At 68.0% G+C, this 55,033-nt stretch carries 54 protein-coding genes (2 of these 54 cut by a window edge); 15 read left to right on the top strand and 39 right to left on the bottom strand.

Annotation, left to right across the window (positions count from 1 at the left end):
• Window positions 1–553 carry the 3' portion of a methylenetetrahydrofolate reductase [NAD(P)H] gene (metF, locus tag CAL25_RS23865; RefSeq protein ID WP_094804723.1) on the top strand. The gene continues 290 nt to the left of window position 1, outside the view, so only the last 553 of its 843 coding nucleotides appear in the window; its start codon lies beyond the left edge, outside the window; the stop codon is at window positions 551–553.
• 68 nt (window positions 554–621) lie between these two features.
• On the opposite strand, the gene CAL25_RS23860 is transcribed toward metF, so the two are convergent.
• The 6 genes from CAL25_RS23860 to CAL25_RS23835 form a co-directional block, all read right to left on the bottom strand.
• Window positions 622–1,602, bottom strand: a complete 981-nt coding sequence (locus CAL25_RS23860; protein WP_094804721.1) for a tripartite tricarboxylate transporter substrate-binding protein — start codon at window positions 1,600–1,602, stop codon at window positions 622–624.
• 325 nt (window positions 1,603–1,927) lie between these two features.
• The gene (locus tag CAL25_RS23855) at window positions 1,928–2,794 is read right to left on the bottom strand and encodes a proteasome-type protease (RefSeq protein ID WP_094804719.1); all 867 of its coding nucleotides are present in this window, start codon (window positions 2,792–2,794) and stop codon (window positions 1,928–1,930) included.
• Window positions 2,795–2,886: 92 nt separating this feature from the next.
• Complete coding sequence (locus tag CAL25_RS23850) at window positions 2,887–3,690, bottom strand: transglutaminase family protein (protein WP_094804717.1); 804 nt, start codon at window positions 3,688–3,690, stop codon at window positions 2,887–2,889.
• A gap of 16 nt (window positions 3,691–3,706) precedes the next feature.
• Complete coding sequence (locus tag CAL25_RS23845; protein ID WP_094804715.1) at window positions 3,707–4,651, bottom strand: alpha-E domain-containing protein; 945 nt, start codon at window positions 4,649–4,651, stop codon at window positions 3,707–3,709.
• Between the two features lie 16 nt (window positions 4,652–4,667).
• Window positions 4,668–6,098 (bottom strand): circularly permuted type 2 ATP-grasp protein, encoded by a 1,431-nt coding sequence (locus CAL25_RS23840; RefSeq protein ID WP_094804713.1) that lies wholly within the window; start codon window positions 6,096–6,098, stop codon window positions 4,668–4,670.
• A gap of 272 nt (window positions 6,099–6,370) precedes the next feature.
• On the bottom strand, window positions 6,371–7,048 hold the full coding sequence (locus CAL25_RS23835; RefSeq protein WP_094804711.1) for a 5-formyltetrahydrofolate cyclo-ligase: 678 nt from the start codon (window positions 7,046–7,048) through the stop codon (window positions 6,371–6,373).
• Between the two features lie 23 nt (window positions 7,049–7,071).
• On the opposite strand from CAL25_RS23835, the gene CAL25_RS23830 reads away from it, so the two are divergent.
• On the top strand, window positions 7,072–9,225 hold the full coding sequence (locus CAL25_RS23830) for a transglycosylase SLT domain-containing protein (protein WP_094804709.1): 2,154 nt from the start codon (window positions 7,072–7,074) through the stop codon (window positions 9,223–9,225).
• Window positions 9,222–10,331 carry a CCA tRNA nucleotidyltransferase gene (locus CAL25_RS23825; protein WP_094804707.1) on the top strand — a complete coding sequence of 370 codons (1,110 nt, stop codon included), beginning with the start codon at window positions 9,222–9,224 and terminating at the stop codon, window positions 10,329–10,331. The genes CAL25_RS23830 and CAL25_RS23825 overlap by 4 nt, the downstream gene beginning before the upstream one ends.
• An 83-nt stretch (window positions 10,332–10,414) precedes the next feature.
• Here the strand turns inward: CAL25_RS23825 and CAL25_RS23820 are convergent, their stop codons facing one another.
• From CAL25_RS23820 to pap, 7 genes are all read right to left on the bottom strand, one after another.
• Window positions 10,415–11,602: a class I SAM-dependent methyltransferase gene (locus tag CAL25_RS23820; protein ID WP_094804705.1), complete on the bottom strand. Its 1,188-nt coding sequence runs from the start codon at window positions 11,600–11,602 to the stop codon at window positions 10,415–10,417.
• Window positions 11,603–11,697: 95 nt separating this feature from the next.
• On the bottom strand, window positions 11,698–13,518 hold the full coding sequence (locus CAL25_RS23815) for a DEAD/DEAH box helicase (RefSeq protein WP_170948588.1): 1,821 nt from the start codon (window positions 13,516–13,518) through the stop codon (window positions 11,698–11,700).
• A gap of 281 nt (window positions 13,519–13,799) precedes the next feature.
• Complete coding sequence (locus CAL25_RS23810; RefSeq protein WP_249279216.1) at window positions 13,800–14,597, bottom strand: uracil-DNA glycosylase; 798 nt, start codon at window positions 14,595–14,597, stop codon at window positions 13,800–13,802.
• 27 nt (window positions 14,598–14,624) lie between these two features.
• On the bottom strand, window positions 14,625–15,362 hold the full coding sequence (locus CAL25_RS23805; protein WP_094804699.1) for a 5'-methylthioadenosine/adenosylhomocysteine nucleosidase: 738 nt from the start codon (window positions 15,360–15,362) through the stop codon (window positions 14,625–14,627).
• A 140-nt stretch (window positions 15,363–15,502) separates the two neighbouring features.
• Window positions 15,503–15,967 (bottom strand): HIT family protein, encoded by a 465-nt coding sequence (locus CAL25_RS23800; protein ID WP_094804697.1) that lies wholly within the window; start codon window positions 15,965–15,967, stop codon window positions 15,503–15,505.
• Window positions 15,964–16,416 carry a GNAT family N-acetyltransferase gene (locus CAL25_RS23795; protein ID WP_094804695.1) on the bottom strand — a complete coding sequence of 151 codons (453 nt, stop codon included), beginning with the start codon at window positions 16,414–16,416 and terminating at the stop codon, window positions 15,964–15,966. The genes CAL25_RS23800 and CAL25_RS23795 overlap by 4 nt, the downstream gene beginning before the upstream one ends.
• Window positions 16,417–16,436: 20 nt before the next feature.
• The gene (gene pap / locus CAL25_RS23790) at window positions 16,437–17,906 is read right to left on the bottom strand and encodes a polyphosphate:AMP phosphotransferase (RefSeq protein WP_094804773.1); all 1,470 of its coding nucleotides are present in this window, start codon (window positions 17,904–17,906) and stop codon (window positions 16,437–16,439) included.
• Window positions 17,907–18,243: 337 nt separating this feature from the next.
• Here pap and CAL25_RS23785 point away from each other — a divergent pair, with 337 nt between their 5' ends.
• A complete protein-coding gene (locus CAL25_RS23785) occupies window positions 18,244–18,540 on the top strand; it encodes a type II toxin-antitoxin system RelE/ParE family toxin (RefSeq protein WP_094804693.1) in 297 nt (98 codons plus the stop codon).
• A gap of 2 nt (window positions 18,541–18,542) precedes the next feature.
• A complete protein-coding gene (locus CAL25_RS23780; RefSeq protein WP_094804691.1) occupies window positions 18,543–18,857 on the top strand; it encodes an addiction module antidote protein in 315 nt (104 codons plus the stop codon).
• On the opposite strand, the gene CAL25_RS23775 is transcribed toward CAL25_RS23780, so the two are convergent.
• From CAL25_RS23775 to CAL25_RS23740, 8 genes are all read right to left on the bottom strand, one after another.
• Window positions 18,832–19,692 (bottom strand): MBL fold metallo-hydrolase, encoded by an 861-nt coding sequence (locus CAL25_RS23775; protein ID WP_094804689.1) that lies wholly within the window; start codon window positions 19,690–19,692, stop codon window positions 18,832–18,834. The two genes, CAL25_RS23780 and CAL25_RS23775, sit on opposite strands and share 26 nt — an antisense overlap.
• Before the next feature lie 78 nt (window positions 19,693–19,770).
• Entirely contained in the window at window positions 19,771–21,036 is a 1,266-nt protein-coding gene (locus CAL25_RS23770; RefSeq protein WP_094804687.1) for a phenylacetate--CoA ligase family protein, read from the bottom strand.
• A 49-nt stretch (window positions 21,037–21,085) separates the two neighbouring features.
• Window positions 21,086–21,928 carry an ABC transporter ATP-binding protein gene (locus CAL25_RS23765; RefSeq protein WP_094804685.1) on the bottom strand — a complete coding sequence of 281 codons (843 nt, stop codon included), beginning with the start codon at window positions 21,926–21,928 and terminating at the stop codon, window positions 21,086–21,088.
• A gap of 76 nt (window positions 21,929–22,004) precedes the next feature.
• The gene (locus CAL25_RS23760) at window positions 22,005–23,342 is read right to left on the bottom strand and encodes an ABC transporter substrate-binding protein (protein WP_094804683.1); all 1,338 of its coding nucleotides are present in this window, start codon (window positions 23,340–23,342) and stop codon (window positions 22,005–22,007) included.
• Window positions 23,343–23,448: 106 nt separating this feature from the next.
• Window positions 23,449–24,513, bottom strand: coding sequence for a branched-chain amino acid ABC transporter permease (locus CAL25_RS23755; RefSeq protein WP_094804681.1), 1,065 nt, complete (start codon window positions 24,511–24,513; stop codon window positions 23,449–23,451).
• Between the two features lie 10 nt (window positions 24,514–24,523).
• Window positions 24,524–25,453 carry a branched-chain amino acid ABC transporter permease gene (locus CAL25_RS23750; RefSeq protein WP_094804679.1) on the bottom strand — a complete coding sequence of 310 codons (930 nt, stop codon included), beginning with the start codon at window positions 25,451–25,453 and terminating at the stop codon, window positions 24,524–24,526.
• Window positions 25,454–25,510: 57 nt separating this feature from the next.
• Window positions 25,511–26,314: an ABC transporter ATP-binding protein gene (locus CAL25_RS23745; RefSeq protein WP_094804677.1), complete on the bottom strand. Its 804-nt coding sequence runs from the start codon at window positions 26,312–26,314 to the stop codon at window positions 25,511–25,513.
• Between the two features lies 1 nt (window position 26,315).
• On the bottom strand, window positions 26,316–28,292 hold the full coding sequence (locus CAL25_RS23740; RefSeq protein ID WP_094804675.1) for an AMP-dependent synthetase/ligase: 1,977 nt from the start codon (window positions 28,290–28,292) through the stop codon (window positions 26,316–26,318).
• A gap of 166 nt (window positions 28,293–28,458) precedes the next feature.
• Here CAL25_RS23740 and CAL25_RS23735 point away from each other — a divergent pair, with 166 nt between their 5' ends.
• Window positions 28,459–29,157, top strand: coding sequence for a Crp/Fnr family transcriptional regulator (locus CAL25_RS23735; protein WP_094804673.1), 699 nt, complete (start codon window positions 28,459–28,461; stop codon window positions 29,155–29,157).
• Between the two features lie 6 nt (window positions 29,158–29,163).
• Here the strand turns inward: CAL25_RS23735 and CAL25_RS23730 are convergent, their stop codons facing one another.
• The 5 genes from CAL25_RS23730 to CAL25_RS23710 all read right to left on the bottom strand — a co-directional run bounded on the left by CAL25_RS23730 (window position 29,164) and on the right by CAL25_RS23710 (window position 35,242).
• A complete protein-coding gene (locus tag CAL25_RS23730) occupies window positions 29,164–29,886 on the bottom strand; it encodes an ABC transporter ATP-binding protein (protein WP_094804671.1) in 723 nt (240 codons plus the stop codon).
• Window positions 29,887–29,901: 15 nt separating this feature from the next.
• Window positions 29,902–31,824: a branched-chain amino acid ABC transporter ATP-binding protein/permease gene (locus CAL25_RS23725; protein WP_094804669.1), complete on the bottom strand. Its 1,923-nt coding sequence runs from the start codon at window positions 31,822–31,824 to the stop codon at window positions 29,902–29,904.
• Between the two features lie 3 nt (window positions 31,825–31,827).
• Window positions 31,828–32,700, bottom strand: coding sequence for a branched-chain amino acid ABC transporter permease (locus tag CAL25_RS23720; RefSeq protein WP_094804667.1), 873 nt, complete (start codon window positions 32,698–32,700; stop codon window positions 31,828–31,830).
• Between the two features lie 135 nt (window positions 32,701–32,835).
• Window positions 32,836–33,999 carry an ABC transporter substrate-binding protein gene (locus CAL25_RS23715; RefSeq protein ID WP_094804665.1) on the bottom strand — a complete coding sequence of 388 codons (1,164 nt, stop codon included), beginning with the start codon at window positions 33,997–33,999 and terminating at the stop codon, window positions 32,836–32,838.
• 319 nt (window positions 34,000–34,318) lie between these two features.
• Entirely contained in the window at window positions 34,319–35,242 is a 924-nt protein-coding gene (locus CAL25_RS23710; RefSeq protein WP_094804663.1) for a LysR family transcriptional regulator, read from the bottom strand.
• 161 nt (window positions 35,243–35,403) lie between these two features.
• On the opposite strand from CAL25_RS23710, the gene CAL25_RS23705 reads away from it, so the two are divergent.
• Window positions 35,404–36,153: an SDR family NAD(P)-dependent oxidoreductase gene (locus tag CAL25_RS23705; protein ID WP_094804662.1), complete on the top strand. Its 750-nt coding sequence runs from the start codon at window positions 35,404–35,406 to the stop codon at window positions 36,151–36,153.
• Here the strand turns inward: CAL25_RS23705 and CAL25_RS23700 are convergent.
• Both CAL25_RS23700 and CAL25_RS23695 read right to left on the bottom strand, forming a co-directional pair.
• Window positions 36,150–37,058: a LysR substrate-binding domain-containing protein gene (locus CAL25_RS23700; RefSeq protein WP_094804771.1), complete on the bottom strand. Its 909-nt coding sequence runs from the start codon at window positions 37,056–37,058 to the stop codon at window positions 36,150–36,152. The genes CAL25_RS23705 and CAL25_RS23700 overlap by 4 nt on opposite strands.
• 215 nt (window positions 37,059–37,273) lie before the next feature.
• Window positions 37,274–37,906: a LysE/ArgO family amino acid transporter gene (locus CAL25_RS23695; RefSeq protein ID WP_094804769.1), complete on the bottom strand. Its 633-nt coding sequence runs from the start codon at window positions 37,904–37,906 to the stop codon at window positions 37,274–37,276.
• Between the two features lie 189 nt (window positions 37,907–38,095).
• On the opposite strand from CAL25_RS23695, the gene CAL25_RS23690 reads away from it, so the two are divergent.
• Both CAL25_RS23690 and CAL25_RS23685 read left to right on the top strand, forming a co-directional pair.
• On the top strand, window positions 38,096–38,995 hold the full coding sequence (locus tag CAL25_RS23690; protein ID WP_094804660.1) for a LysR family transcriptional regulator ArgP: 900 nt from the start codon (window positions 38,096–38,098) through the stop codon (window positions 38,993–38,995).
• 38 nt (window positions 38,996–39,033) lie between these two features.
• The gene (locus tag CAL25_RS23685) at window positions 39,034–39,531 is read left to right on the top strand and encodes a copper chaperone PCu(A)C (RefSeq protein ID WP_094804658.1); all 498 of its coding nucleotides are present in this window, start codon (window positions 39,034–39,036) and stop codon (window positions 39,529–39,531) included.
• A gap of 36 nt (window positions 39,532–39,567) precedes the next feature.
• On the opposite strand, the gene CAL25_RS23680 is transcribed toward CAL25_RS23685, so the two are convergent.
• Both CAL25_RS23680 and CAL25_RS23675 read right to left on the bottom strand, forming a co-directional pair.
• A complete protein-coding gene (locus CAL25_RS23680) occupies window positions 39,568–40,554 on the bottom strand; it encodes a Bug family tripartite tricarboxylate transporter substrate binding protein (protein WP_094804656.1) in 987 nt (328 codons plus the stop codon).
• Between the two features lie 108 nt (window positions 40,555–40,662).
• The gene (locus CAL25_RS23675) at window positions 40,663–41,367 is read right to left on the bottom strand and encodes a YggS family pyridoxal phosphate-dependent enzyme (protein ID WP_094804654.1); all 705 of its coding nucleotides are present in this window, start codon (window positions 41,365–41,367) and stop codon (window positions 40,663–40,665) included.
• Between the two features lie 351 nt (window positions 41,368–41,718).
• Between CAL25_RS23675 and CAL25_RS23670 the strand changes: the two genes are divergently transcribed.
• Window positions 41,719–42,960 carry a PLP-dependent aminotransferase family protein gene (locus tag CAL25_RS23670; protein ID WP_094804652.1) on the top strand — a complete coding sequence of 414 codons (1,242 nt, stop codon included), beginning with the start codon at window positions 41,719–41,721 and terminating at the stop codon, window positions 42,958–42,960.
• A 146-nt stretch (window positions 42,961–43,106) separates the two neighbouring features.
• Window positions 43,107–44,123, top strand: a complete 1,017-nt coding sequence (locus tag CAL25_RS23665) for an amino acid ABC transporter substrate-binding protein (protein ID WP_094804650.1) — start codon at window positions 43,107–43,109, stop codon at window positions 44,121–44,123.
• A gap of 68 nt (window positions 44,124–44,191) precedes the next feature.
• On the opposite strand, the gene CAL25_RS23660 is transcribed toward CAL25_RS23665, so the two are convergent.
• From CAL25_RS23660 to CAL25_RS23645, 4 genes are all read right to left on the bottom strand, one after another.
• Window positions 44,192–44,671 (bottom strand): hypothetical protein, encoded by a 480-nt coding sequence (locus CAL25_RS23660; RefSeq protein WP_094804648.1) that lies wholly within the window; start codon window positions 44,669–44,671, stop codon window positions 44,192–44,194.
• Window positions 44,672–44,774: 103 nt separating this feature from the next.
• Entirely contained in the window at window positions 44,775–45,683 is a 909-nt protein-coding gene (locus tag CAL25_RS23655) for a hydroxymethylglutaryl-CoA lyase (RefSeq protein ID WP_094804646.1), read from the bottom strand.
• Window positions 45,684–45,897: 214 nt separating this feature from the next.
• The gene (gene dprA / locus CAL25_RS23650; RefSeq protein WP_094804644.1) at window positions 45,898–47,031 is read right to left on the bottom strand and encodes a DNA-processing protein DprA; all 1,134 of its coding nucleotides are present in this window, start codon (window positions 47,029–47,031) and stop codon (window positions 45,898–45,900) included.
• A gap of 128 nt (window positions 47,032–47,159) precedes the next feature.
• The gene (locus tag CAL25_RS23645; RefSeq protein WP_094804767.1) at window positions 47,160–47,642 is read right to left on the bottom strand and encodes an Lrp/AsnC family transcriptional regulator; all 483 of its coding nucleotides are present in this window, start codon (window positions 47,640–47,642) and stop codon (window positions 47,160–47,162) included.
• A 136-nt stretch (window positions 47,643–47,778) separates the two neighbouring features.
• On the opposite strand from CAL25_RS23645, the gene kynU reads away from it, so the two are divergent.
• The 3 genes from kynU (at window position 47,779) to CAL25_RS23630 (ending at window position 50,150) form a co-directional block, all read left to right on the top strand.
• Window positions 47,779–49,029 (top strand): kynureninase, encoded by a 1,251-nt coding sequence (gene kynU, locus CAL25_RS23640; RefSeq protein WP_094804642.1) that lies wholly within the window; start codon window positions 47,779–47,781, stop codon window positions 49,027–49,029.
• Window positions 49,030–49,181: 152 nt separating this feature from the next.
• Window positions 49,182–49,694: a peptide deformylase gene (gene def / locus CAL25_RS23635; RefSeq protein WP_094804640.1), complete on the top strand. Its 513-nt coding sequence runs from the start codon at window positions 49,182–49,184 to the stop codon at window positions 49,692–49,694.
• A gap of 138 nt (window positions 49,695–49,832) precedes the next feature.
• Window positions 49,833–50,150 carry a DNA-binding protein gene (locus CAL25_RS23630; RefSeq protein ID WP_094804765.1) on the top strand — a complete coding sequence of 106 codons (318 nt, stop codon included), beginning with the start codon at window positions 49,833–49,835 and terminating at the stop codon, window positions 50,148–50,150.
• Between the two features lie 6 nt (window positions 50,151–50,156).
• On the opposite strand, the gene CAL25_RS23625 is transcribed toward CAL25_RS23630, so the two are convergent.
• From CAL25_RS23625 to CAL25_RS23615, 3 genes are all read right to left on the bottom strand, one after another.
• Entirely contained in the window at window positions 50,157–50,879 is a 723-nt protein-coding gene (locus CAL25_RS23625) for an aspartate/glutamate racemase family protein (protein WP_094804638.1), read from the bottom strand.
• Between the two features lie 25 nt (window positions 50,880–50,904).
• A complete protein-coding gene (locus CAL25_RS23620; protein ID WP_170948587.1) occupies window positions 50,905–51,828 on the bottom strand; it encodes a Bug family tripartite tricarboxylate transporter substrate binding protein in 924 nt (307 codons plus the stop codon).
• Window positions 51,829–51,912: 84 nt separating this feature from the next.
• Window positions 51,913–52,656, bottom strand: a complete 744-nt coding sequence (locus tag CAL25_RS23615; RefSeq protein WP_094804632.1) for a GntR family transcriptional regulator — start codon at window positions 52,654–52,656, stop codon at window positions 51,913–51,915.
• Between the two features lie 296 nt (window positions 52,657–52,952).
• Here CAL25_RS23615 and fmt point away from each other — a divergent pair, with 296 nt between their 5' ends.
• Complete coding sequence (gene fmt, locus CAL25_RS23610) at window positions 52,953–53,903, top strand: methionyl-tRNA formyltransferase (RefSeq protein ID WP_094804630.1); 951 nt, start codon at window positions 52,953–52,955, stop codon at window positions 53,901–53,903.
• 9 nt (window positions 53,904–53,912) lie between these two features.
• On the opposite strand, the gene CAL25_RS23605 is transcribed toward fmt, so the two are convergent.
• Window positions 53,913–54,536 carry a pyridoxamine 5'-phosphate oxidase family protein gene (locus CAL25_RS23605; protein WP_094804628.1) on the bottom strand — a complete coding sequence of 208 codons (624 nt, stop codon included), beginning with the start codon at window positions 54,534–54,536 and terminating at the stop codon, window positions 53,913–53,915.
• Window positions 54,537–54,549: 13 nt separating this feature from the next.
• On the bottom strand, window positions 54,550–55,033 hold the 3' portion of the coding sequence (locus CAL25_RS23600; protein ID WP_094804626.1) for an HAD hydrolase-like protein. It continues 143 nt past the right edge of the window; the window shows 484 of its 627 coding nt (coding positions 144–627); its start codon lies off the right edge, out of view — the gene reads right to left on this strand; it ends in the stop codon at window positions 54,550–54,552.

Raw genomic sequence — 55,033 nt, 5'->3', positions numbered from 1 at the left:
GGTGGCCCTGCGTGGCGACCTGCCTTCGGGCATGGGCGGCGACGCCGGCGAGCTGCGCTATGCCAGCGACCTGGTGCGCTTCATTCGCGAAGAAACCGGTGATTGGTTCCACATCGAAGTGGCGGCCTATCCCGAGATGCACCCGCAGGCGGTCAGCCCGACCGTGGACCTCGATCATTTCGTGACCAAGGTCCAGGCCGGCGCCAACGCCGCGATCACGCAGTATTTCTTCAACGCCGATGCGTACTTCGACTTCGTCGATCGTGCGCGCGCGCGTGGCGTGACCGTGCCGATCGTGCCGGGCATCATGCCCATCACCAACTACAGCCAGCTGTCGCGCTTCTCCGAGATGTGCGGCGCCGAGCTGCCGCGCTGGATCCGGCTGCGTCTGGCCGAGTTCGGCGACGACAAGGCCTCGATCCGCGCGTTCGGCGCCGAGGTGGTGACCGAGCTGTGCCAGACCCTGCTCGACAACGGCGCGCCGGGTTTGCACTTCTACACGCTCAACCAGGGCGACGCTACGCTGTCCATCTGGAAGAACCTCGATCTCTGAACGATCCCGGCCTTCCATGCAAAACGGCACCCTCGGGTGCCGTTTTGCATGCTGCGCGCCCTGTGGCTTCAGTCGGCGTAGACGCCCGCCTTGCGGATCATCGCACCCCACTTGTCCGTCTCGGCCTGCAGCCAGCTTTGCAGGCCTTGCGGCGTCCGCTTGGCGGGCGGCACGATCTCGGCGCCCAGCTCGGCCATGCGCTGCGTGAACGCGGGATCCTCGAGCGCCGCGCGCAGCGCCGCGTTGATTTTATCGATGGCGGCGGGCGGCGTGCCCTTGGGCGCATAGATGCCGTGCCACACCTTCACCTCGAAGCCCTTGAGCCCGCCTTCCTGCAACGTGGGCGCGTCGGGCAGCGCCTTGATGCGGTCCAGCGTGGTGACGCCGTAGAACTTCACGTTGCCCGACTTGATCTGCGGAATCGTCTGCGTGGTCTGGTCGCACAGCACATCGACCTGCTGGCCCAGCAGCGCGCTCATCGCGGGCGCCGTGCCGGCGTAGGGGATGGTGGTGAACTGCGTGCCGATCGCCTCCTGCAGCAGCATGCCGCACAGCTGCGACACCGCGCCCGGCCCGGCGTTGGCGAGGTTAATCTTGCTGCCCTGTTCACGCGCATACTTGATGAAGCCGCCCAGATCGCTGGGCGGCAGATCCTTGCGCGCCAGCACGGTCATGGGCACATCCGCGACCTGGCCCACGTAGGCGAAGTCCTTGAGCGGATCGTAGGGCAGCTTGCGATACAGCGCCGGCGCGGTCGCCATGCCGTTGTGGTGGATCAGCAAGGTGTAGCCGTCGGCATTGGCGCGCGCCACGAAGTTCGGCGCCAGGGTGCCCCCCGCGCCGGTGCGGTTCTCGACGACGATACTCTGGCCCAGCGTCTTGGCCATGGAGGCGCCCAGCGCACGCGCGACCACATCGGTGGGCCCGCCCGCGGCGAAGGGCACCACCAGCGTGATGGCATGCGTGGGAAAGCCCGATTGGGCCAGGGCCGGGCCAGTCAGCGCCAGCGCGCCGGCCAGGACGGCCGTGCGGATACGGGGAAATGCCATGTCTCGCTCCTGTTCTTGTGACCCGCCGGACGTGGCGGCAGGGATCGGCTAGTGTCGGACAGGGACGGCGGCAGGGGAATTTGGCTTTACCGAAGCGCTGCTTAGCGAGCGCGAAATGCGGGTTGCCCCGTATGGGGATAACGTGGGGCGGCCGGCTAGGTGCGCCCGGCGAGGGGCGGCCGGCGAGGTGCGGCCGGCTAGGGGCGCCCGGCGAGGGGCGGCGGGCCCGGTGCGGCCGGCCAGGTGCGCCCGGCGAGGCGTGACCAACGAGGCGTGACCCGTGAGGCGGACTCGTCCAGACGCGCCCGCGAAGGGCGCGCGTCGCTCAGGTCGGCTGCTGGCCCGGGCTGCCCTGGGCCAGGGCTTGCGGCGTCGCGTAATCGCCGCTCGTGTTGAGCCCGACGGGCGCGATGCGCACCGGCTGATGCTCGCGGTGGGCCGGCACCAGCGAGTCCGGGCCATCCGGGCGGGTCCAGAGCGGATCCGGGATCTCGGCGAACACCTGGCGCAGGCGTTCGCCCCAGGAGCTGCGGATCATCGAAAAATACTCGTTGTGATCGTCGATGCTGGCGAAGTGCGTCACGTGCAGATTGTCGGCTTCGTACACCAGCAGATCGAGCGGCAGGCCGACCGAGATGTTGGAGCGCAAGGTCGAATCCATCGAGATCAGGGCGCACTTGGCGGCCTCGTCGAGCGAGGTGTCGGGCTGCAGCACGCGGTCGAGGATGGGCTTGCCATACTTGGACTCGCCGATCTGGAAGTACGGGCATTCCGGCGTGGCTTCGATGAAGTTGCCGGCCGCGTAGATCTGGAACAGCCGGCAGCGCTCCTGGCCGATCTGGCCGCCGAAGATCAGGTTGACGTTGAACTCCACGCCCTGGTCATGCAGGGAGGCCGCGTCGCGCGCATGAACCTGGCGTACCGCATCGCCGACCCGGCGCGCGGCCTCGAACATGTTCGGCACGCGCCAGATCGAATCGGCACGATTGGCGTCTTCCTGGGCCAGCGTATTGACCACCGCCTGCGACACCGCCAGATTGCCCGAGGTCATGAGCACCATGACGCGCTCGCCCGGCAGCTCGAACACACTGAGCTTGCGGAAGATGCTGATCTGGTCCACGCCCGCATTGGTGCGCGAGTCGGACAGAAAGACCAGGCCTTGGTCGAGTTGGGCGGCGATGCAGTAGGTCATGGAAACAGGGAGGACGAAAATCGTGCCCCGATATTGTAGGGGAGGGGCGCGCCGGCGCGCACGGGGCCGGCCAGTGTTGCGTCCCTCGAATCCTACTGCTGCGCGGCCTGCTGGACCTGCACCGTCACGCGCATGGATTCTTCGCCGCCGCCGCTGCGCACGCCGCGCACCGGCGAGGCGGAATCGTAGTCGCGCGCCACCGCCAGGCGGCAGTGGCAATCCGACGCGAACTGGCGGTTGGTGACGTCCACGCTGACCCAGCCCTGTCCCGCCAGCCAGACGTCGACCCAGGCATGGCTGGCCGCGTGCTCGGCCTCGGTGTAGAGATAGCCGCTCACATAGCGCGCCGGCAGGCCCATGCCGCGCACGCAGGCCAGATAGAGATGGGCGTGGTCCTGGCACACGCCGTGGCCCAGGGCGAGCACCTCTTCGGCCGCGGTGGTCACATCCGTGGTGCCGGGCTCGTAGGCCACGCGGCCGCAGATCGCCTCGGCCAGCGCCAGCGCATCGGCGGGGGTATGCATGCCGCCGGGCAGCACGGCCCGGGTGAAGTCATGGATGGCCGCGACGCTCTGCGTGAGCGGCGTCTGCACGCAGAAAGCGTGCAGCGGCAGGCGGCTGTCGTCGTGGTGCAGGCGGCCCTCGGGCAGATTGTCGATCTCGATATGGCCGGTCACGCGCAGCTCGATCTCATCGTGCGGCCGCGTGAGCGTGAGGGTGTGCGTGATATTGCCGTAGGCGTCGACCTGTTCGGCGAGCGGACCCGGCGCTTCGATGTGCCAGCGCAGCGCACGCTGGTGATCGTCGAGCCGGGGCGTGAGGCGCAACACCTGAATGCTGTAGCTCACCGGCGCTGTGTAGCGGTAGCGCGTCACGTGGCGGATCAAATGTTTCATGGGGGCTCCGGGAGCGTCAGACCGACAGTGGCAGCAGGAAGTCCTGGCTGACGCGATTGCCCAGATCGTTCACACGATCCAGGAAGCGTTCGAGAAAGCGGTGCAGGCCGCCGCCGCGCAGAATGTCTTCGACGCGGGCATAGCGCAGCTCCGCACAAAGCATGCCGGCGCGGCGTTCCGTCTCGGCCGAGCGCTGGTTCGACACGCGCGCGAGGTCGTCGGACACCGCCCCGATCGACGCCACGAGCGAGCGCGGCATGTCGGCGCGCAGGATCAGCAGCTCGGCCACCCGGTCCGGCGTAATGACGTCGCGATAGACCTTGCGATACACCTCCAGGCCCGACACCGAGCTCAGAATGGCCGACCAGCGGTAAAACTCGCTGTTCACGCCCTGGTCGGCGTCTTCGCCTTCGTGAAACTTCACGTCCAGCAGCCGCGCCGTGTTGTCGGCGCGCTCCAGGTGCATGCCCAGCCGCAGGAACACCATGGCCTCGTCTTCGAGCATGGTGCCGACCGTGACGCCGCGCGCCAGATGCGAGCGGAACTTCACCCACTCGAAAAACTCGCCCGGGTTGCGCTCGAGCTGGTCGCCCTGCAACCGCTTCTGCAGATCGAGCCAGGTGGTGTTGTAGGTTTCCCAGACCTCGGTGGTGAGGCTGCCGCGCACCGCGCGGGCGTTTTCGCGCGCGGAACGCAGGCAGGCGTAGATCGACGATTGATTGTCGGGGTCGCGCACCATGTAATGCAGCACGCTTTCCGGCGTGACCTCGGGATACTTGTCGCGATACCCGTGTTGCAGCTCGGAGATGCGCAGCAGCGCGCGCCAGGAGTTGTCCCGCGTGAGCGGATCCTGTGGCAGCAGCGACATCTGCAGATTCACGTCCAGCATGCGCGCGGTGTTCTCGGCGCGTTCGATGTAGCGGCACATCCAGAACAGATGGTCGGCGGTTCGGCTCAGCATGTCGGTTCTCCGCGAGTCAGTCTTCCAGCACCCAGGTGTCCTTGGTGCCGCCGCCCTGGCTGCTGTTGACCACCAGCGAGCCTTCGACGAGCGCCACGCGGCACAGGCCGCCGGGCACGGTACGGATGTCCTTGCCGCACAGCACGTACGGGCGCAGATCCACATGGCGCGGCGCCACGCCTGCCTCGACATAGGTCGGCGTGGTCGAGAGGGCCAGCGTGGGCTGCGCGATGTAGTTGGCCGGGTTGGCGCGCACGCGGTCCTTGAAGGCCTCGACCTGCGCCCGCGTCGCCGTCGGGCCCACGAGCATGCCGTAGCCGCCCGCGCCGTGCACTTCCTTGACCACCAGCTCGTGCATGTTGGCCAGCACGTGCGAGAGTTCGTCGGAGCGGGCGCATTGCCAGGTCGGCACGTTCGACAGGATGGGTTCTTCGCCGAGATAGAAGCGGATCATGTCCGGCACGTACAGATAGGTCGACTTGTCGTCGGCGATGCCGGTGCCGATGGCATTGGCCAGCGTGATGCGGCCGGCGCGGTACGCCGACAGCAGGCCGGGCACGCCCAGCACGGAGTCGGCGCGAAACGACAGCGGATCGAGGAAGTCGTCGTCGAGCCGGCGGTAGATCACGTCGACGCGGCGCGGGCCGCGCGTGGTGCGCATGTACACCGTGTTCTGGTCCACGAACAGATCCTGGCCCTCGACCAGCTCCACGCCCATCTGCTGCGCCAGAAACGCGTGCTCGAAGTAGGCGGAGTTGTACATGCCGGGCGTGAGCACCACCACGGTGGGCTCGTCGCTCACGTTCGGCGCCACCTCGCGCAGGTTGTCGAGCAGCAGGTCGGGATAGTGCGCCACCGGCTGGATCTTGATGCGCGAAAACGCCTCCGGCAGCAGCCGCATCGACATCTTGCGGTTTTCGAGCATGTACGACACGCCGGAGGGCACGCGCAGATTGTCCTCGAGCACGTAGAACTCGCCCGCGCCGGCCCGCACGATGTCCACGCCAGCGACGTGGCAATAGATGCCTTCGGCCACGTCGATGTCCTGCATCTCGGGACGGTACTGCGCATTCAGAAAGACCTGTTCGGCCGGAATGATGCCGGCGCGCACGATGTCGTGGTCGTGATAGATGTCGTGGATGAAGCGGTTGAGCGCGCGGACCCGCTGCTTCAGACCGGCATCGAGCCGGCGCCATTCTTCGGCGGGAATGATGCGCGGCACCAGATCGAACGGAATCAGGCGTTCGGTGCCGGCGGCGTCGCCCGCGACCGAGAACGTGATGCCCACCTTGCGGAAGTTGAGATCGGCCTCGATCTGCCGCGCGCTCATCGCGTCCGGGGGTTCGCCGGCCAGCCATTGGGCGAAGGCGCGGTAATGCGGGCGCACCTTTCCCTGGGTGTCGTACATCTCGTCGAAGGCGACGGGCCGCGTGACGGCATCGAGCATGGCATCTCCTGCTGGGTATGGCGCCGCGGGGCGGCGCGGGCGTCATGCAGACGCCTTTATTCATGTCATGGGCACAAGCAACAGCCATGCCAGCTTTGCACGGCATGGCGCCAGGATCAGGCGCGCGGCGTACGCGCGGGCGGCCATGCGCCGCGATGGGGCGGCCGCGCGGCGCGCGTGGCGGCGCGCAGGCCGGCGCGGCACGGAATCGGGCACCGGCCCGGCCTCGATGTGGTGCGTCCCCGGCGCAGGCAGGCGCGCCGGAGCGGGGTTCAGTTCAGCAGGAAGCGCTGTACGCCGGCGCTGCCGTGGGCCGTCCCGCCCGTGCCCAGCGGGGCGTCCGGCACCCAGCCCTCGGGGGTCAGGATGGCGTCGAGCGGAAAATCGTGCGCGGCGGGCGCGTAGTCGTCGGGCAGCAGGCCTTCGGTCCAGGCAACGCCGATCGTGATCGGGTCGATGCCCTGATCATGCAACGCCGCCAGGGTGCGGTCGTAGTAGCCGCCGCCGTAACCCAGACGATCGGCCGCCAGGGTGTACCCGAGCGTCGGCACCAGGATCACGTCCGGCTGCACCACGGCGCCATCGGCCGGTTCGGCGATGCCGTGCACGCCCGCGCGCATGGCGGCGGCAGGGGTCCAGAGACGGAATTCGAGCGCAGCGTCGCGCTGCGCGATCACCGGCAGGCAGACCTCGTATCCGGCCAGCACCCATTGCTCGAGCAGGGGGCGCAGATCGGGCTCGTCGGCCAGGGGCCAGAACGCGGCGATGCGCTTGAGCGGTTGCCCGGCCTCGGCCAGGGCCTCGCGTGCCAGATTGGACCAGGTGAACAGCCGGGCGCGCATGAGCAGAGCGCCACGGGCGCGCGCCTCTTCGGGCAGCGCGGCGCGGGCCTGGCGCAATCGCGTACGTAACGCGACTGCGGTATTCTCTGCATAATTTTCGTTGTGCATGCGGTTCGGCAGGGGGGCTGGCTATGGATCAGGCAATCAGGCAACAGAAGCAGGTGCTTGAGTCGCAAAGGTATCAGAAATCCGCCGGCGGGGCGCAGCTCCCCGCGTGGCGTCGCGCCTTGCCGATTCTCACCCTGTTTACGGCCGCCTGTGCGCCCGTCGATGCGCAGCAGCGCGCCCAGGCGCCCGCCGCCGCGGAGCCCGCCGCGCTCACCTTGCAGTCCAGTCTGCCCGACGATCAGGCCCGCCGCCCCATCGCCGTCCCGGCCGCCGTGCTGGCCGGTCTGCCGCCGTCGCCCGACACCGCCGCCTCGCAGGCCGTGGTGGCGGCGCGCGAGGCCAACAACCGCAAACAATGGTCGGTGCTCGCGGCCATGGTGCCGCAGGCCAAGGGCGATGTGCTCGCCATCTACCCCGAATACTGGTTGCTGCGCTACCAGCTCTGGAGCCCGCCGGGCGGCAAACGCCCCGTGGCCGAGCTCAACCGCTTCCTGAACGCCAACGCGGGCAGCTATCTCGAAGACCGTTTGCGCGGCGATTGGATTCAGGCGGCCGCGCGCAGCGGCGACTTCGAAACCATCCGCAAGCTCGCGCCCGTGCAGGCCGGTAATTCGCAGGTGCAGTGCGCCACGCTGCTGGCGCGCCACATGACCGGACAGCGCGCCACCGCCGCGCAGGCGCAGGCCGCATTCGGTTCGGGTTCGCAGTGCTGGTCGCTCTACGACCAGCTCGTGGCCGATGGCGTGCTGGGCTGGGACCAGATCCAGCCGCAGATGCGCGATGCGCTCGAGGTCAATCGCACCACCGATGCGCGCAAGCTCGCGACGTACATCTTCGAGCCGCAGGACATGAAGACCTACGACGCGATGATGAAAGACCCGATGAAGTGGCTGGTGCGCCAGGACAAGTCGCCGGTCGGCCGCAACGAAAAAGAGCTCGTCGGGCTGGCCCTGGCGCGTCTGGCGCGCGGCGACATCAGCGTGGCCGATTCGTATCTCACGCGCGAGTGGTCGCGCCATCTCGCCAAGCCCTATCAGGCCTGGGTGCGCGGCCAATACGCGCTGGTGGCGGCCATCAATCTCGATCCGCGCGCCGACGCGTGGTATCGCGAGGCGGGTCATATCGCCATGACGGACAACAACCACGCCTGGAAGGTGCGCTCGGCGCTGCGTCAGCCGCGCATCGACTGGCCGTGGGTCATCGCCTCGATCAACACCATGACGGCGGACCAGCAGGCCGAGCCGGTGTGGGTGTACTGGAAGGCGCGCGGCGAGCTCGCGCTCGGCCGCAAGGACGAGGCCCAGCGCGGCTTTGCCAGCATCGCCGACGGCTTCGACTTCTATGGTCAGCTGGCCACCGAGGAGCTCGGCCGCCGCATCACGGTGCCGGCACGCCCGGCCGCCGTCACCGACGCCGAGATGGCCGAGGCGCGCGCCAATCCGGGTCTGCAACGCGCCATCTATATGTTCCGCATGGGCTGGCGCGCCGAGGCCGTGCCCGAATGGAATTTCTCGATTCGCGGCATGACCGATCGCCAGCTGTTCGCCGCCGCCGAGCTGGCCCGCGCCGAGGGCATCTTCGACCGCGTGGTCAACACCTCCGAACGCACTCAGCGCGAGTTCGACTTCACGCAGCGCTTCATCGCGCCCTTCGAGGGCAAGGTCAGCGCCAAGGCGCGCGCCATCGAGCTCGATCCGGCCTGGGTCTATGGCCTGATCCGCCAGGAATCGCGCTTCATCATGGATGCCCGCTCGCACGCGGGCGCGTCGGGCCTGATGCAGCTCATGCCGGCCACCGCCAAGTGGGTGGCGGGCAAGATCGGCATGCAGGATTTCACGCCCGGCAGCGTGAATGATTTCGACGTCAACACCGAGCTCGGCACGCAGTATCTGAACATGGTGCTGCGCGATCTGGATGGATCGCAGGTGCTGGCCAGCGCGGGCTACAACGCCGGGCCGGGCCGTCCGCGCAACTGGCGCGCGACCTTCACGCATCCGGTCGAGGGCGCGGTGTTCGCCGAAACCATCCCGTTCCACGAAACCCGCATCTACGTGAAGAGCGTGATGTCCAACGCGGTTTATTACGCCGCGCTCTTCAGCGGTCAGCCGCAGTCGCTCAAGGAGCGCCTGGGCAAGATCGTGCCGCCTTCGGTGGTGGCCGCCAAGGCAGGGCAATGAGCGCGGGCGCTGCGCACGCCGATCCCGCCATCGATGGTCTGCAGGTGTACATCGTGGGCGGCGCGGTGCGCGACGAGTTGCTCGGCCAGCCCGCGGGCGACCACGATTGGGTGGTGGTGGGCGCATCGCCGGCCGACATGACCGCGCGCGGTTTCCTGCCGGTGGGCGGCGATTTTCCGGTGTTCCTGCATCCGCGCACCAAAGAGGAATACGCGCTTGCGCGCACCGAGCGCAAGTCGGGGGTGGGCTACAAGGGCTTCACCTTCCACACCGGCACCGACGTCACGCTCGAACAGGATCTGCAGCGGCGCGATCTCACCGTCAATGCGATCGCGCGCACGCCCGAGGGCGAGCTGGTCGATCCGCTCGACGGTCAGGCCGATATCCGCGCGCGCATCCTGCGTCATGTGGGGCCGGCGTTCGCCGAAGATCCGGTACGGATCCTGCGCCTGGGCCGCTTCGCCGCGCGCTTCGGCGAGTTCGGCGTGGCCCCCGAAACGCTGCGGCTCTGCCGCGACATGGTCGAGGCGGGCGAGGCCGACGCGCTGGTGCCCGAACGGGTCTGGAAAGAACTCTCACGCGCGCTCATGTTGCCGCGCCCCGCACGCATGCTGGAGGTCCTGGCCGAGACCGGCGCGCTGCCGCGCGTCATGCCGCAGCTCGAAGCCTGGCGCGAGGCCGCGGCCGATCTGGATCGGGCCGCGGACGCCGGCCTGCCGCTCGCGGGCCGCTACGCCCTGATGAGCCGTCATGCCACCGATCGCGATGGCTTGTCGCAGCGACTGCGCGTGCCGACCGAATGCGCCGATCAGGCGCGTCTGCTGCCGGCGGTGTTGCAGGCGCTGCCACAGGCGGAGCAAGCCGCTGCGCGGCTCGCCCTCATCGAGCAGTGCGACGGGCTGCGCAAGCCGCAGCGATTCGTCGAGCTGCTGCAGGCGGCGGCGGTGGTCACGCCGGTGGATGTGCCGGCCTGGCAGACCGCGCTCGACGCGGTCCGGGGGGTGGATGCCGGCGCCATCGCGCGCGCCTGCGCCGGGGATCCGGCGCGCATCAAGCCGGCGCTGCACGAAGCGCGGCTTCAGGCGCTGGACGCGCTTCAGCGTTGAGGTGAGCGGGCCGCGCGGGCCGATTTAGCAGGCCGCACTTTGCCAGCCGCGCCTGGCCGGCCGCACCTCGCCAGCCGCACTCCTCACAGCGCGCCGCGGCGGTCGCCCCGGCGAAAGCCCGTCAGGCCGCCGGGGATATCCCGGCCCACCGCCAGCACCTTGAACAGCTCGCCCATCTCGGCTTCCGACAGCAGCTTCTGCACCGGGGCGGCCAGCTGTGCATAGGCGCGGGTATCCGAGGGGTCGATGCGCGCGAGCGCTTCCAGCACACCGGCATTCATCAAGAAGCGCGCCTGCGAGGTGTACCCCAGCACGTCGAGGCCGCCCTCGAGCGCCGCATCGGCCATGGCCGTGAAATCGACGTGGGCCGTGATGTCCTGCAGCCCGGGGGCGACGAACGGATCGGCGTGCGCGTGGTGGCGCAGGTGGCACATCAGCGTGCCGCCCGCGCGCTGCGGGTGGTAATACTCGTGGCGCGGAAAGCCGTAGTCGAACAGCAGCGCCGCGCCGCGCGCGAGCCATTGCCCGACGCCGCGCATCCAGGCCTCGGCCTGCAGATTGATCTCGGACACGTATCCCGGTAGCGGCGGCATGCGCGGGGTCACGGCCTGGGTCAGCGCCGCTTCGGCGGGCCGGTCGGCCCACACGAAGTCGCCGTCGGCATCCAGCGCCACGCCGCGCGCCATGACTTCGGCCTGATCGCTCCAGGCGAAGAGCTGCACCGGCATGGCGTCGAGCACTTCGTTGCCGAGCACACAGCCCACGAACTGCTCGGGCAGGGTGTCGAGCCATTGCACCTGGGCGCCGAACGGCGCGAGCCGCGCCTGCTGGCGAGCCCGCAGGTCGGCCGAGACCTCGACGATGCGGTACTGCGCCTCGATGCCCTGCGCACGCAGCGCCGTGAGCACCGCCTCGGCGAGCGCGCCGGTGCCGGCGCCGAACTCGAGCACCGTGTCGCCTTCGCATTGGGCCAGGACTTCGGCGACCTGCCGGGCCACGGTGTGGCCGAACAAGGGCGTGAGTTCGGGGGCGGTGACGAAGTCGCCCGTGGGCAGACGGCGCGCCCGGGCTTCGGTCGCCGGCGCGAGTTTTTCGGCGCCCGCGGTGTAGTAACCCAGGCCGGGGGCGTACAGGGCCTGAGACATCCAGGCATCGAACGGCAGCCAGCCGTCGTGGGCGCGCACGCGGTCGCGCAGATGATCGCCCACGCGCTGGCTATGGGCCGCGCTGGCGGGATCGAGGTCGGGCAGGTTGGCAGGTGAGGATCGCATGAGCGCTATTTTCCCATGGGCGCACAAAGCAAAACACCCCGCCGGGGCGGGGTGTTCATCAGGCGTCGAGATGCGGCGCAAGCGCCGCGTCACGCTCAGCCGCGGCGATCGGCCGACTTGCCGAAGCGCTTGGGCGCGCCGCCGGGGCCGCTGCGCTTGGCGAAGCTGGGACGGTCACCGAAGTCACGCTGGGGACGATCACCGAAGCTGCGTTGCGGGCGGTCACCGAAGCTTTGCGGGCGGTCGCCGTCGCGCTGCGGGCGGTCGCCGAAGCTGCGCTGCGGACGATCACCGAAGTCGCGCTGGGGGCGGTCGCCGTACGGACGCTGGGGACGGTCACCGAAGTCGCGCTGGGGACGATCGCCGAACGGACGCTGGGGACGGTCGCCGAAGCTGCGCTGGGGACGATCACCGAAGTCACGCTGCGGACGGTCGCCATACGGACGCTGGGGACGATCACCGAAGTCGCGTTGCGGACGATCGCCGTACGGACGCTGGGGACGGTCACCGGCATCGCGCTGGGGGCGGTCGCCGAAGCTGCGCTGGGGACGATCACCGAAGTCACGTTGCGGACGGTCGCCGTACGGACGCTGGGGACGGTCGCCAAAATCACGCTGCGGGCGATCACCGAAGTCGCGCTGCGGGCGGTCGCCGAACTCACGCGGAGGACGGTCGCCGAATTCACGCGGCTTGCGGTCGAAACCACCGGGCTTGCCATGACGCGGGCCACCCTTGTTGAAGCGGCCACCGCCACCACCGGTGCTCGGACGCGGCGTGCGTTGCGGTTCCAGACCGGCGATCACTTCGGGCGTGATCGACTGGCCGATGTAGTGCTCGATACGGCGCACCTTGTGGCGCTCCGAGTGCGTGGCCAGCGTGAACGCCAGACCATCGCGGCCGGCACGGCCGGTACGGCCGATACGGTGCACGTAGTCTTCGGCTTGCAGCGGCAGGTCGAAGTTGACGGCGTGGGTGATGGCTTGCACGTCGATACCGCGGGCGGCGACGTCGGTGGCCACCAGGATGCGAACCTGGCCGCGTTGCAGCTGGCTCAGGGTGCGCGAACGCTGGCGCTGGTTCATGTCGCCGTGCAGGGCAGCGGCGGCGAAACCTTCGTCGGCCAGGCGGTCGGCCAGATCATCGGCGCCGCGCTTGGTGGCGGTGAAGACGATGGCCTGATCCATGCGCACATCGCGCAGCACGTGGTCGAGCAGACGGCGCTTGTGGTCGGCGTCGTCGGCGTACAGCAGGCTTTGCGTGATGTTGGCGTGCTTGTCGCGGTGGCCGGCGATCTCGATGCGCTGGGGATCGCGCATCATCTTTTCGGCCAGGCGGGCAACGCTGCCGTCGAGCGTGGCCGAGAACAGCAGGGTCTGGCGCTCGTTGGGCAGACGGCTGATGATGGTTTCGATGTCTTCGATGAAGCCCATGTCCAGCATGCGGTCGGCTTCGTCGAGCACCAGGGTGTGCACGGTGTTGAGCTTGACGCGACCAGCCTTCAGGTGGTCGATCAGGCGGCCCGGCGTGGCGACGAGCACGTCGACACGGCGCGACAGCGCCTTGAGCTGCGCGCCGTAGGGCATGCCGCCCACGACGGTGGCGGTACGCAGGCCCGGCAGATTGCGGCCGTAGGAGCCCGTGGCTTCGGTGACCTGGAGCGCGAGTTCGCGGGTCGGGGTCAGCACCAGCACCTGCACGCCGGTACCGGCGTTGGCCGGCATCGAGGCGATGCGGTTGAGGGCGGGCAGCATGAAGGCGGCGGTCTTGCCGCTACCGGTCTGCGACGAGACCATGAGATCCTGGCCGGCCATGGCTTGCGGGATAGCGGAGGCCTGGACGGGCGTGGGTTCGGTGAAACCGGCTTCCTGAAGGGCCGAGAGAATAGTGGGCGCCAAGCCCAAGTCTGCGAAAGACATAGCTTTTCCTTGCCGCGTGATGCGGCGCATTCCTGCATGGACGGGCTGGCCGATCTGACGGCGCCGGATACCAGGCAGCGGTTGATGGAGCATCGTGCCGACCGAATCAACCGTGCGCGTAGTGCGATCCAATGAGGCGATCGCGGGGCGAAAGGAAAGAGGTCAGGAAGCGATGAGCTTCGGCATGAGGCCGGGGACGTACTCTGTGTAGCCCGGGCTGACTGCGGATACGCGTATTGAGCGTGTGAAAAATGCCGAATCTGTTTGGTGCAGCGCAGCGATCATAACGCGAATTCGCGCTGTTGGGCAATTTTTTTACGAGTTGATGTCCAGTCAATTAGGGTTTTGCCTTGTGTCCCCAACCAGCTGTTCACCTGGGAGAAGTGTCCGTTGCCCAGGAAAGGCACCGGGGGACGGCTCGCCGACAGGGGCGAGGGGTGGTTGGATTGCAACACCAGATGATTGTGGCCCGGCGGCAACAGCGCCGCCTTGGCCTGGGCGTGCGCTCCCCACAAGAGAAACGCCTTGGGCTGCGGGTCGGCCGCCACCTGGGCCATGATCGCATCCGTCACGGTTTCCCAGCCGCGCTTGGCGTGCGAACCCGCCTGACCGTCCTCGACGGTGAGCGAGGTGTTCAGCAGCAGCACGCCCTGGCGCACCCACGCGCTCAGGTCGTGGCCCAGCGGCCCCGCCTCGGGCGCCTCGCGCAGGATTTCCTTGAAGATGTTGCGCAGGCTGGGCGGACACTTGCAGTCGTCGGGCACCGAGAACGCCAGGCCCTGGGCCTGGCCCGGGCCGTGATACGGATCCTGGCCCAGGATGACCACGCGCACGTCCTGCGGGGCGAGCTCGGCGAGCGCGCGCCACGGCGTGGCGGGATACACCGTCGCGCCCTCGGCCAGGCGCTGCTCGACGTGGGCCGTGATAGCCGTCAGCGCCGTGGCCGCCGGACCGCGCTGCAGGGTGTCGCGCCAGGGCGCGGGCAGGGCGGCGAGCTGGGTGCTCAGGGCGCCCGGCTGCAGGCGGTTGTCGTGCAGGGTGGCGGGCGAGGGCATACGGGGCGTGCGGGTCGAGGGCATGGCCGGAATTGTGGCATGCCCGCCGGCTCAGTTGGCCGGCGGCGGCAGGGCCTGCAAAAAGCGGCGCAGGATGCCGGCCGAGTAGACGCTCGCCACCTCCTGCAGAAAGCGGCGGAAATCCACCGTGGCACTGTTGTCGGCGCGGTCCGACACCGTGCGCAGCACCGCGCAGGGCACGCCGAACTCATGACAGACCTGCGCCACCGCGGCGCCTTCCATTTCGACGCACAGGGCATCGGGCAGTTCGGCGCGCAGCCGCGTGAGCGTGGCGAGGTCGCCGACAAAGCAATCGCCGGTGGCGATCGGACCGCGCCGCACGGCGGGTGCGACGGCGCGGCCGTGGGCGTAGGCCGACAGAAAATCCTCGGCGCAGTGCGCCAGCAGCTCGGTCAGGGCCGCCTCGGTGCTGAAGTGCGTGCGGCCCAGCATCGGCACCTCGTAGCGCGCGAACAGCGGGCGCGCGTCGAGATCGTGCTGCAGCAGGGTGTCTCCGATGACCACGTCGCCCACCTGCACCTGCTCGTGAATGCCGCCCGCGACGCCGGTGAATACGACGGCGCGCACGCGGAACTCGTGCAGCAGCATGGCGGTGGTGGCGGCCGCGGCGACCTTGCCGATCCGGGTGAGCGCCAGCACACAGGGCTGGCCGCGCAGGACGCCCACGTGATAGTCGCGCATGCCGAGGCGCCGCACCGTGGCGGTCGGGCCCATTTCGGCCAGCAATTCCGTGATTTCTTCCGGCAGCGCGGCCAGGATTCCCAACATGACGTTCTTCCGTGGGCAGCGGCCCGGCTGATGACAGCTGCGCATTATGCCCTCGCCGGCGCGAAGCAGCCGGCGCGGGAAGGCGGGCGGCGCTCACCTCGAGGGGCGCGGCCCACGCATCCGGGCAAGGACGCGACGGCTCACTGCCAGAGCAGGGCGTCGAGCGCTTCGACCAGGCGTTGCCGATAGCGTGGCAGCAGCGCGATCACGTCGTCGCGGCGGGTCTGCCAGGCCGCCTCGCCGGCGTCGGCCTCGGCACGCGGCTGGGCCCAGATGGGCGCCGGAAAGTGCCGGTCTTCGCGCCAGCGCGGGATCACGTGCCAGTGCAGATGGGGCACCATGTTGCCGAGCGACGCGAGATTGATCTTGTCCGGATGCAGCACGTCGCGCTGCACCTGTTCGACGGCCCACACCGCGCGCATGAGCGCTTCGCGCCCATGGGTGGACAGGCTCGTCATTTCGGGGATGTGCCCCTGCCAGATCACACGCGCGAAGCCCGGGTAGTCGGGCTCGTCGACCTCGACCACGCGCAGATGCGCGCCCCGCCACAGCAGGGTGCCGCCGTCTTCGTTGCAGAGCGGGCAGGCGGGGTCGTGCGCGCTCATACGAGCACCTTGCGGTATTGAATGAAGCCGGAGCGATCGGCGATGCGGTCGTAGAGCTGCATGGCGGTCTGGTTGCTCTCGTGCGTGAGCCAGTACACGCGCGCCGCGTTGTTGGCCTGGGCATCGGCATACACGCGCTCGATCAGCGCGCGGCCCACGCCGCGGCCGCGCACGTCGGGCGCGGCGAACAGATCCTGCAGGTAGACGTAATTGCCGGTGGTCCAGGTTGAGCGATGGTAGATCCAGTGCACCAGGCCGACGGCGCGTTCACCGTCGAAGGCGAGGGCGCAGTGCATGGGCTCGGCGGGATCCAGCAGGCGTTCCCAGGTGGTGCGGGTAACGTCGTCGGCGATGTCGACCTTGTAGAAGGCCTGGTAGCCCTTCCAGAGCGGCAGCCAGAGGTCGAAGTCGGCCTGCGTGATGGTGCGGATGTCGAGAGCGGAGGTCATGGGCGTGTCCTGGGAGGGGGTCAGAGCTTGTCTTCGAGAGCCTGGACGATATGGCGCAGCACCTGCAGGCGCGCATAGCGCTTGTCGTTGCTCGACACCAGATGCCAGGGCGCGTCGGGCATGTCGGTGCGCGCGAGCATTTCGTTGGCGGCCTGCGCGTAGTCGGGCCACTTTTTGCGGTTGCGCCAGTCGTCGGGCGTGATCTTGAACTGCTTGAACGGCGTGCGTTCGCGCTCCTTGAAGCGCTGCAGCTGCACGGCCGGCGTGACCGCCATCCAGAACTTCAGCACGATGGCGCCGTGGTCGGTGAGCTGGCGTTCGAAATCGTTGATCTCGCCATAGGCGCGGCGCCAGTCGGCGGGCGCGGCGTATTTCTCGACGCGTTCGACCAGCACGCGGCCATACCAGCTGCGGTCGAAGATCGCGATGCGGCCCTGGCGCGGCACGCGGCGCCAGAAGCGCCACAGGTACGGCCGGGCCAGCTCTTCGGGCAGCGGCGCGGCCACCGGGGTGATCTCGAACTGGCGCGCATCGAGCGCGCGCGTCACGCGCCGGATCGCGCCGCCCTTGCCGGCGGCGTCCTGGCCCTCGAAGGCCAGAATGAGCGAATGCGATTTGAATCTGTCGGAGCGCACCAGGCGCGCGAGCTGGCCTTGCAGCATACCCAGCTCGAGCTCGTAGTCGTGCTTTTCTTCGCGGGCCTCGTAGTCGAGTTCGCCCAGGCGATCCGGAATCCGCCCGGGGCGCACCGATTGCAGCGCGAACGCCCGCGTCGCGCGCGGAATCGCGCGGCGCTTCATGGTGGCCAGCACGGCCTCGGCCGTGCGCACCATGCGCATGTTGGCGTCGGCGCTCGGAATCACGACCCAGGGCGCGTGATCGGTGTCGGTGTGCGCGAGCGCCACCTGGCCGGCATCGCAGATGCGGTCGTAGTGCTTGCGCACCTTGCGGTCGGCCGGCGTGATTTCCCAGGCGGTCTCGGGACTGGCCAGCAGGCGTTTGATCCGGCTGGATTGCGCATCCGCCGACAGGTGATACCAGAGCTTGACGATCTGCACGCCCTCGGCGGCCAGCAGGGCCTCGAAGCGCCGGATCTGCGCCGCGCAGGCCTCGATGCGTTCGGGGCGCTGTTTCTTGCGTGCCGCCTCCTTGAGCAGCGGCACGTACCAGGAGCCGAACACGATGCCCGTCTGTCCTTTGGCGGGCAGCTCGTTCCAATAGCGCCAGAACGCCGGACGCGCGTTGTCGTCGCGATCGGGCGGGCCATAAGCCAGCGTATGGATATGGCGCGGGTCCATCCATTCGTTGAGCTGATTGATGGTCTCGCCCTTGCCCGCGCCGTCGATGCCGGCCACCACGATCAGCAAGGTGCGATCGGCGCGCTTGAGCCGGTCGTACTGCGACCGCAGCAAAGCCACGCGCAAGCGGCTTTCCTGGGTTTTGAAGTCTTCCTTGGGCAGAACGGGATCGGCTTGCGCTTCGGCGAACATCATCGGTACACGGCGGATGGGAAAGCGGGGGACTCGCGATCGGCCGATGTTGCTGGATAACCGGCAGGGGCGCAAGTGCCACGCCGGCGTGCCGGGATGCGGCCAGCGGGGCGTCTACAGCCGGGCATTCATTTCTGAAAAGGTCACCGCACGTCACGGCATCATTCCGACCAAGCGCGACCTGCAGCGACGAACTAACGAGACTGGCGGCACCACCGCAGGCTCGAGGCTCGCAAGACCGATACCGAAAAACCTACAAGGGGCTCGGAATCTTCAAGACCGGCGGCTGCACGATCCCCCCATTGAAGCAGAGTAGTTTATAAACTACAATCACAACATGATCGAATTGAAGCAGGCAGACGTTTTTGAGAAATGGTTTGCTGATTTGAGGGACCAGCGCGCCAGGACTGCCATCGCGTCCCGTCTTGACCGACTGGCCTTTGGGCATGCGGGCGATGTCGAGCCGGTAGGCAACGGCGTTAGCGAGCTTCGGATTCACTACGGCCCCGGATACCGGGTCTATTTTCAACGGCAAGGCAACACCATCATCGTGCTGCTGTGCGGTGGCGATAAGGACAGCCAGCGGCGGGACATAAAGGCCGCGCTGCGTCTTGCCGATGAATTGAGGAAATGAACATGACCGTGAAACTGACCACATTCGACCCGGCCCAGCACTTGCAAACAGATGAAGCCATTGTGGATTTCATGGCGGAGGCGTTCGAGAGCAATGACCCCGCATATGTGGCGCATGCGCTTGGCGTGGTCGCCCGTGCGAAGGGAATGACGCAGATCGCCAATGACACCGGCCTGTCCCGCGAGCAGCTGTATCGCTCCCTGAGCGAAGACGGCAACCCCACGCTGCGCACCGTGTTTACCGTGCTCAAGGCGTTGGGCGTCGAACTGACCGCCAGGGGCCCAATTCTGCCTACAGCCGATCGACGGGGATCTTGAGATAGATCATGCCGTCGGGCTCGGCCGGGGGCAGGTGGCCCGCACGGATGTTGACCTGGATGGACGGCAGGATCAGCGTGGGCATGCCCAGCGTGGCGTCGCGACGGGTGCGCATGGTCACGAAGGCCGCTTCGGTGACGCCGTCGTGCACGTGGATGTTGCCGGCGCGCTGCTCGGCCACGGTGGTCTGCCAGGCGGGCGAGCGGCCTTCGGGCGGGTAGTCATGGCAGACGAAGATGCGCGTGTCGGGCGGGAGCGCGAGCAGGCGCTGGATGGAGCGGTACAGCGACGTGGCGCTGCCGCCGGGGAAATCGCAGCGCGCCGTGCCCACGTCCGGCATGAAGAGCGTGTCGCCCACGAACACCGCGTCGCCGATGCGGTAGGCCAGATCGGCCGGCGTGTGCCCCGGCACGTGCAGGCACTGCGCGGTGAGCGCGCCGATGGCGAACGACTCGCCATCGGCAAACAGATGGCCGAACTGCGAGCCATCCAGCGCGAACTCCGGCTCGAGGTTGAAGATGGGTTTGAACACGCCCTGCACGGTGCGGATGTGTTCGCCGATCGCGATGGTGCCGCCCAGCTCGCGCTGCAGCCACGGCGCGGCCGACAGGTGATCGGCATGCGCGTGGGTTTCGAGGATCCAGGCGGTGCTCAGGCCGAGCGCGCGTACGTAATCGCGAATGCGCGCCGCGCCCGTGGTGCGGGTGCGCCCCGACTTGGGATCGAAATCCAGGACCGGGTCGATCACCGCACAGGTGCCGCCCGGCGCATCGTGCACGACATAGGAGACCGTGCCGGTGGTGTCGTCGAAAAAGGCGTGGATGTGTGGCGTCATGGCGAATGCGGATCGGCGGCGCGATGGCCGCGCCGTTCGATCCATCATATCCGCTCGTCCCGGCGCGGGACAACGCGCTCAGTCGTAGCTGCGCGCGTCCTCGATCACCTTGCCGTCGTTGGGCAGCGCGCCCGGCGCCAACCACTGCACGTCGGCGCGCAGCTTCGTCACCTCGCGCACCGACTCGGCGATGCGCGCGGCGAGCGCGTCGTCCGGCGCGTCGGATTCCACGTGCAGCACCATGCGATCGTTGCCGGTGGCGCCGCTCACGACCAGACGCGCCCGGCCGATGCCGGGATGGCGGCGCAGCACCTCGGCCACCTGCGACGGATGCACGAACATGCCGCGCACCTTGGTGGTCTGGTCGGCGCGGCCGAGCCAGCCGCGGATGCGCACGTTGGTACGTCCGCACGGCGACGCGCCCGGCATGATGGCCGACAGATCGCCGGTGCCGAAGCGCACGAGCGGGTAGTCGGGATTGAGCGTGGTGACGACCACCTCGCCGACCTCGCCGTCCGGCACGGGCTCGCCGGTGCCGGGGCGCACGATCTCCAGAATCAGGTCCTCGCCCAGCACCAGGCCCTCGCGGGCCGGCGTCTCGAACGCGATCATGCCGAGATCGGCGCTGCCGTAGGCCTGGTAGCCCGCGATGCCGCGTGCCGCCAGCCAGTCGCGCAGCGAAGGGGGGAAGGCCTCGCCCGACACCAGCGCGCGCCGCAGCGAGTCCAGGCGCACGCCCAGTTCGTCGGCCTTCTCGAGAATGATCTTGAGAAAGCTGGGCGTGCCGGTGTAGCCCGACGGCGCGAGATCGGCGATGGCGCGCACCTGCTGTTCGGTCTGGCCGGTGCCGCCCGGAAACACGGTGCAGCCCACCGCATGCGCCGCCGTCTCCATCATGGAGCCGGCCGGCGTGAAGTGGTACGAGAAGCAGTTGTAGGCCAGCTCGCCCGCGCGAAAGCCGGCGGCATGCAGCGCGCGTGCGAAGCGCCAGTAGTCGGCGCGCCCGCTCTCGGGTTCGTAGATCGGGCCCGGCGATGCGAACACGCGCAACGCCTCGCCCCAGCCGATGGCGGAAAAGCCGCCGAAGGCCCGCTCGGGCCCCTGCGCCGTGGCGCTGGCGCGATGGGCCTGCTGACGCTCCAGCAGTTCGTGCTTGCGCAGCACCGGCAGCGTGGCCAGCGCCTCGCGGCTCGTGATCCGGGTGGCATCGATGCCGGCGAGATGCGCGGTCATGGCGCTCGCGCGGGCCTGGGCATGCGCGATGGCGCCCGGCAGGGCACGCATCAGCGCCTGCTCGCGTTCGGCCGGCGGTCGGGTTTCCAGTGTGTCGAAGAACTCAGACATGGGTTCGCACCCTCAGATGTGCGCGTTGGCGGGGTTTCCGTGGCCTGTCTCAGGCCAGCCAGCGTTTGCGCCGGCGGTAGAACTTCTGATCGCGAAAGCTCTTGCGTTCGCCGCTGGAAATGCCGAGATAGAACTCTTTGACGTCTTCGTTCTGCGCCAGCTCGGCCGCCGCGCCGTCCATCATGACGCGGCCGTTCTCGAGGATGTAGCCGTAGTCGGCGTAGCGCAGCGCGATGTTGGTGTTCTGTTCGGCGAGCAGGAAGCTCACGCGCTCGCGCTGGTTCAGGTCGCGCACGATCTCGAAGATCTCTTCGACGATCTGCGGCGCCAGTCCCATCGAGGGCTCGTCGAGCAGAATCATGTTGGGGCTCGCCATCAGCGCGCGGCCGATCGCGGTCATCTGCTGTTCGCCGCCGGACGTATAGCCCGACTGGCTGGTGCGGCGCTGCTTGAGCCGCGGGAAGTACTGGTACACGCGATCCAGGGCGGCGCTCACTTCGCCGCGCGAGAGCTTGCGCGTATAGGCGCCGGTGAGCAGGTTGTCTTCGACCGTGAGGTGGGCGAAGCAGTGCCGGCCCTCCATCACCTGCACCACGCCGCGCTTGACCAGCTCGGCGGGCGACAGCCGGTCGATGCGTTCGTCGCGATACTGGATCGAGCCCTTGGTCACGTCGCCGCGTTCGCCCTTGAGCAGGTTCGAGACGGCGCGCAGCGTGGTGGTCTTGCCCGCGCCGTTGGCGCCGAGCAGCGCCACGATCGCGCCTTCCGGCACGCGCAGCGACACGCCCTTGAGCACCAGGATCACGTGGTTGTAGATCACTTCGATGCCATTCACATCGAGCAGCACGCGGGCGGCCTCGGGGGCAGCGACAGGCTGGGGAGCTGCGGTCATGGGAAATCCTCGGTAAGGCGGCCGCCGGCAGCGCCGGCGGCCTGGGTGCATCAGGCGGCGCGCACGCCGCCGTCCATCAGCCCTCGCACTTGCGCGGCGTGATGTTCTTCTCCTTTGCGTACTTCGCGGCGGCTTCCTTCACGAGCGGATCGAGCAGCGCCTTGTCGGCCTGGTACCAATCGCTCTTGACCTCGAACTTCGCGCCGTCCCACTGCACGATGCGGGCCCAGTCATCGCCCATGTGGTTGGCGCACGAGGTCTTGACCGGACGCATGATGTCGCCAAACCCGAGTTCGTTCAGGCGATCCTGCGTGATGTTGAGGTTCTCGAAGCCCCAGCGCACCTGCTCCGGCGTGAGCGCCTTGCCCTTGCCGTACTTCTCCTGCGCGGTGCGGATGGCCTCGACCTGCATCATCGAGATCATCATGCCACGCGTGTGCGCGATGGTGCCGAGCGTGTTCTTCGCCGTCTTGTCGGCGCCCTGGCCCTTGTCGTAGACGAACTTCTTCAGATCGTCGTAGACCTTGCCGGTGGCCGAGCTGTTGTGGATCGTGATGGCGTTGTAGCCCTTGGCGACGTCACCGAGGTCTTTCACGTCGCCTTCGGAGCCGGCCCACCAGATCGCGTACATCTTGTCGCGCGGGTAGCCGCTGGCCTGGGCTTCGCGGATGGCCGTGGGCGTCATGATGCCGGCGCTCCAGAGCAGCACGTAGGCCGGGCGCTGCTGGCGGATCTGCAGCCAGGTGGACTTCTGCTCCACGCCCGGCGCGGTCACCGGATACATCAGCAGCTCGAAGCCCTCTTTGGCGGCGCGCTTCTGCAACAGCGGGATCGGCTCCTTGCCGTAGGGCGAGTCGTGATAGACCAGGGCGATCTTCTTGCCCTTGAGCTTGTCCATCCCGCCTTCCTTCTTGGCGATGTCCTGGATCATCACGTCGGCCGCGGTCCAGTACGTGCCCAGCAGCGGGAAGTTCCATTCGAACACCGAGCCGTCGACCGATTGCGACAGGCCGTAGCCCATGGTCTCGACCGGCACCTTGTCGACGATGGCCTTGTCGCTCACGGCGAACGTGATGCCGGTCGACTGCGTGTCGAAGCCCGAGGCGCCGGTGCCGCGGCCCTTCAGGCGCTCGTAGCATTCCACGCCGCGGTCGGTGGCGTAGGCGGTTTCGCATTCCTCGTAGGTGATCTTGACGCCGTTGACGCCGCCGTCACGCTCGTTCACCAGCTTCAGGTAATCGAGCTTGCCATCGGCCCACGGAATGCCCAGCGGCGCGAACGAGCCCGTGCGATACACCAGCAGGGGCACGAACTGCTCCTCGGCGGCGAGCACCGGGGTGGCGATGGCGCCCAGTGCGCCGGTCGCGGCCATGACGGCAGCCGCCAGTTTCAGGTTGAGTCGCTTCATCTCCATATACCTCCTGCGTGGTGTTCGAGTCGGACACCGGGGTTGGCCCGGTCTACGCCGGGTGTCGTGATTGCGTGGTCCGCGCGCCATGCGCGGGCCGCACGCGAAACCATCAATGCGGGAAAGGCCAGATGCGAAGTTTTTCTTTGCCGATGCTCCAGAGCCGCGCCAGCCCGTGGGGCTCCGCGATCAGGAAGAACACGATGAGCGCGCCGAACACCATGTGCTCGACGTGAGCGGCGGTATCGACCGACATCGACATGCCGAGCATGTGCGGAATATTGGTGAGCGCCACCGGCACGAGCACGATGAACGCGGCGCCGAAGAAGCTGCCGAGGATCGAGCCCAGTCCGCCGATGATGACCATGAAGAGCAGCTGGAACGAGCGGTTCAGGTCGAAGGCGAGCGGCTCCCAGGAGCCCAGGTGGATGTAGCCCCACAGCGCGCCGGCCACGCCGACGATGAACGAACTCACCGCGAACGCCGACAGCTTGGCGTACATCGGCCGGATGCCGATCACCGCGGCGGCCACATCCATGTCGCGGATCGCCATCCACTGGCGGCCAATCGCGCCACGCACGAGGTTCTTCGCCAGCAGCGTGAACACCACCACCAGGATCAGCACGAACAGGTACTTCTCCAGCGCGCTTTGCACCGGCAGGCCGAAGGCGGTGAGCGGCGGCACCGAGACGTTGCCCGACGAGGAATAATTGGTGAAGAACGGAATGCGCAGAAACGCCCAATCGACGAAGAACTGCGCCGCCAGGGTGGCGACCGCCAGGTAGAGCCCGCGGATGCGCAGGCTGGGAATGCCGAAGACCACGCCCACCAGCGTGGCGAAGCAGCCGCCCAGCAGGATCTGCAGCAGCAGCGGCATGCCCGGAAAGCGCACGCCGAAGTTCCAGGCGGCGTAGGCGCCCACCGCCATGAAGGCGCCGGTACCGAGCGAGATCTGGCCGCAATAGCCCACCAGAATGTTGAGGCCGACCGCGGCCAGCGCCAGGATCAGGAAGGGGATCAGAATGGCGCGCAGCAGGTAATCGCTGGCGAGCGCCGGGATGGCGACGAAGGCCACGGCGAGCAGCAGGGCCATGACGATGCGGTCCTGGCGGATCGGAAAGATCTGCTGGTCGGCGCGATAGCTGGTCTTGAACTGGCCGTTTTCGCGGTAGAACATATTTTTATCCTCAGACCCGATCGATGATCTTTTCGCCGAACAGCCCTTGCGGACGGAACAGCAGGAACACCAGCGCCAGCACGTAGGCAAACCAGATTTCGATGCCGCCGCCCACCAGCGAACCCAGGTAGACCTCGGACACCTTTTCGCCCACGCCGATGATGAGGCCGCCGATGATGGCGCCCGGCACGGAGGTCAGGCCGCCCAGGATCACGACCGGCAGGGCCCGCAGCGCCGCGGTCGAGAGCGTGAACTGCACGCCGAACTTCGATCCCCAGATGATGCCGGCCACCAGCGCCACCAGGCCCGCCACGCTCCACACGATGACCCAGATGCGATTGAGCGGGATGCCGATGGACTGCGCGGCCTGGTGATCGTCGGCCACCGCGCGCAGCGCCCGGCCCGTGGAGGTGAACTGGAAGAAGAGCGCCAGCGCGGCGACCAGCAGCGCGGCGATCACCGCCGCGGTGAGATCCTCGAGATTGATGAGCAGGCCGCCCTCGAACACCGATTCGAGAATGATCGCGGGATCCTTCGGCATGCCGACGTTGATCGAGTACACCGAGCTGCCGAAGGCGATCTGGCCCAGGCCATCGAGAAAGTAGCTGATGCCCAGCGTCGCCATGAGCAGCGTGGTGGCCTCCTGGTTGACCAGGTGGCGCAGCACGAAGCGCTCGATCGCGACCGCCAGCACGAACATCAGCAGCGCGCTCACGATGAAGGCGAGCACATTGGCGATCAGCATGTGCTCGAAGCCCAGCCAGCGCGGGATCCACTCCGAGAAGCGCGCCATCGAGAGCGCGGCCACGAGCACCATGGCGCCCTGCGCGAAGTTGAAGACGCCCGATGCCTTGAAGATCAGTACGAAACCCAGCCCGATGAGCGCGTACAGCATGCCGCTCATCAGTCCGCCGAATACCGTTTCCAGGAAGAATGCCATGCCCAATCCCCAGATGTTGTCGTTGTGCGCGCGTGCGCCTGTGTGCGGTCCGAGGCCCTAGTGCGACTGCACGCCCAGATAGGCGCGGATCACATCGGGATGGGTACGGACTTCGTCGGGCGTGCCATCGCCGATCTTCTTGCCGTAATCGAGCACCACCACGCGGTCGGAGATATCCATCACCACGCCCATGTCGTGCTCGATGAGCACGATCGTGGTGCCGAACTCGTCGTTCACATCGAGAATGAAGCGGCTCATGTCCTGCTTCTCTTCGATGTTCATGCCCGCCATGGGTTCGTCGAGCAGCAGCAGGCGCGGCTCCATCGCGAGCGCCCTGCCGAGGTCCACGCGCTTTTGCAGGCCATAGGGCAGACGCCCCACGGGTACCTTGCGGTAGGCCTGGATCTCGAGGAAGTCGATGATGTTCTCGACGAACTGGCGATGGCGGGTTTCCTCGCGTTCGGCCGGGCCCAGGCGCAGCGCCTGTGCGAGCAGGCCCGACTTCATGCGCAGATTGCGTCCGGTCATGATGTTGTCGAGCACGCTCATGCCCTTGAAGAGCGCGAGGTTCTGGAAGGTGCGCGCGATGCCCATTTCGGCGGCCCGGCGCGGGTTCATGCGCGAGAAGCGCTGGCCGCGCAGCTCGATGCCGCCCTGTTGCGGGGTGTAGACGCCGTTGATCACGTTGAGCATCGAGCTCTTGCCGGCGCCGTTGGGGCCGATGATCGCGCGGATCTCGTGCTCGCGCACGTCGAACGAAATGTCGGTGAGCGCGCGCACGCCGCCGAACGACAGCGAGATGTTCTGCATGTCGAGCATCACGGCGCCGATGCGCTGGTCGCGGGAGAGTTGGCTGTTCATGTCAGGCGGCCCGGGCGGTGATGGCGGGATAGGTCTTGGCGGGCTCGATATGCAGATCGGCCGAGATGCTGCCGACCCGGCCGTCCTCGAACTTGACCTCGGTCTCGATGAACTGCGAGGTCCGGCCTTCGTAGAGCGCGTCGATCAGTACGCCGTACTTTTGCGCGATGAACGCGCGCCGCACCTTGCGGGTACGCGTGAGCTCGTCGTCGTCGGGATCGAGCTCTTTGTGCAGGATCAGGAAGCGCGAGACCTGCGAGGCCGCCAGGCGCGGATCCTGCGCGAGGTCGGCGTTGACACGCTCGACGCAATCGCGGATCAAGGCGTAGACCTCTTTTTTGCCGGCCAGATCGGTGTAGCCGGCATACGGCAGGCCGCGGCGCTCAGCCCAGTTGCCGACGGCCTCGAGATCGATGTTGATGAAGGCGCAGACCTCGTCGCGATTGGCGCCGAAGGCCACGGCCTCTTTGATGTGCGGGAAGAACTTGAGCTTGTTCTCGATGTACTTGGGCGCGAACAGGCTGCCATCGGCGAGCTTGCCCACGTCTTTCGCGCGGTCGATGATCTTGAGCTGGCCGTCGGTGTCGAGATAGCCGGCGTCGCCCGTGTGGAACCAGCCTTCGGCGTCGCGCGCCTCGGCGGTGGCGCTCGGGTTGCGGTAATACTCCTTGAACAGCCCCGGGCTCTTGACCAGGATCTCGCCGTTCTCGGACACCTTGATTTCCACGCCGGGCACGGGCGGACCGACGGTGTCGTCGCGCACCTGACCATCGGGCTGCACGCACACGAACACCGAGGTTTCGGTCGAGCCGTACAGCTGCTTGAGGTTGATGCCGATCGAACGATAGAACACGAACAGGTCGGGCCCGATCGCCTCGCCGGCGGTGTAGGCCACGCGGACGCGGCTCATGCCGAGCGCATTGCGCAAGGGGCCGTAGATGAAGACATCGCCCAGCCGGTAGCGCAGGCGGTCCCAGGCGTTCACCGATTCGCCGTCGAGGATGCGCGTGCCCACGCGGCGCGCCAGCGCCATGCAGGCGCCGAACAGCTTGCGCTTGATCCAGCCCGCATCTTCCATGCGGATCATCACGTGCGTGAGCAGGCCTTCGAGCACGCGCGGCGGCGCGAAGTAATAGGTGGGGCCGATGTCGCGCATGTCAATCGACACGGTGTCGGGCGACTCGGGATGATTGACCGTGAAGCCCGAGACGAGCAATTGCGTGTACGAGAACATGTTCTGGCCGATCCAGGCGGGCGGCAGATAGGCCAGCACGTCTTCGGCGTCGGTCAGCCGCTCCATCTCGGAAACCGCGCGTGCGCGGTCGATCAGCGCGTGGTGCGTGAGCACGACGCCCTTGGGCTTGCCGGTGGTGCCCGAGGTATAGAACATCGCGGCGGGATCGTGCGGCTGCACGGCGGCCACGGCGCGCTCATGAAAATCGGGGTGGGCCTGCGCGTGCGCGCGGCCCTGTTCGAGCAACTGATCGAACGACTTCAGCAGCGGGTCGGCGTAATGCCGCAGACCGCGCGGATCGTCGTAGACCACATGTGCGAGCGCCGGGCACTGCGCCCGCACCTCGAGCATCTTGTCGACCTGCTCCTGATCTTCGACGACCGCGACGCGCACTTCGGCGTCCTGCAGCACATAGACCATCTCTTGCGCCACGGCATCCTGATAGAGCGGCACCGGGATCGCGCCGAGCGATTGCGCGGCCATCATGGCGATGTAGAGGCGCGGGCGGTTCTCGCCGATCACGGCCACGTGCATGCCCGGCTCGATGCCGAGCGCGGACAGGCCGTGCGCGATGGTGCGCGCCTGCTCGGCAACCTCTGACCACGTGAGCGTCTGCCAGATGCCGAGGTCTTTCTCGCGGATGGCCGGGCGCGAGCCGCGCACCCGGGCGTGTTCAAGCAACAGCGCAGGAAAAGTCTGCGCAGCTGCCGGCTTCATGGCTGAAGCGGGCTGAGAAGGCGCCACGTTGTCTCCTGTCCGTTCTGACTGCCACGTGAGTCTTGCGCGTGATGCGCGCCCCGCGGCATGCCGACCGGTTCGTTTTAGATTTACGGCAGCACTTAAGGTATAAGGTTGGGTTGCTACCGACTGTCACCATCACGACATTCCAGGAACATTTAGGGTATTCCCGATGCAGCTTGCCGAATCGCTCCAGCTCGCCGCCGCATGGTTCCGCGTGCTCGATCCCGCACAGCAGGCGCGGGTGGAGCGCGACGTGTCCGTGCAGCAAGTGCAAGCCGGCTCGATCATAGAGCGCAAAGGCGATCTGGCCCAGGCCTGGATCGGCGTGCTCGCGGGTCTGGTCAAGGTGTCGGTGGGCAATGCCGAAGGCAAGGTCGCGTCGCTCACCGGCGTGCCGGCCGGCGGCTGGATCGGCGAGGGCTCGCTGCTCAAGCGCGAGGTCCGCAAATACGATGTGGTCGCGCTGCGTGATTCGGTCGTGGCGCGCCTGCCCGCGGTCACGTTCGAGTGGCTGCTCGACAGCAGCATTCCGTTCAATCGCTATCTGCTGCACCAGCTGAACGAGCGCGTGGCGCAGTTCATCGGCAAGGCCGAGCACGATCGCCTGCTCGATCCGGATGCGCGCGTCGCGCGCTGCCTCGCCGAACTCTTCAATCCGCTGCTGTATCCGGGCATGGGCATGCGCCTGGCCATCACGCAGGAAGAAGTGGGCTATCTGGCGCGCGTGTCGCGTCAGCGCGCCAACCAGGCGCTGCGCAAGCTCGAAGAGGCGGGGCTGCTGCAGGTGGAATACGGCGCCGTGCGCGTGCAGGACCTCGATGGCCTGAAGCGCTACGGCGCCGATGCGGTGATGAGCGACGAGCCCTGAGCCGCCTCAGTGGCCGCCGCCCAGATAGGCGGCCACCACGGCGGGATCATGCTTGAGCTGCTCCGCCGGCCCGTGCACCGAGATGCGGCCGTTTTCCAGCACATAGCCATAGTCGGCCACGTTCAGCGCGGCCGCGGCGAACTGCTCCACCAGCAGCATGGTCACGCCCTGCTCCTTGAGCCTCGCGATGATGCGGAACACCTCTTCGACCAGGATGGGCGCCAGGCCCATCGACGGTTCGTCGAGCAGCACCAGCTCGGGGCTCAGCATGATGGCGCGCGCCATGGCCAGCATCTGCTGCTCGCCGCCCGACAGCGTGCCGGCCAGCTGATCGCGCCGCTCTTTCAGGCGCGGAAACAGATCCATGGCGCGGTCGAGATCGCCGGGCACGTCGCCGCGGGGACGCCGGCCGGTGAGGCGCGGAAACGCGCCCAGCAGCAGATTGTCGGTCACCGACAGCGAAGGAAACACGCGCCGGCCTTCGGGTGAGTGGGCCAGGCCGAGCCGCGCGATCTGATGCGATTCCATGCCATCGATACGGCGACCGCCCAGCGAGATTTCGCCCGCGCTCGTGGGGATCATGCCCGAGAGTGCCCGCATGGTCGTGGTCTTGCCCGCGCCGTTGGAGCCGATCAGGGTCACCACCTTGGCGCGCGGCACTTCGAGGCTGATCCCGTGCAGGACCTTGACCTTGCCGTAGCCGGCTTCGAGATTCTTGATTGAGAGCATCGTTCGTCTTCCCGCTTATGCTTGCGCGCCGCCCAGATAGGCTTCGATGACTTTGGGATTGGCCTGGACTTCGGCCGGCAGGCCCTCGGCGATCTTCTGGCCGAAGTCGAGCACGGACACGGTGTCGCACACGCCCATCACCACGTCCATGTGATGCTCGATCAGGATCAGCGTGATGCCGTGGTCGCGCACCTTGCGGATGATGGTGAGCAGCTCCGCGATGTCCGGCGCGGTCAGGCCGGCGGCGGGCTCGTCCAGCAGCAGCAGTTGCGGGTCGAGCGCGAGTGCGCGCGCGATCTCGAGCAGGCGCTGCTTGCCGTAGGGCAGGTTGCGCGCCTCCTCGTCGGCCAGCCCGTCCAGACCCACGAACTCGAGGAGCGCCAGCGCGCGGGCTCGCGCACGCTGCTCTTCGTTCTTCCAGCGCGAGGTGCGCAACGCGATGTTGGCCAGCCCCGTGGTGAAGGTGTGGTGCAGGCCGACCAGCACGTTCTCCAGCGCCGTCATCTCACCGAACAGCTGGACGTTCTGGAAGGTCCGCGCCACGCCATGCGCGGCGATGTCGGCCGGGGTCTTGCCCACCAGCGACTTGCCGCCGAACTCCACGCTGCCCGCCGTGGGAATGTAGATGCCGGTCAGCACGTTCATCATGGTGCTCTTGCCGGAGCCGTTGGGTCCGATGAGGCCGTGGATGGTGCCGCGGCGCACGTGCAGATCCACCTGATTGAGGGCCTTGAGGCCGCCGAACTGCATCAGCACACCGCGCGCCGACAGCAGCTCTTCGGCAGCACCGGCGCCCGCCTGCGGCACGGCTTCGGTGTGGTCGGCGAGCTCCTGGCGCACCTTGAGCGCCGCGCGCCGCGTCGAGAAGAACTGCTGCCGCACGAAGCCCACGATGCCGTCGGGCAGGTAATACACCACGAACAGGATCATCAGCCCGAAGATGCTGAGGCGCCAGTCGGTCAGCGCCTCGAGCCAGTACGAAAACACGGCGAGCGCGATGGTGCCCACCACCGGCACGGCCACCCGGCGCGGCGCCACCTGGCCGCGCGACACGGCCAGCGCGCAGCCGGCCGTCACCACGATGGCGACCGTCAGCGCGATCATGCGGAAGGTGCCGATGTCATCGAGCATCTTGGGCAGCAGCACGATGATGGACGCGCCCAGCAGCGCGCCGGTGCGGGTCTTGCGGCCGCCCATGATGATGGCGAGCAGGAACAGGATCGTGAGTTCGAAGTTGTAGGTGTTGGGCGAGATGTACTGTTCGGAGTAGCTGTACAGCGCGCCCGCCAGCCCGGCGAAGCCGGCGCTGATCACGAACGCGATCACCTTGTGTCGATACACCGACACGCCCATGCAATCGGACGCGATCGGGCTGTCGCGCAGCGCCTCGAAGGAGCGGCCCAGGTGCGACTTGAGGATGCGGTGCACCACGATGAGCGCGAGCACCAGCATCAGGGCCACCAGCCAGAAGTATTCCTGCCGGCTCAGGACATGGCCCGCGATCGAGGGCTTGTTGATCTTGATGCCGAGCGGGCCTTCCGTGAGGAACGTCATCTCGTTGATCAGGATCTGGATGATGGTGCCGAACGCCAGCGTCACCATGGCCAGGTACGGCCCCGTGACGCGCAGGGCGGGCAGGGCCAGCACGGCGCCGAACACCGCGGCCACCGCGATGGCGGCCGGCACGGTGACCCAGATCGGCATGCCGAGATGGAAGAACAGCACGCCCGCCACGTACGAGCCGATGCCGAAGAGGCCGGCATGGCCGAGCGAGACCTGGCCGGTATACCCCACCACGATGTCGAGCCCGAACAGCAGGATCGCGTAGATCATGATGGTTTCGATGAGGTGCAGGTAGTACGTGTTCGTGATGGCCAGCGGAATGGCGGCCAGGCACACGACCCCCACGGTGGTAAGCGCAAGATGCAACGGTTTCATGGCTTACACCTTCTTGATGGCGGTCTTGCCGAACAGGCCGGCGGGTTTGAAGGCGAGGACCAGCAACAGCAGCACCAGTCCGGGCACGTCCTTGTAGCCGGTCGATAGGTAAAAGCCGGTGGTGGTCTCGGCGATGCCCAGGATCAGGCCGCCCACCACCACGCCCATGCCGCTGGACAGCCCGCCGATGATGGCGACCGCGAAGGCCTTCAGGCCCAGCACGGCGCCCATGGTGGCGCCGGTCAGCGTGAGCGGCGCCACCAGCACGCCGGCGAACGCGGCGGTCAGGGACGACATCGCATACGAGAAGGTGATCATCAGCCCGGTGTTGATGCCCATCAGGCCGGCGGCGCTGCGGTCGTTCGACGTGGCGACGAAGGCCTTGCCGTAGATGGACTTGCGGTTGAACAGTTCGACCAGCAGCATCATGGCGAGTGCGCCGAACACCACCAGCAGTTCCATGGGCAGCACATTGGCGCCCAGCAGCGAGATCGGTGCCTCGGGCAGGGGCGACGGGAAGCGCAGGTCGTCACGGCCCCAGACGTTCTCGGCCACGTTGCGGAAGATGATGCCCAGCGCGATCGTGGCCATGATCCAGCCGAACTCGGAGCGCGTCTTGATGGCCGGCCGCACCCCCACGCGTTCGACGAACGCGCCCTGCGCGAAGCCGAACAGGCACACGATGGGAATCATGACCCAGTAGTTCACGCCCAGCCCCACCAGCGTGAGCCCGACCAGGGCCCCGAGCATGAGGGATTCGCCCTGACCGAAATTCAGGGTGCCGGAGGTGGCGAAAGTGAGCTGGTAGCCGAACGCGATGACGGCATAGATCATGCCGAGCGCGATGCCGCTATAGATGAGCTGTAGAAGAATCATCGTGATGTGCGCCGATCGAAAACGCGCCCATCGCCGTCGCGCGATGGGCCGGACCGCCAGGGCGCGGCCGCGCCGCCGGACGATGCCGGACGGGCGACGCGCTTGCTGCCGTGGCTGCGGGAGCGGATGGGAGGGTTACTGCGCCTTGACCACGCGACCGCCCTTGACCTCGCCGATGGTGACTTCCTTGGGGGTGATGGCGTCGTGGTTGTCGTGCGAGAACGGCTTGTTGTAGGTCATGACCACGCCCTCGACCGGCGTCTGCAGATTCTCGAGCGCCTCGCGCACTTTCACGCCGTCGGTCGAGTTGGCCTGCTTGATGGCGGCGGCCAGCAGGTAGATCGAGTCATAGCCCTGGGCGGCCGACACCGGCGAATCGATCCGGTTGTTCTTGGGCTTGAACTTCGCCAGATAGGCGTCGATGAACGCCTTGCGTTTGGGCGTGTCCGGATCCTGGATGAAGGTCTGCGGCATGCGCGCGCCCTCGCCGTTGGTGCCGGAGTTGTCGATGTAGTTGGCCATCGACAACGTCCAGCTGCCCACCATCGGCACCTTCCAGCCCAGCTTGGCCATGCCGTTGGCGATCTGTGCCAGCTCGGGACCGATACCGTAGGTGAGCACGGCTTCGGCGCCCGCCGCCTTCGACTTCAGCAGCTGCGGCGTCATGTCGACGTCTTTGATGTTGAACTTCTCGACGGCCACGGCCTTGATGCCCTTGGCGGCCAAAGCCTTCTCCAGATCCTCGCGGCCAAGCTGGCCGTAATTGGTGGAGTCGGCCAGGATGGCGACCTTCTTGAAGCCGCGGCGCGTGATCGCCTCTTCGACGATCATCGGGGCCTGGATGCTGTCGTGCGCCGCGTTGCGGAACACGTAGTTGTCCTTGTATTCGGGCGCCTTGAACTGGTGCGTGATCACGCTGCCGGTGGCCACGTTGTTCATCACCGGAATCTTGGCGTCCTGATAGAAGCGTTGCGAGGCCAGGGCCACGCCGGTGTTGATGTAGCCCACCGTGGCCGCCACCTGCTCCTTGTTGATGAGCTCCTGGGCGATCTGCACGCCGCGTTCATTCTTGGCTTCGTCGTCGCGCTCGACCGCGACGAGCTGGCGGCCCAGCACGCCACCGTTCTTGTTGATCTCTTCGATGGCCAGGCGCACGCCGTCGCGCATGCTCACGCCCATGGAGGAGGAGCCGCCCGTGAAGGGGCCGGCCACGCCGATCTTGATGGGATCGGCCGCGTGTGCCGCGGTCGACAGGGCAACAACCAGAGTTCCTGCAAGCAGCTTCAAACGAAAATCCATGATGTCTCCGTTATATCTAATGAACTGCATGAAAAACGGGTGCCGGCGCCTGGCGGCGGGGTTGCTGCGAGATCGGGCGCGCTCCTTTTTATGTGCGGCTTACTTTGTGCCGAAATGCTTACGCGAAACTTATGCTTGTGCGTCTTATCGCGTAAATCCCTACGCCTGACGGCGCGGGCGGGAAACTAATTCCGGCGAGGGCGGAATTATTTTCCGTATACGGGCGCACCGCGCCCGCTGATCTGTATCCGTGCGGGGATGGTTGCGCGCGCAAGCGACCCGGACCGGTGCGGCGACGGTCCGGCCGGAGGGGGGCGCGTCAGCGCGCGGACGAGACGGTCGGGTCGATACGCGCCGGAAACGCCGCCGCCAGCCAGTCTATGAACACCCGCAGCCGATGCGTGAGATGGCGGTTCTGCGGGTACACCACATGGAACGGGTAGGCGGCTGGCCGCCACGCGCGCAGCACCTCGACCAGCTCGCCGCTGCGCAGCGCGGGTGCGGCGCAATAGGTGAATGTCTGGACCAGGCCCAGGCCGGCCCGGCAGGCGGCCAGATGGGCGTTGCTCTCATTGACGCCGAGACGATGCTCGAGCTTGAACTCGGTTTTCTGACCGTCGCGCTCGAAGCGCCAGGGCATGGCCCGGCCGTTGCGCGTGGAGACGTAGCTGATGAGGCGATGTCCGTTCTTCAGCTCGTCGGGATAGGCGGGCACACCGAACTGCTTCAAGTAAGACGGCGTCGCGCAGGTGATCAGGGTGGCCTGTCCGATCGCGCGCGCCACCAGCGACGAATCGTCGAGCGGGCCGCCACGGATCACGCAGTCGACGTTGTCGCCGATCAGATCGACCGCGCGGTCCGACACGCCCAGGTCGATGCGGATGTCGGGGTAACGCGCCATGAAGTCGGGCAGGGCCGGGATCAAAACATCGGTGGCGGTCGACGAGCCCACGTCGATGCGCAGCGCGCCCCGAGGGCGGCCGCGCTCGGCATTGAAGGCCGAATCAATGTCGTCGAGCTCCTTCAGGAGGCGGCTGGTCTTCTCGTAATAGGCGTTGCCTTCGGGCGTGACCGACAGGCGCCGCGTGGTCCGATGCAGCAACCTGGCGCCGACGTGCGCCTCCAGATCCTGCACCAGCTTGCTGACGGTCGCCTTGGGCATGTCGAGTGAATCGGCGGCGCGCGTGAAGCTGCCCGCCTCGACGACGCGGGCAAAGGTGCGGATGGCGAGGAGCTGGTCCATGGCGATGGGCTGGATTGTCTATGGGTGTGGATAATCTTTTCGATCTTAGCCGGTTTATGGATGGTTCAGGCGGGCATAGAGTTCAGTCATGGCGTTTGCACCGCAGCGGATGAACCGGGCGGCGACGCGAACCTCGATCCCTCGAATCAAAGGAAACCATCATGACCAAAGCACTCCAAGGAAAGATCGCACTCGTCACCGGCGGCACGTCGGGCATCGGCCTGGCCACCGCGCTGGAGCTCGTGGCGCAGGGCGCCCGGGTCTACATCACCGGCCGCCGCCAGGCCGAGCTCGATGCGGCCGTGGCCGCCATCGGACCGGCGGCCACGGGCATACGCGCCGACGCGGCCGTGCCGGCGGACCTCGATACGGTGTATGCGCGGATCGCGCGCGATGTCGGCCGGCTCGATGTGTTGTTCGCCAATGCGGGCGGTGGCGACATGATGCCGCTGGGCGCCATCACGGAGGAGCACTTCGACCGCATCTTCGGCAGCAATGTGCGCGGCGTGCTGTTCACCGTGCAGAAGGCCTTGCCGCTGCTGGTGGACGGCGGCGCCGTGATCCTGACGGGTTCCACCGTCTCGATCCAGGGCACCGCCAACTTCAGCGTCTACAGCGCCAGCAAGGCCGCCGTGCGCAACTTCGCGCGCTCCTGGGCGCTCGACCTCAAGGATCGCGGCATCCGCGTCAATGTGGTGAGCCCCGGCCCGATCCGCACGCCGGGTCTGGGCGGATTGGTCGACGCCTCGCAGCGCCAGGGTCTGTTCGACCATCTGGCATCGCAGGTCCCGCTGGGCCGTCTGGGCGAGCCCGGCGAAGTGGGCAAGGCCGTGGCGTTCCTCGCGTCCGACGCCGCCAGCTTCATCAATGGCGTCGAGCTCTTCGTGGACGGCGGCATGGCGCAGGTCTAAGGCCAGGCCGAGACGCGCTGGCAGAGCTTGTGCAGCCAGTGCGAGAAATCGCGGGCACCGGGTTGCAACGCCTTGCGCGCTTCGGTGCACAGGTAATACTGCGACCCGCCCGGCGAGCTCGTGCCGCACAGGCGCACCAGCTTGCGTTCGTCCAGCCATTCGGCGGCCAGCGTGCGGCGTGTCAGCGCCACGCCCTGGCCGGCGTGCGCGGCCGCCAGCATCATGCCCAGATCCACCAGCCAGACGCCGCGCGCGGGCTCGGGCCAATTGAGGCGGGCGGCATCGAACCACGGGCGCCAGGGCTCCATGGGGCAGCGCAGCAGGGCGGCGCGCGCCAGGTCGGCCGGGCGTTCGAACGGCCCATGGCGCTTGAGATAGGTGGGCGAACACACCGGGAACACCGCGTCGTCGGTCAGGCGCTCGGCATGCAGGCCCGGATAGTGGCCGTTGCCGAAGCGTATCCACAGATCCGCGTTGGGCGGCGTGATTTCCAGATAGGGCACCGACAGCAGGATCTCGAGGTCGACGTGCGGATGACTGTCGGTGAATTCGGGCAGATAGGGAATCAGCACCTGCCGCGCGAAGGTCGGCGTGGACACCACCCGCAGCGGCTCGGTCGCAGGCTCGCTGCGCGCGCGCAGCGATGCCGCCGAGAGCAGCCCGAGCGCGCTGCGCACCTGTTCGAGGTATTCGCGTCCCGCGGCGGTGAGGGCCGCGCCGCGCCCGCCACGAGAAAACAGCGTCGTGCCGAGCAGAGTCTCGAGGGCGCCGATGCGTTTGCCGACCGCGCTGGCCGTGACGCCGAGCTCGGCGCTGGCGCGTTCGAAAGAGCCCAGACGGGCGACGGCTTCGAAGGCCTGGATGGCAGCGAGCGGGGGCAGGCGGACATCGCGGGGATCGCGCATGGACATGGCACGCACGGTGCCTGCGCGCAGGCAGGCGGTGGTTGAGGTCGCGCCATTATAGAAACGGGGTGCAGGCCCGCACCCCGGGGAAAACGATAGTGACGCAGACGCCGGTGAAGGCGTCGAACCAGGATGGCCGGGCCGGGCCGCGCAGGCCGCGCAGGCCGGGCAGGAAGCGCCGGGCCGCGCAGGCCGCCCCGTGACCTCCTGCCGGGTCAGCCGGCCAGGCCGCCGCGTGCCAGCGAGAACGCCAGGCCGGCCATCACCAGGGCGATCAGGCCATCCAGCACCCGCCAGGCCCGAGCGTCGTTGAACAGCGGCGCGAACAGACGCGAGCCGATGCCGAGCACGGCCAGCCACAGCAGGCTGGCGCACAGGACCCCGCTGGCGTAGGCCATGCGGGCGTCGTCGAAGCCGTGGGCCAGCGAGCCGACCACCATCATGTCGAGCCAGAAATGCGGATTGAGCAGCGAAAAGCCGATGGCGCCGAGCAGCGCGGCACCGCGCGACGGGACCGCCGCGCGGCAGGCGGCGAGGCTGCCGCCACGCCACGCGCGCCGGGCCGATTGCACGCCGTACCACGCGAGAAAGCTCACGCCGAACCACAGCACGATCTGGGTCAGGCTGGGAAACCATTCGGTCAGGACCTGCAGGCCCCAAACGCTGCTGAAGATGAACACCGCATCGATGACCGCGCAGACGGCCAGGATGCTGAGCAGATGGGCACGCATGAGGCCCTGGCGCAGGATGAAGGCGCTCTGGGCGCCGACCACGGCGAACAGGCCGAGACCGGTGGCCGCGCCGCTGGACCAGGCGGTGAAGAAAGCGGGAGAGGAGAGGGTGAACATGGAGACCTGCCACTGCAAATGAACAAGCCGTGCTGGGCGCACGGCTGGAATGCAGGTATTCTCGCGCGCTGAAGAGCTGAAATACAGCTAATTTCCTTTAACCATATTAAGCAAAGCTTAATCGGTCTGCCGGCAGCGGACGCGATGAGCCGGCGAGCGGTGTGCCGCCGCCGGCCAGGGAGAGACAGGATGCGGGTCGACCACGGACATCTGCGCGCACTCGCCGCGGTGGTGCGCGAGGGCAGTTTCGAGCGCGCGGCCGCCGCGCTCAGCGTCACCCCCTCGGCGGTCTCGCAGCGGATCAAGGCGCTCGAAGACCGCACCGGCCGGCTGCTGGTGCAACGCACGGTGCCCGCGCGCGCCACGCCCGACGGTCAGGTGCTGGTGCAGCTGGCCGAACAGACGGCCCTGCTCGAGCACGAGGCCCTGCATCGGCTGGGCGTGGCCGACGAGGACATGGCGCCGGCCAGCATTCCGGTGGCAGTCAACCACGACAGCCTCGAAACCTGGTTCGTCGACGCCGCGGTGCGCTTTTCGCAGGCCTCGCGTGCGACCCTGGATCTGCAGTCCGAAGACCAGGACCATACGGCGGCGTTGCTGCGCAATGGCGCGGTGCTGGGCGCGGTCACGACGCTGGCCGAGCCGGTGCAGGGATGCCGCATCCATGCCTTGGGCAGCATGCGCTACGTCGCCACCTGCTCGCCGGCGTTCCACGCGGCGCATTTCGCGCAGGGCGTGAACGCGCGCACGCTGGCGCAGGCGCCCGTCATCGTGTTCAACCGCAAGGACGGCCTCCAGGCGCGCTTCGCCCGGCGCATCATGGGCAAGGCCGCGTGGCAGCCGCCCATCTGGTGGGTGCCGTCCACGCGCGCCTTCGTGCATGCCACGCTGGGCGGCCTGGGCTGGACCATGAATCCGCTGCCGCTGGTGCAGGAGGATCTCGATGCCGGCCGCATGGTGCCGCTGCGACAACGTGCCGCAGAGGATGTGCCGCTGTACTGGCAACATTGGCGGGTAAACTCGCAAGCGATGGAGGCCTTGACCGATTCGGTCCTGGCTGCCGCCCGCGCATTGGTGCGGCGGCGCTAACCCGCTCCCCCGCCGGAGCATTGCATCAGGAGACGTCCATGAAGATCCGCAGTTTCGCACTGGCCGCCATGCTGGCTCTGGGCGCGCAGGGCCTGGCCCACGCCGCCGATTTCAAGGTCGGCCAGATCGAGATCGATGACCTGTGGGTGCGCGCCAGCGCGCCGGGGCAGGCCAATGGCGCGGGCTACATGGAAATCGACAACGACGCCAAGGCCGAGGATCGCCTGCTGTCCGTCACGTCCGACGTCGCCGAGCGCGTGGAGCTGCACGAGGTGGTCACCGAAAACGGCGTGGCCAAGATGCGTGAGCTCGAGAAAGGCGTGCCGGTGCCGGCCGACGGTGAGGTCAAGCTGCGTCCCGGCGGCTATCACGTGATGTTCCTCAAGCTGAAGTCGCCGTTCGCCGAAGGCGCCAAGGTGCCGGCCACCCTGCGCTTCGAGAAGGCGGGCGAGGTGCAGGTGCAGTTCGAGGTCAAGCCGATCGCGCACAACCCCGGCGGCGCCGCGGGCCATGGCGGTCACGGCATGAAGCACTGATACGCCCGGGGTTGCGGCAGGCAGGGCCTGCCGCCCTTACTCCAGCTTGATGCCGGCCTTCTTGATGACCTCGGCCCAGGTGGCGCGCTCGCGTTCGGCGTAGGTCTTGAATTCCTGCGGCGACAGCGGCATGGGCTCGACGCCCATGTCTTCGAGCTTTTGCGCGACGGCCGGCGTCTTCAGCGTCTGTGCCAGATCCGCGGACAGCTTGTCGACCACCGTCTGCGGCAAGCCGGCCGGGCCGACCACGCCTTGCCAGGCGTAGGCGGTGAAGTCGGCGATGTTCTGCTCGGCCATGGTGGGCACGTCGGGCAGGACCTTGAGGCGTTGCGGCGTGGCGGCGGCCAGCACGCGCAGCTTGCCCGCCTTGACGTTGGGCAGACCCGCGGCGAGGTCGATGAACATCAGGTCGACCTGGCCACCCAGCAGATCCTGGATCGCGGGCGCGGCGCCCTTGTACGGCACGTGCAGCACGTTCACGTTGGCGCGCTGCTTGAACAGCTCGAGCGCGAGGTGGTGCGGGGAGCCGGCGCCGGCCGAGGCCGCGCTCAGCGTGCCGGGCTCTTTGCGCGCGGCGGCAATCACGTCGTCCACGGTCTTGAACTTCGAATTCACGTTGACAGCCAGCAGCAGCGGAAAGCGCGCCAGGCCGCCGACGTAGGTGAACTTGGCGGGGTCGTAGCTGAGCTTGGCGTACAGCGACGGGTTGAAGGCCAGCGTGCCGGAGTCGGCGGTGCCGATCATGTAGCCGTTGGGCTCGGCCTGCGAGATCGCGGTGGCGCCGATGATGGTGGCCGCGCCGGGACGGTTCTCGACCACGATGGTCTGGCCCAGCGATTTTTCGAGGCCGGCGGTCACGGTGCGCGCGACGACGTCGGCGCCGCCGCCCGCGGGATAGGGCACGATCCAGCGGATCGGCTGCGCGGGCCAGGATTGCGCCTGGGCGGTATGGGTGGCGGTGAGCGCCAGGGCGGCGGCCGGCAGGGCGGCGAACGCCGCCAGACGCTGGATGAGCGTGGGCATGAAGTCTCCTCGTGCGGGGTTATGGCGCCGATGGCTGGGCATCGGCTTGTTGTGTCAGTGCGCCGCCATTATGCGCCGGTTGCCGCCGCTTCGCGAGACCTCCGTCTCTCAGGTGTCGTAATGGCGCGCGCCGAAGATGGCGCTGCCGATCCGCACCTCGGTCGAGCCCTCGGCGATCGCCAGTTCGAAGTCGCCGCTCATGCCCATCGACAGCCGCGCGAGCGGCACGGCGTCGCTGCGGTGCGCGTCGCGCAGCTCGCGCAGCCGCCGGAAGCAGGCCCGCACGGCGGCCTCGTCGTCGGTGTTGGTGGCCATCGTCATGAGGCCCTGCACGCGCAGCGCCGGGCAGGCGTGTGCGAGATGCGCAAGAAAGTCGCCCAGGTCTTCCGGCGCAAGGCCGAACTTGCTTGGCTCGGGCGAGGTCTTGACCTGCACCAGCACGTCGAGCGTGCGCTCGGCGCTGGCCAGCCTGGCCTGCAGGGCGTCGGCGAGTTCGACGCGATCGAGCGATTGCAGCTCGGCCACGTCGCGGGCCACGTCCTTGGCCTTGTTGGTCTGGAGATGGCCGATCATGACCCAGCGCAGCGCCAGGGACTCGAGTTCGGCCGCCTTCTGACGGATCTCCTGCGTCTTGTTTTCACCGAAGCGGGTCAGCCCGAGCGCGTGCGCTTCGCGCACCGCGTCGGCATCGAAGGTCTTGCTCACGGGGAGCAGCGCCACGCTGTCCTCGGGACGGCCGGCGCGGGCGCAGGCCTGACGGATACGGTGTTGCACGGCGGCCAGCCGCTGGGCCATGGAATCTGCTGCAGTCATGGATGCGATCGGAGTAAGGACGATGCCGGCGGGTTGCCGGAGGTCTTCATAGTGTAGGCCCAGCGCCACGAGGGGGCCGCAAGGCGCGTTGACCCTGGCTTTGGGCCAGGCTTAGAATCCCCGGATATTTATTTATATTTCAAGGTTTTAAGCCGACGGAGACAGCGGCGATCCGCGCAGCCGCCCAGCGCAGCGCGCGGATCCTGCATGGCCGGCGGCAGTCCGACCCGTGGGCCGCGTGCGCGCCACCCGCGGCGCCTTCACAGCCCGTGGTGTTCGCGGGCGCCGGCACCCTGCCGGGCCCCGGACACGCGGCGCGCGCACGCCTTCACCACGACTCCTCGTCACGCCATGTCCATCGCAGCGCCCGAGTACGCCTTCGCCACCCCGTTCCAGACCCCCCCTTCCGCGCCCATCCGATCCCTCATGCCCTACGCCATGCGGCCGGGCACGGTATCGCTCGCGGGCGGTTATCCCGCGCAGGAGCTCTTCGATATCGAGGGGCTCACCACCGCTTCCAATCAGGTGCTGGGCCGGCTGGGCGCCTGCCTGCAGTATTCCAACATCGATGGCCAGGCCAGCCTGCGCCACGAGCTGGCCCGCCTGTCGGCCGCGCGTGGCCTGATCTGCGATCCGGACACCGAGCTGGTGGTCACCGGCGGCTCGCAGCAGGGCATGGCGCTGCTGGCCCGCGTGATGCTGCAGCCCGGCGACACCGCCATCATCGAGAGCCCCGCGTTTCCGAACTCGGTGAATGCGCTGCGCTATACCGGCGCAACCGTGCATACGGTGCCGTCCGGCCCCGACGGCATCGACGTCGACGCGCTCGACGAGCTCGCGGCCCGCGTCAAGCCCAAGATGGTGTGCGTGGTGGCCTCGTTCTCGAACCCGTGCGGCGCCACCATCAGCCGGGCCCGCCGCCTGCGCCTGCTCGAGCTGGCGATCAAGCATCGCTTCCTGATCGTCGAAGACGATCCGTACGGCGAGCTGCGTTTCGCCGGCGAAACCGTGCCGCCGATCGCCGCGCTGGCCGAAGGCGAGGCGCGCCACTGGGCGGTCTACATCTCCAGCATGTCCAAGACCATGGCGCCGGCGCTGCGCATCGGCTGGCTCGTGGCGCCGCCCGAAGTGCGCCGTCGCTGCGTGGGTGCCAAGTCGGCCGATGACATGGCCAACTCCGCCTGGGTCCAGGAAGTGGTGGCCCAGTATCTGGCCAACGACCGCTATGCCGTGCATGTGCCGCGTATCCGCGCCGCCTATGGCGCGCGCTGCGACGCGATGGCCCAGGCGCTCGAGCGCGAGCTCGCCGGCCGCGTGATCTTCAAGAAGCCCGAAGGCGGCATGTTCTTCTGGGCCCGCCTGAGCGGCGAGATCGACGCCACCCGTCTGTTGCCGTACGCTATCGAGCACGAGGTGGTCTATGTGCCGGGCAAGGCGTTCTACCCGGATCCTGAGCAGGCCGATCTGCATGCCATGCGCATGTCGTTCGCCACGATGGACGAAGAGCGCATCGCCCTGGGCATCGTGCGGCTGGGCCGCGCGCTCGACGCCTGCGCCGCCAACGCGCCGGTCTCGATCTCGCTGGCGGCCTGATTCCGCCGCCGCGCGCCACCGGTTGCGTGCGCAACCGGTGGTTATAAGCGATGCGCCGCCAGTTATTTTGCCGGCCCGGACACTCTCGTTAAGCTTGCGCACTTTCCTGGCGCCATCGTGCGCCCAGTCGGATTACGGAGACGAGCATGAAGATCGCAACGAGTGTGGCCGCCGTGGCCTTGGCGCTGGGCCTGGCGCCGGTGGCGCAGGGCGCGACGCTGGACGTGGTGAAAAAGCGTGGCGAAGTGGTGTGCGGCACCACCACCGGCTTCGCCGGTTTCTCGGCCCCCGACGCCCAGGGCGTGTGGCGCGGCCTCGATGTCGACCTGTGCCGCGCGGTGGCGGCGAGCGTTTTCGGCGATGCCAGCAAGATCAAGATCGTGCCGCTCAATTCGCAGCAGCGTTTCACGGCGCTGCAATCGGGCGAGGTGGACGTGCTGACGCGAAACACCACCGTGACTCAGCAGCGCGATACCGCGTTGGGCATCATCCACGCCGGCATCAATTTCTACGATGGTCAGGGCTTCATGGTGCCCAAGTCGCTGGGCGTGAAGAGCGCCAAGGATCTCAACGGCGCCACCATCTGCCTGCAGACCGGCACCTCCAACGAAAACACGCTGGCTGACTGGGCGCGTGCCCACAAGGTCAGCTACAAGCCGGTCGTGATCGAGACCTTCAACGAAGTCGTCAATGCCTTCGCCACCGGCCGTTGCGACGTCTTCAGTACCGATGCCTCGGGCCTGTCGTCCATCCGCATCTCCAAGCTCGAGAAGCCCGATGACTACCTCGTGCTGCCCGAGATCATCTCCAAGGAGCCGCTCGGCCCCTTCGTGCGCCAGGGGGATGACGCCTGGCTCAACATCGTGCGCTGGTCCCTCTCTGCCATGATCGAAGCCGAGGAATACGGCCTGACCCAGGCCAATGTCGACGAGCAGCTCAAGAGCGACAACCCGAACGTGCGCCGCATCCTCGGCGTGACGCCCGGCGCCGGCAAGAACCTCGGTCTCGACGAAAAATGGGCCTACAACATCGTCAAGCAGGTGGGCAATTACGGCGAGAGCTTCGAGCGCAACGTCGGCCAGGGCAGCCCGCTCAAGATCCGCCGCGGCCTGAACGCGCAGTGGACCGACGGCGGCCTGATGTACGCACTGCCGATCCGCTGATCCCGCGCGATTCGCGCATACGACAAGGGCGCCCGAGGGCGCCCTTGTTGCATGCGAAGCCGGTGCGATCAGACCGGCTTGCGTCGATAGAGCAGCGAGATTCGCGCGAAGGCCACCTGCAGCTCGCGCGTGCCGCCTTGCAGCACGATGGGACGGCCGCGGCGCGTGAACACGACCAGGCGCTTGGAGAACAGCAGCGGCACGAACTTGGCGAAATGGATGTCTTGCCAGGCCACTTCGCGCCGCGTGATCCAGGTCTGGCGCAGGCCCTTGTCGTCGATCGTGGTGACCGACACCTGCATGTTCCAGCACACCACGGCCAGGCCCAGGAAGCACAGGATCACCGTGCCGGCCAGCACCGAGTTCATCTGCTCGGGCGGCAGGCGGATGGCGGTGGTGACGATCTGCACGCCGATCACGGCCAGGATGACCCAGGCCAGGATGCGCACCCAGTCGGGCCACGCCTGTCCGGAGAGCGGAAGCGGGCCGATTTCGCTCAGGAGGGCCTGGTGTTCTTCGGCGGTGGGGGCTGCAAAGGGAGAGGTCATGGGCCGGGTCGGTGGCGTGTCGGGCGGGTGGGCGCCGTTGACGGTAGATCGGCGCACGAACGAGGCATTCTACGTGCCTTTGGCGACACGCGCCGACGCGGACTCAGGCCGCGCGCTTGGCGGCGATGGCATTGCCGGCCCGGCTCGAGCCCTTGCGCTCGAGATTGGCCGCCATCCATTGCCCGATATCGACCACCGCATCGAAATCGATACCGGTGTCGATGTCGAGTCCGCGCAGCATGTACAGCACGTCTTCGGTGGCGACATTGCCGGTCGCGCCCTTGGCATAGGGACAACCGCCCAGGCCGGCGACCGACGCGTGATAGATCGGCACGCCGGTCTCGAGCGCCGCCAGGATGTTGGCCAGCGCCTGACCATAGGTGTCATGGAAGTGGCCGGAGATGCGCGCGGGGTCGATGATGGCGGTCACCGCGCTCATCACCTCGCGCACGCGGCGCGGCGTGCCCACGCCGATCGTGTCGGCCACGTCGATCTCGTCACAGCCCAGCGCGTCGTAGCGGCGCGCCACGTCGAGCACGGCCTCCACCGGCACCTCGCCCTGGTAGGGGCAGCCCAGTGCGCAGCTGATGCTGCCGCGCACCCGCAGGCCGGCTTCTTTGGCGGCGGCCACGACCGGCTCGAAGCGCGCGATCGACTCCGCGATCGAGCAGTTGATGTTTTTCTGCGAGAAGGCCTCGCTGGCCGCGCCGAAAATCACGATCTCGTCCGCGCGCGCGGCGAGCGCGCCCTCGAAGCCCTTCATGTTGGGCGTGAGCACCGAGTAGATCGTGCCGGGGCGGCGCGCGATGCGGCCCATGACGTCGGCGCCATCGGCCATCTGCGGCACCCACTTGGGCGACACGAACGAGGCGGCTTCGACGTTGGGGAAGCCGGCGGCGCTGAGTCGGTCGACCAGCTCGACCTTGATCTCGGTGGGGACGAATGCTTTTTCGTTCTGCAGGCCGTCGCGGGGCGACACCTCGACGATCTTCACGCGGGTGGGCAATGCCATGTCTCTTCCTGGGGCAGGCGCCGTGGTCGGCGCGGTTCTTGATCTGACTATAGTAGTCCGATGCGCGGCCAGCGGCGAGGTACGGCCCGGCCGGTACAGCGTGAGGGGCAGAGGTCGAAGGCGGCCGCCGAGGTGGCCTCACCTGGGCGGCCCTGCGCGCCGCGCGGTCGATACAGGCTCGACGCGCACGCAAGACGGCCGGCGCGAAATCCGCTCAGCCGCCGGGTGCGCGTCGTTGAAACGCACCGCCCGCCTCACGCTCCACCAGGCCGGCGATCTCGAGCTCGCTCAGCTGCGCCTGCAGATGATGCATGGGCAGTCCGGTGCGCTCGGCCAGCGCGTCGGGATGCACCGGGTCGTAGCCCAGCGCGTCGAGCAGGGCCGCGAGATGGGGCGCGAGCGGCGGCAGGGCGACGGCGGTGTCGGGAGCGCCTGTCGCGGCCGGGTTGGGCGTGCCGAGTTCGTCGGTGATGTCCTGCGCCGTTTCGACCAGCTTGGCGCCCTGGCGGATCAGCTGATGGCAACCGCGGGCGAGCGGCGAATGGATCGAGCCCGGAATGGCGAACACCTCGCGGCCGCTCTCGGCGGCCAGCCGGGCCGTGATCAGCGAGCCGCTCTGACGCGCGGCTTCGACGACCAGGACGCCGCGGGCCAGGCCGGCCACGAGCCGGTTGCGGCGCGGGAAATGGTGCGCCTGCGCGCCGACACCGAGCGGAAATTCCGACAGCAGGGCGCCGCCCTGCGCAATGCGATGCGCGAGCTCGCGATTGGCGGCCGGATAGACGCGGTCGATGCCGGTGCCCAGCACCGCGATCGTGCCGGCGCCACGCGGCCCCGCGGCCAGCGCACCGTCATGCGCGGCGGCGTCGATGCCCAGGGCCAGCCCGCTCACGACGCACCAGCCGCGTCCCGCCAGATACTGCGCGAACGCGCGCGCATTGTCGGTGCCGCCCGCGGTCGCATTGCGCGCGCCGACCACGGCCAGGGCGGGGCGATTCAGGCAGTCGGTGTTGCCGGTGACGTAAAGCAGCACCGGGGGATCGGCGATGGTGAGCAGGGCCTGCGGATAGGCCGGATCGGCGAGAGTCAGCACGGTATGGCCGGGCTCGCTCGCCCACAGCAGCGTGCGTTCGATGAGCGCGCTCGTGTCGGCGGAGGGCGCCCCCGCCAGCTGACGGGCCAGTTCGTGGGGCAGCTGGCGCGCCAGGGCGGCGGCGCCTTGCGCGTAGATGTCTTGCGGCAGGCCGAAGGCGCTCAGCAGCTGACAGGCGGTGGCCGGACCGACGCCGGGCTCGAGCGAGAGTCGCAGCCAGGCGGAGAGTTCGGCGGGGGTATGGATGAGGGGCATGGGAAAGCCGGTGGGGCGAAGTCCGGGGTCAGGCGGCAAGCGTAGCAGGCCGCCGCGCGGGCGGCAGGCGTCGGCGTGCCAGCCCTGTCGCGCTTCGAGCGCGAGGCAGCTCCAGTGGCGCGGCGCGCTCAGCCGCCCGCGGGGGGTTCCGCGAGCGCGATCGTGCCGCTGCTGTCCTTGACCTTGCGCATCACGATATGCGAGCACATGTCGCGCACGCCCCGGATGCCATTGAGTTTGTCGACGACGAAGGTCGAAAACGCCGCCAGGTCGCGCGTGCGCACCTGCAGGATGTAGTTGCTCGCGCCGGTCACGATACTGGCTTGCACCACCTCGTCGAGCGCGTCCAGCCGTGCCACGAAGGCTTCGTTCCAGCCCGGCTCGGACTGGTCCAGCGACAGATGCACGTAGGCTTCGAAGTCTGCGCCGAGCTGGGCGGTGTCGAGCACGGCCCGATAGCCGCGGATGACCGCGCCTTCTTCGAGCGCGCGCACGCGCCGCAGACAGGCCGAGGGCGACAACGAGACGCGGTCGGCCAGGTCTTGATTGGAGATGCGGCCGTCGGCCTGAAGAATGTTGAGAATGCGGCAATCAATGATGTCGAGCTGCATGATGCAAGATTCTTTTTCCAAATCCCGAAGTGCTCGAATTTTCGTGCAAGAAACGCCGTTCGTCACGTGGAGTTTGCAATTTTTTTGGTTCATCGCGCTGATACCATAGTCTTCGTTCCAAGCTCTCGAGGTCGAGATGAAAACGCGTGACGATTGCCTGGCGCTGGACGCCGCCGATGCCCTCGCGGGCCTGAAAGACCGATTCGAACTGCCCCCCGGTGTCATCTACCTCGATGGCAATTCCCTGGGCGCCAAGCCGCGCACGGCAGCCGCGCGCGCCGCCGAAGTGATCGGCCGCGAATGGGGCAACGACCTGATCCGCAGCTGGAATACCGCCGGCTGGTTCGAGGCACCCTCGCGCCTGGGCGACAAGCTCGCACGGCTGATCGGCGCCGACGAGGGCGAAGTGGTCGTCACGGACACCACCTCGCTCAACATCTTCAAGGTGCTGGCGGCCGCCCTGCGCATCCAGCAGCGCGACCAGCCGTCGCGCAAAGTGATCGTGTCCGAGCGCGATAACTTCCCCACCGATCTGTACATGATCCAGGGCATGATCGACTTCCTCGAGCAGGGCTACGAGCTGCGCCTGATCGATGCCGATCTCAGCCTGGAAGACGCGCTCGACGCCGATGCCGCCGTGCTGCTGCTCTCGCACGTGAACTACCGCAGCGGCGCGATGCACGACATGGCGCGCGTGTCGGGTCTGGCGCACGAGCGCGGCGCGCTGGTGATTTGGGACCTGGCCCACGCCGCCGGCGCGGTGCCGCTGGCACTCACGGCCGACGGCGCCGACTTCGCCGTAGGTTGCACATACAAATATCTGAATGGCGGCCCCGGCTCGCCCGCGTTCCTGTGGGTCGCGCCGCGTCACATGGATCATTTCTGGCAGCCCCTGTCGGGCTGGTGGGGCCACAGCAACCCCTTCGAGATGTCCGACCGCTACGATCCGGCGCTGGGCATCCGGCGCTTCCTGTGCGGCACGCAACCCATCATCTCGCTGTCGCTGGTGGAATGCGGCCTGGACCTCGCGCTCGAGGCCGACATGCAGGATGTGCGCGCCAAGTCGCTGGCGATGGCCGATCTGTTCATCGAGCTGGTCGAGACGCGCTGCGCCGATCACCCTCTCACGCTCGTCACGCCGCGCGAGCACGCCGGCCGGGGCAGTCATGTGAGCTTTTTGCACCCCGAGGGCTATGCGGTGATGCAGGCACTGATCGCGCGCGGCGTGATCGGAGACTACCGCGAGCCCGAGTTGCTGCGCTTCGGTCTCACGCCGCTGTATCTCAGTTATGCCGATGTCTGGGACGCGGTCGAGATCCTGCGCGACGTGCTCGACAGCCGCGCCTGGGACAAGCCCGAGTTCCGCACCCGGGCCGCCGTGACCTGAGTGCCGGCGGGGGGGCGGCGACGCGGGATGCGCATGCGTCCCCGCGTCGCGCCCCAGGCTAAGCGGGTTTTAGCCTAAAACTATTAGATTGCCGGTTTCGAATGAATTATCATGTGGTCTTACCGCTGATTATTCGGCCAGACCGACATTCCATGGCTTTGCTCACCATCCTCCGCTACCCCGACGCGCGCTTGCACAAAGTGGCCAAGCCCGTGGCCGTGGTCGACGACCGCATCCGCAAGCTCGTACGCGACATGGCCGACACCATGTACGACGCGCCGGGCGTGGGGCTTGCCGCGACCCAGGTCGACGTGCATGAGCGCGTGATCGTGATCGACGTCTCCGAAGACGGCAACGAACTGCGCGTGCTCATCAATCCCGAGATCACCTGGAAGAGCGACGAGCTGCAGGTCTACGAAGAGGGTTGCCTGTCGGTGCCCGGCGTGTACGACGAGGTCAAGCGCGCCGCCCGCATCCGTTGCAAGGCGCTCGACGAGCAGGGCCAGTCGTATGAGTTCGAGGCCGAAGGCCTGCTCGCGGTCTGTGTGCAGCACGAAATCGATCACCTCGACGGCAAGGTGTTCGTCGAATATCTGTCGGTGCTCAAGCAAAACCGCATCAAGACCCGCATCAAGAAAGCCGAGCGCGAAGCATTGCGCGCCTGAGGGCTTTCCCCTCTTGCATGCCGAAACCCCGCTTTTGCGGGGTTTTTTGTTGTCTGCGCCCGACGCTCGACGTTGCCGCGGGTTCGTCCCCAAACGAAAATAGGATGACCCCAACAGGGAGGGAGGATGGAACAGGCCATGAAGAGTATTCCGCACGACGAGGCAATGGCTGGGCGTTATCGCGATGATCCGGCGTATGCGCTGGCCATGCTCGACAACATTCTCGAAAGCGGTGAACAGGCCGAACTGCTCATCACGCTGCGCCAGCTGGCGCAGGCCTGCGGCGGCATGCAATCGATCGCGGATCGATCCGGCCTCAACCTCACGCAGCTCTACCGCACGCTTTCGCCCAAAGGAAACCCCGGCCTCAGCAGCCTCACGGCGATTCTGCATGCCCTGGGCCTGCGCCTGGCGGTGCGGCCGCTGGATGCCTCGGGGCACTACCGCCTCGACTAGGCAGGCTCAGCGGGGGGCGAACAGGCGGCCCTTGCCCGCGGCGGCGGGGTCGTTGCCGCCCAGGCGTACGACATCCCAGAAGCCTGCCGGCGAGCTCGACACGACGGGCACCCCGTGCCGCGCTTCGACGATCGCGATCGCCTCCAGCGTCAGCAGGCCACCGCACGAGAGCAGGATGGCCTGCGCGCCCGGGGCGTCGGCAAGCGCGGCCTCGCACAACGCGACCAGCGTGTCGGTGCTGACACGCGCCATGGCGTCCACGCCGCTGATGCCCAGGCTGTGGCAGGTCTGCACGTCGAAGTCTTCCTCGCGCAGAAAGTCTTCGAGGCGGTCGTTCACGTCGCTCACGTAGGCCGTGGCCAGCGCCACGCGCCGTGCCTCGAGCGTGCGCAGCGCGCGCACCACCGCGTGGCTCATCGTCGTGCAGGGCAGGCCGGTCGCGCGGGCCATCGCCTCCGTCAGGCTGCGATTGAACGCCGCGCCACGATAGAAACTCAGCGACGTGCCCATCAGCGAGATCACGCTGGCACCGGCCTCGGCGAGCTTGCAGGCATGCGCGGCCACGTCGTCGATGACGGCGTCGTAGCCCGCTGGCGTGACCGACCCCAGGCCCAGGCCGCTGGCCCGGAACGACAGGTGGGGATACAGCAGCGCGCCGTCGGCCGGCACTTCGCCGGCGGCGGGCGGCACGATGAGTCCGTGCAGGACGGGAGCAGGCGTAGCGGACATGGCGATCGGGTTCCGGGAGAGGGGGTTATTGGCCGAACTCGAGCTTGCTGCGCGCGATCAGATCGCCCCAGCGCTGTTGTTGCGCGGGCAACCATTGCGCCAGCTCGGGCGCCGACAGGTACGAGATCTGCGAGCCCTGCGCCACGAAGGCCTGCTGCAGCGCGGGCCGCTGCAGCACCTGTGGCAGGACGGACTCCAGCCGCTGAAGCGCGGCGCGCGGCGTGCCCGCCGGCGCCAGCAGGAACAAGGACGGCGTGGTCTCGAAGCCGGGCAGCGTCTGGCTCGCGGTGGGAACGTCGGGCAGGCCGGCGAAGCGATCTTCCGACAGCACGGCGAGGATGCGGATGTGGCCGCTGCTGGCGAGCGGCATGACCGCGGGCAGGCTGGAGATGGCCATCGTTACCTGGCCGCCCAGCAGCGCCTGTACGGCCGGACTGCCACCCTTGTAGGGCACATGCACCAGGTCGGTCTTGCTTAGGCGCTTGAAGAGCTCGCCGCCGAGGTGATGCATCGAGCCGACGCCCACGGTGGCATAGGTGTATTGACCGGGGGCCTGACGCGCCAGCGCGATGAACTCCGGGAGGTCGCGCGCGGGATGATTCGAGGGTACCGCGAGCGCCAGGCCCGCTTCACCCACCATCGCCACCGGTACGAAGTCGCGTTCGAGGCGGAACGGCAGGGTGGGGTAGATGTACGGCGCGACGATGAGCGAGGTGTCGGCCAGCAGCACCGTATTGCCATCGGGCTCGGCGCGGCGTGCCGCCTCGGCCGCGATGGTGCCTCCCGCGCCGGGCCGGTTCTCGACCACGACCGGCCGGCCGAGCGGGTCGGCCAGTTGCTGCGCCAGCAGCCGCGCGAGCGTGTCCACGCCGCCACCGGGCGAGAACCCCACCACGATCTTGAGCGGTGCCTGCTGGGCCTGCACGGACGCGGCCGCGCAGAGCAACAAGAGGGCAGCACAACGTATCCATCGAGCGAGCAAATCAGTCTCCTGGTGCCGGCCCGGGCCGGAGGCGGGAACGGAACGACGACATCAGTGCGGCAGCGCGGCGCTGCCAGCGCGTGCGCCGTAAAGCCAGTCGAGCGGCGCGGCACGCGGCGCCGGTTCGTCGGCCTCGTTGAACAGGCCCTGCGGAAAGCGCGCGGCGAATGCGCGAAACTGGCGGCCGCCCACCACGATGTGGCGCGTGGCGGCCTGTGTGGCCGCGTCGGCGTCCGCCGCGAGCACCGCGCGCACGATCACGCCGTGCTCGCGCCACGAGTGAGCGACGCGGTCGGGCTGGTCGAAGTGGCGCAGACGATAGGGCTGCGTGCGCCGCCGGATGGCGACGATCTGTTCGGTGAGATAGGGATTGCCGCAGGCCTGATAGAGCAGGGCATGAAACGCATGGTTGGCCGCGCCGTAGCCCGCGCCATCGGCACGCGGGCGGGAGGCTTCATGCGCCTGCGCCAGCGCCTCGCGCTCCGCCTGCGAGATCCGGCGCGTGGCCAGGCCGGCGCACAGGCCTTCGAGGTAGGCCAGCGTTTCGAACATATTGGCCAGCTCGTCGGGCGAGAGCTGATTCACGAAGATGCCCACGCGCGGCGCGATGCGCACGAAGCCGCGCGCGGCCAGTTGCAACAGGGCGTCCCGCACCGGCGTGCGCGACACGCCATAGGCGAGCGCCAGCGCTGTCTCGTCGAGCGCGGCGCCGGGCGGCAGCGTGGCGCTGGCGATCTGTTCTTCGAGATCGGCGCGAATGCGATCGGCGGCGGTGATGGCGCTCGGCGGGGTCATGCGAACTCCTGCTGCGGGCAAGTCGAGGCTCCATTATTCGAAGCGGGGCCTGATATATCAATCCGGGCGCGCCCGGTGCCTGGCCTGTCGGACCGACGCGTGCCGGCCCGGCAGCCCATGGCCCGCCAGCACCGCACCTGGCGGGCCTTCGCCCGACGGTCCGGCATCCGAACGCCGGGCCCGTGCCGCGCGATTTGGCGCGCGGGGGGATCTGGCCGGACAATAGCGCCTGCGCGCCGCCACCGGCGCGGCCGGAGCCGCGTGCTCCGTCGTCACTCGTCGTTCCTGGATTCCTCATGCGTCTCGTCTTTGCCGGTACTCCCGATTTCGCCCGTCTCGCCCTCGAAGCCCTGCTGGCCGCCGGCCATGAGGTGCCGCTGGTGCTGACCCAGCCAGATCGCCCGGCCGGCCGGGGTCTCAAGCTCACGCCCAGCCCGGTCAAGCAGGCGGCGCTCGCCGCCGGCATCGAGGTGGCGCAGCCGCGCAGCCTGCGCCTGGACGGCCGCTATCCCGACGAGGCGCAGGCCGCGCGCGAGCGGCTCGAGGCCATCGCGCCCGACGTGATGGTGGTGGCCGCGTACGGTCTGATCCTGCCGCAATGGACGCTCGATCTGCCGCGGCTCGGTTGTCTGAACATCCATGCGAGTCTGCTGCCGCGCTGGCGCGGCGCGGCGCCGATCCAGCGCGCGATCGAGGCCGGCGACACGCGCACCGGCGTCACGATCATGCAGATGGATGCGGGGCTGGATACCGGCGACATGCTGCTCGAGACCGTCGTGCCGATCGACGGCGATACGACGGCGGCCGCGTTGCACGACGCGCTGGCGCGCAGCGGTGCCGACGCCATCGTGCAGGCGCTCGAGGCGCTCGCGGGCGCGGGCCTGACGCCCCGCAAGCAGCCCGAAGACGGTGTGACGTATGCCGCCAAGCTCGAGAAGAGCGAAGCGGCGCTCGACCTGTCGCAGCCCGCCGAGGTGCTGGCACGGCGTATCCGTGCTTTCAATCCGGTGCCGGGCGCCACCGTGCGTCTGGCGGGGCTGGATGATCCGGTCAAGGTCTGGCAGGCGCAGGCGCTGCCGCAGCAGACGACCGCCGCGCCGGGCACCGTGCTGAGCGCCAGCAGCGCGGGCGTGGATCTCGCTACCGGCGAGGGCGTGTTGCGCCTGCTGGAGCTGCAGAAGGCGGGCGGCAAGCGCCAGCCCGTGGACGTGTTCGTGCGCGGCTGGCAGCCCGTGGCGGGTGCCTGACGCGCCGGCCTAGTAAAGCGTGGCGCGCAGGCGGGCCGGCTGTTCCTGATCGTATTTGACGCCATCGATCGTGCCGGCCGAGACATCGGCCAAGATGCGGCCCGTGCTCGGCAGGGCGCTGCGTTCGATCTGGCGCGCGGGGTCCCAGAGGCCCGAGCGCACGATGGCGCGCGCACATTGGAAGTACACCGTATCCACGTGGATGCGCAGCACCGAACGCGGCAGCTTGCCGTCCATCTCGAAGCGCGCGAGCAGCGCCGGATCGACGCTGATCTCGGCGCGGCCATTGACCCGCAGGGTCTCGCCCACGCCGGGAATCAGAAACAGCAATGCGACGCGCGGATCCTGCAGGATGTTGCGCAGGCTGTCGATGCGGTTGTTGCCGCGGCGGTCCGGCAGCAGCAGCGTGCGCTCGTCGGCCACGGTCACGAAGCCCGAGGGGTCGCCGCGCGGCGACGCGTCCAGGCCGCCTTCGCCCTGGGTGGCCAGCACCGCGAACGGCGCCGCTTCGATGAAGGCGCGATAGTGCGGATGCACGTAATCGACCTCTTTGGCGAGCGAAGGCTGGGCCGGTTCGCCATACAGCGCGTGCAGGGCGGCGGCGTCGGTGATGCGGTGGGGATCGAGGCTCATGTCGTCTCGCGGTTCAGCTCAGATGGGTGCCGAGCTCGCCCACGGAGGCGAGCAGGGCGTCGGGTCGTTCGGCGCGCAGCGCCTCGGCATCGTTGTAGCCCCAGCTCACGGCCACGCTGGCCACGCCGGCCTTGCGCGCGGCCTCGACGTCGCGCACCTCGTCGCCGACCAGCGCGGTCTGGGCGGGCGTGACGCCGTGGCGCTGCATCAGGCGCTCGAGCTTGGCGGCCTTGCCGAACAGATCCGTGCCGCATTCGAAGTCATCGAACAGGGCGCTGATCTCGGGGCCGAGCACGCGCTGCACGTTTTCGGTGGCGTTCGAGCTCACGACCGCGAGCTTCACGCCCCGCGCCCGCAATTGCGTGAGGGCGTCGGCGACGCCGTCGAACAGCGGGATCTGCGGGCCGGCTTCGTTCATGCGTTCGCGCACGTGGATCAGTATGGCGGGAGCCTTCCACAGTGGGATGCCGAGAAACTTGAGAATCTCCTGCACGCCT

Origin of the sequence: Bordetella genomosp. 5, from assembly GCF_002261315.1 — a bacterium.
Taxonomy (GTDB): Bacteria; Pseudomonadota; Gammaproteobacteria; order Burkholderiales; family Burkholderiaceae_B; genus Bordetella.
This window is presented reverse-complemented; position numbering and strand designations above follow the sequence as displayed.

Excerpts from the sequence above, each read along its gene's own strand:
- CAL25_RS23860 (WP_094804721.1), bottom strand. The coding sequence starts at position 1,602 with ATGGCATTTCCCCGTATCCGCACGGCCGTCCTGGCCGGCGCGCTGGCG.
- CAL25_RS23855 (WP_094804719.1), bottom strand. The coding sequence starts at position 2,794 with ATGACCTACTGCATCGCCGCCCAACTCGACCAAGGCCTGGTCTTTCTG.
- CAL25_RS23850 (WP_094804717.1), bottom strand. The coding sequence starts at position 3,690 with ATGAAACATTTGATCCGCCACGTGACGCGCTACCGCTACACAGCGCCG.
- CAL25_RS23845 (WP_094804715.1), bottom strand. The coding sequence starts at position 4,651 with ATGCTGAGCCGAACCGCCGACCATCTGTTCTGGATGTGCCGCTACATC.
- CAL25_RS23840 (WP_094804713.1), bottom strand. The coding sequence starts at position 6,098 with ATGCTCGATGCCGTCACGCGGCCCGTCGCCTTCGACGAGATGTACGAC.
- CAL25_RS23835 (WP_094804711.1), bottom strand. The coding sequence starts at position 7,048 with ATGCACAACGAAAATTATGCAGAGAATACCGCAGTCGCGTTACGTACG.
- CAL25_RS23830 (WP_094804709.1), top strand. The coding sequence starts at position 7,072 with ATGGATCAGGCAATCAGGCAACAGAAGCAGGTGCTTGAGTCGCAAAGG.
- CAL25_RS23825 (WP_094804707.1), top strand. The coding sequence starts at position 9,222 with ATGAGCGCGGGCGCTGCGCACGCCGATCCCGCCATCGATGGTCTGCAG.
- CAL25_RS23820 (WP_094804705.1), bottom strand. The coding sequence starts at position 11,602 with ATGCGATCCTCACCTGCCAACCTGCCCGACCTCGATCCCGCCAGCGCG.
- CAL25_RS23815 (WP_170948588.1), bottom strand. The coding sequence starts at position 13,518 with ATGTCTTTCGCAGACTTGGGCTTGGCGCCCACTATTCTCTCGGCCCTT.
- CAL25_RS23810 (WP_249279216.1), bottom strand. The coding sequence starts at position 14,597 with ATGCCCTCGACCCGCACGCCCCGTATGCCCTCGCCCGCCACCCTGCAC.
- CAL25_RS23805 (WP_094804699.1), bottom strand. The coding sequence starts at position 15,362 with ATGTTGGGAATCCTGGCCGCGCTGCCGGAAGAAATCACGGAATTGCTG.
- CAL25_RS23800 (WP_094804697.1), bottom strand. The coding sequence starts at position 15,967 with ATGAGCGCGCACGACCCCGCCTGCCCGCTCTGCAACGAAGACGGCGGC.
- CAL25_RS23795 (WP_094804695.1), bottom strand. The coding sequence starts at position 16,416 with ATGACCTCCGCTCTCGACATCCGCACCATCACGCAGGCCGACTTCGAC.
- pap (WP_094804773.1), bottom strand. The coding sequence starts at position 17,906 with ATGTTCGCCGAAGCGCAAGCCGATCCCGTTCTGCCCAAGGAAGACTTC.
- CAL25_RS23785 (WP_094804693.1), top strand. The coding sequence starts at position 18,244 with ATGATCGAATTGAAGCAGGCAGACGTTTTTGAGAAATGGTTTGCTGAT.
- CAL25_RS23780 (WP_094804691.1), top strand. The coding sequence starts at position 18,543 with ATGACCGTGAAACTGACCACATTCGACCCGGCCCAGCACTTGCAAACA.
- CAL25_RS23775 (WP_094804689.1), bottom strand. The coding sequence starts at position 19,692 with ATGACGCCACACATCCACGCCTTTTTCGACGACACCACCGGCACGGTC.
- CAL25_RS23770 (WP_094804687.1), bottom strand. The coding sequence starts at position 21,036 with ATGTCTGAGTTCTTCGACACACTGGAAACCCGACCGCCGGCCGAACGC.
- CAL25_RS23765 (WP_094804685.1), bottom strand. The coding sequence starts at position 21,928 with ATGACCGCAGCTCCCCAGCCTGTCGCTGCCCCCGAGGCCGCCCGCGTG.
- CAL25_RS23760 (WP_094804683.1), bottom strand. The coding sequence starts at position 23,342 with ATGGAGATGAAGCGACTCAACCTGAAACTGGCGGCTGCCGTCATGGCC.
- CAL25_RS23755 (WP_094804681.1), bottom strand. The coding sequence starts at position 24,513 with ATGTTCTACCGCGAAAACGGCCAGTTCAAGACCAGCTATCGCGCCGAC.
- CAL25_RS23750 (WP_094804679.1), bottom strand. The coding sequence starts at position 25,453 with ATGGCATTCTTCCTGGAAACGGTATTCGGCGGACTGATGAGCGGCATG.
- CAL25_RS23745 (WP_094804677.1), bottom strand. The coding sequence starts at position 26,314 with ATGAACAGCCAACTCTCCCGCGACCAGCGCATCGGCGCCGTGATGCTC.
- CAL25_RS23735 (WP_094804673.1), top strand. The coding sequence starts at position 28,459 with ATGCAGCTTGCCGAATCGCTCCAGCTCGCCGCCGCATGGTTCCGCGTG.
- CAL25_RS23730 (WP_094804671.1), bottom strand. The coding sequence starts at position 29,886 with ATGCTCTCAATCAAGAATCTCGAAGCCGGCTACGGCAAGGTCAAGGTC.
- CAL25_RS23725 (WP_094804669.1), bottom strand. The coding sequence starts at position 31,824 with ATGAAACCGTTGCATCTTGCGCTTACCACCGTGGGGGTCGTGTGCCTG.
- CAL25_RS23720 (WP_094804667.1), bottom strand. The coding sequence starts at position 32,700 with ATGATTCTTCTACAGCTCATCTATAGCGGCATCGCGCTCGGCATGATC.
- CAL25_RS23715 (WP_094804665.1), bottom strand. The coding sequence starts at position 33,999 with ATGGATTTTCGTTTGAAGCTGCTTGCAGGAACTCTGGTTGTTGCCCTG.
- CAL25_RS23710 (WP_094804663.1), bottom strand. The coding sequence starts at position 35,242 with ATGGACCAGCTCCTCGCCATCCGCACCTTTGCCCGCGTCGTCGAGGCG.
- CAL25_RS23705 (WP_094804662.1), top strand. The coding sequence starts at position 35,404 with ATGACCAAAGCACTCCAAGGAAAGATCGCACTCGTCACCGGCGGCACG.
- CAL25_RS23700 (WP_094804771.1), bottom strand. The coding sequence starts at position 37,058 with ATGCGCGATCCCCGCGATGTCCGCCTGCCCCCGCTCGCTGCCATCCAG.
- CAL25_RS23695 (WP_094804769.1), bottom strand. The coding sequence starts at position 37,906 with ATGTTCACCCTCTCCTCTCCCGCTTTCTTCACCGCCTGGTCCAGCGGC.
- CAL25_RS23690 (WP_094804660.1), top strand. The coding sequence starts at position 38,096 with ATGCGGGTCGACCACGGACATCTGCGCGCACTCGCCGCGGTGGTGCGC.
- CAL25_RS23685 (WP_094804658.1), top strand. The coding sequence starts at position 39,034 with ATGAAGATCCGCAGTTTCGCACTGGCCGCCATGCTGGCTCTGGGCGCG.
- CAL25_RS23680 (WP_094804656.1), bottom strand. The coding sequence starts at position 40,554 with ATGCCCACGCTCATCCAGCGTCTGGCGGCGTTCGCCGCCCTGCCGGCC.
- CAL25_RS23675 (WP_094804654.1), bottom strand. The coding sequence starts at position 41,367 with ATGACTGCAGCAGATTCCATGGCCCAGCGGCTGGCCGCCGTGCAACAC.
- CAL25_RS23670 (WP_094804652.1), top strand. The coding sequence starts at position 41,719 with ATGTCCATCGCAGCGCCCGAGTACGCCTTCGCCACCCCGTTCCAGACC.
- CAL25_RS23665 (WP_094804650.1), top strand. The coding sequence starts at position 43,107 with ATGAAGATCGCAACGAGTGTGGCCGCCGTGGCCTTGGCGCTGGGCCTG.
- CAL25_RS23660 (WP_094804648.1), bottom strand. The coding sequence starts at position 44,671 with ATGACCTCTCCCTTTGCAGCCCCCACCGCCGAAGAACACCAGGCCCTC.
- CAL25_RS23655 (WP_094804646.1), bottom strand. The coding sequence starts at position 45,683 with ATGGCATTGCCCACCCGCGTGAAGATCGTCGAGGTGTCGCCCCGCGAC.
- dprA (WP_094804644.1), bottom strand. The coding sequence starts at position 47,031 with ATGCCCCTCATCCATACCCCCGCCGAACTCTCCGCCTGGCTGCGACTC.
- CAL25_RS23645 (WP_094804767.1), bottom strand. The coding sequence starts at position 47,642 with ATGCAGCTCGACATCATTGATTGCCGCATTCTCAACATTCTTCAGGCC.
- kynU (WP_094804642.1), top strand. The coding sequence starts at position 47,779 with ATGAAAACGCGTGACGATTGCCTGGCGCTGGACGCCGCCGATGCCCTC.
- def (WP_094804640.1), top strand. The coding sequence starts at position 49,182 with ATGGCTTTGCTCACCATCCTCCGCTACCCCGACGCGCGCTTGCACAAA.
- CAL25_RS23630 (WP_094804765.1), top strand. The coding sequence starts at position 49,833 with ATGAAGAGTATTCCGCACGACGAGGCAATGGCTGGGCGTTATCGCGAT.
- CAL25_RS23625 (WP_094804638.1), bottom strand. The coding sequence starts at position 50,879 with ATGTCCGCTACGCCTGCTCCCGTCCTGCACGGACTCATCGTGCCGCCC.
- CAL25_RS23615 (WP_094804632.1), bottom strand. The coding sequence starts at position 52,656 with ATGACCCCGCCGAGCGCCATCACCGCCGCCGATCGCATTCGCGCCGAT.
- fmt (WP_094804630.1), top strand. The coding sequence starts at position 52,953 with ATGCGTCTCGTCTTTGCCGGTACTCCCGATTTCGCCCGTCTCGCCCTC.
- CAL25_RS23605 (WP_094804628.1), bottom strand. The coding sequence starts at position 54,536 with ATGAGCCTCGATCCCCACCGCATCACCGACGCCGCCGCCCTGCACGCG.